The following is a 46542-nucleotide window of genomic DNA, read 5'->3' on the forward strand; positions in this document are numbered from 1 at the left end:
GCCGGGGTTGTCGTGCTCGATCGCGGTCAGCAGCGCGTCCACCACGTCCGGGTCGAAGCCCCGCACCACCGGCCCCACCAGCCGCCTCTGGTCCTCTGCCACGAGCGGGCTCCTCACTGGTCGCGCGGTCACCCGCGGCAACGGTTGTGGTGACGCAGGCCGTCGGCCGGCACCGCGACGTCGATCCGCTCCCCCCGCACCCGCACCGGGAAGGCGTACAGCCGGCAGGTGTCGGGGTTGAGCCCCCGGCCCGTGCCGAGGTCGAACTCCCAGCCGTGGGCCGCGCAGGTGAGCACCCTGCCGTCGAGGTCGCCGTCGGCCAGCGGGAACTCCGAGTGGGGGCAGAGCGCCTGGTAGGCGCGCAGCTCGCCGCCCGGCAGGTGCGCCAGCAGCACGGCGTCGCCGCCCACCTCGACCTCGGCGAGGTCGCCCTCCCACAGCTCGTCCAGCGTGGCGGCGGGCAGCCAGCGCGGGTCAGCGCTCATCGTAGAACGCTTCCACGTAGTCCATCGGGCTCACGCCCGCCTCGCCGACTCGCTGGCCGGCGGGCAGGACCCGGCCCTCGTGACGGACGCGGACGGGGCCTGGGGCGGCCGCCACCCGGCGACCGGCGACGTGGACGGCGATCTTCTGGCCGACGACCTCGGCGGTGTCGTGGTCGTCCACCAGGACGAGCAGCACCGCGATGTCGCCATGGAAGCTCGCGGACAGCGGCAGCGGCGCCATGGGTCCTCCTCGTGCGGTTATGGGCGGGCCCAGTCGTAGTCGGTGGCGTCGCGGCCCTGCTCGGCCTCCGACAGCCCCATGTAGCGCAGCACGCCGCCCAGGTCGGGCGGGGTGATGTCGCCGGTGAGCAGGCGGTCGACGAGCGACTTGTGCCCGGCGAACCGCTCCGGCCGGGACGTGAAGATCCACTTGCACGGTTCCGAGCAGAACTGGTAGATCCGGCCCTCGTACGTGTGCCGCAGCGGCGCGGGCGAGTCGAGGGCGCCGGCCGTGACGCCGGCGGGCCGGACGATGGGGATCTGGCAGAGGTTGCACATGAGCGGCAGCGTCTCGGGGAAGGTCGCCGCGACGTCTCCCTTGCGCAGGTTGTCCTGGATGACGTCCCAGTTCTTGCCGAAGGTGTCGTTCCACCCCGGGTACTTCTCCTCCAGCCACGCGCGCTCGGCGGCCGACGCCCCGGCGTCCGGGTTCCACCACACGGTGGGCCGGTAGGTCCACACGCCGAGCTGGATGGCGTGGTGGTACCAGGACAGCTCGCGGACGAACTCCTCCCAGTACCAGGGGCGGTCCAGGCCGAAATCGTGGAACTGCTCCGCGAACTGTTTGATCACCCAGTCCTCGATGAATTCCTTGAACGACATCCGGCGGCTTTCCAGCGGCGTGTAGTAGTCCATCGACAGGCCGGTGAGCACGGCGAAGGCCCGCCATGACCGCCAGAACATATGGTCGATCAGGAATTGGCCCCATTTCTTGTGCCCGTTCTCCAGCAATATCTTGATGGTCGGCTCGCCCTGCTGCGAATGGCGGGCCTCATCGGTCTGGATGCTGGAGATGAGCGCGCCGAACTCCAGGTCGCCCACGTCCATCGCGTCGGCCGCCATGCCGAGGAACTGCAGGTTCGTGAAACCCGTCTCGAAGGTGAAAGTGAGCTGCAGCGCCATGGAGACCGCGTCGTTGGCCAGGAACATGTCGTCGAACAGGTGCCGTACGGCGAGCACCACCCAGTTGTCGGTGTGGAACGCCTTGAGCGCCCAGTCGGCGCGTGGCTCCTTGTCCAGCAGACCGTAGGGGAAGAACGCCTGGATCTGGCCGTGCCGCATCTCGTCGAGCGCGCCGAAGGTCGCGGTGTTGCGCCAGGCGGCGGCCCGGCCGAACCGGGCCATGCGCGCCTCCCCGATCGAGGCCAGGAATTCGGGCATGGTGATGGCGCCGTAATGGGCGAGAATAACGGATTTCCAGCCGGGGTCGAGCTGGTCGAACAGCTTCGAGCGGCCGACGGCGTTCTTGAGTGAGTAAGTCGTGGTGTCCTTGGTCACCTGGTTGTGCACGTATTCCCGATAACTGATCTTGTAGGGCTCGTCCCATCGTTCCCAGCCGTCGCTGGGGATGCGGTGGGAGCCGGACAACTCCTCGGGGAATGCGGCTTCCTCGGTGACGTAGCGGAAGGTCCAATTGGTGTCGCGCGACAGGTCGTACCAGTCGCTGCGCGAGAGTTTCGGCATGATGGCCTCCCGGACCTGGCGCTCGTCCCATCTGTTCATAAATGCAATCCGGATAAATGTAAACAGTCGGCGGCCCCTTGCCGGAGCCGCCGGGACCACCGGCTCGGGTTGCCGTAAGCGTACGAACGATCGTATGTTTTGTTCATGACGACCCTGTCCGCGGAGGAGTCCGACCCCTTCTGCCTTCCGGTCCAGAGCACGCGGTGGCTGACCGGCGCGCCCTGGCGCCGCTTCGCCACGATGGGCGACAGCCTGGCGGCCGGAACGCACGGCCCGAGCCCCGGCTACGCGAACATGGGCTGGTGCGACCGGCTCGCCGGCCTCCTGCGCCGCGTGCACCCCGATCTGGCCTACCTCAACACCGCCGTCATCGGCGCGACGACGGCGGACACGCTGGCCGGGCAGCTCGGCCCGGTCCTGGGCTTCGGCCCCGACCTGCTGCACGTCTCCTGCGGCGCGAACGACCTGTGGCGGCGCGACCCCGACCTCCCCGCGACCGGGCGGGCCTTGCGGCGGCTCTTCGGCCGCGCCGCCGCGACCGGCGCGACGCTGACGACCTTCACCCTGGGCAGGGCGTTCGTCGTCCCCCGCTTCCCCGACTGGCACGACCGGGTGCGCGCGCTCAACGACGTCATCCGGGCGCTGGCCGCCGAGCACGGCGCGGTGCTGGCCGACATGTGGGACCACCCCGTCAACGACCGGCCGGGGCTGGTGAGCGCCGACGGGGTGCACTTCTCCGCGGCGGGCCAGGCCGTGCTGGCCGCCGAGCTGGTCAAGGGCCTGGCGCTACGCATCTGAACGCGGGCCCGGTCAGCGGACCAGCCGGAAGAAGGTCCGCAGCTCCTCGACGAACAGGCCGGGCTGCTCGAACGCGGCGAAGTGACCACCCTTGTCCGGCTCGTTCCAGTGCAGGATGTTGGTGAAGCGCTTCTCGGCCCAGCGCCGCGACGGCCGGGGGTTCTCCCCAGGGAAGATCGAGCACCCGGCCGGGACGGTCACCACGTCCGTCGTCCCGTCGGTGAAGAGCCGCTGGACGGCCTTGAAGCTCTCCCAGTAGAGCCGGGCGGCGGACGCGCCGGCGCCGGGCAGCCAGTAGAACATGAGGTTGTCGAGCAGCTCGTCGCGGGTGAGGGCGCTCCCAGGGCCGGTCCAGGAACGGAACTTCTCGATGATCCACGCGCACAGCAGCGCCGGTGAGTCGACGAGCCCGTAGCCGATGGTCTGCGGCCGGGTGGACTGCTCCAGCGAGTACCCGTCCCCGTCCTCCCTGCCGCGTTCCAGATCGGCGATGGCGGCCCGTTCGGCGGCGGTGAGGTCGCCGGACGTGGCCGGGTCAGGGGCCACGAGCGGCGGGACGAGGTGGATGCCCGCCACGTGGGCGGGGTCCCGCTGCCCGATGAGGGTGCTGACGGTGGTGCCCCAGTCGGAGCCCTGCGCGCCGTAGCGGTCGTAGCCGAGGCGGGCCATCAGCCGGATCCAGGCGTCGGCGATCCGTTCGACGCCCCAGCCGGGACGGTCCGGCTTGTCGCTGAAGCCGTAGCCGGGCAGGGACGGGCAGACGACGTGGAAGGCGTCCCGGGCGTCGCCGCCGTGGGCCGCGGGGTCGGTGAGCGGTCCGATCACCTTGAGGAACTCCACGATCGAGCCCGGCCATCCGTGGGTCAGCACGAGCGGCAGCGCGTCCTCGTGCGGCGAGCGGACGTGCAGGAAGTGGATGCCGAGACCGTCGATGGTGGTTTTGAACTGCGGGAACGCGTTCAGCCGCCGCTCGGTGGCCCGCCAGTCGTACTCCTCGGCCCAGTACCGGCACAGCTCGCGCAGGTAGTCCAAGGGGACGCCCTGCGACCAGTCGCCGGCCGTCTCCCGCTCGGGCCACCGGGTGCGCCGCAGCCGCTCGCGCAGGTCGGCCAGCGCCGTCTCGGGAATGTCCAGGCGGAACGGGGTCACGTGGCCGCTCCCGGCTGCCGCAACAGGTGTGCCAGGCGGTCGAGGCCGGGCAGGGACAGCAGGTCGCCGTGCAGGCCGCGCAGCGCCGCCGTCGGCATGCCCGCCGCGCGGCCCGCGGCCAGCCCCGGCTCCGAGTCCTCCACGACCAGGCAGGCGGACGGGGCGACGCCGAGGCGGCGCGCGGCCTCCAGGTAGCCCTCGGGGTCGGGTTTGCCCGCCCGCACGTCGTCGATCGTCAGCAGGAGGGGCGGGTCGATCCCCGCCGCGTGCAGCCGCGCCTTGGCCAGCCGCCCGTCGGCGCTGGTGACCACGGCCCACGGCAGTCCGAGCCGGTTCAGCGTGGTGAGCAGGTGGTGCGCGCCGGGCGTCGCGGTGACGTCCGCGAGGTCCTCGTACTGCAGGGCGTGCTGGTGGCGAGCCGCCGCCGCGACCGCCTCGTCGTCCAGGTCGGGGAACAGGCGTCTGATCGTACGGGCGGCCGGGACGCCGTGGGCGATGGCGAGCACCGCTCCGGCATCGACGCCGTACTCCTTCGCCCAGGTCGTCCAGGCGCGCTCGATCGAGGCGTCGGAGTCGACGAGAGTGCCGTCCATGTCCAGCAGGACCGCTTCGATCGCGTCGAGATCCGTTCGTCGTGGCCGCACGATGTCCCCCTTCGATTAAACTCGTTCATCGAGCATAAAGGAGGGGCGAGGACCCATGGCAACCCCAGGCGACCGGTCCCGGTCCGTACGCGCCGCGGACCTCCGCTGGCGCGGCGCCCTGGCCGTGCTCGGCGAGATGCGCCGGGAGCCGGGCGTGACCCGGGCGGCCGTCGCCCGGCGGCTCGGCCTGAGCACCGGCTCGGCCACCGAGATCACCTCCCGGCTGCGCGACCTCGCCCTGCTCGCCGAGACGCCCGCCGCCACCGCGTCGCGCGGCCGTCCGACCAGCGTGCTCACCCCGCATCCGGACGGTCCCGTCGTCATCGCCGTCGATCTGCGGCAGGAGGACTGGCGGTGCGCGGTCGCCGCGCTCGACGGAAGGCCCGCCGTCGCGGAGGCCGGGACGCACCGCAGCCGCGACCCCGAGCAGGTGATCGGCACGGTCGCGGGGGCGGTCGGACGCCTGCGCGACCGTTACGGCGGACGCGTCCGGGCGATCTCCGTGGCGATCGCCGCGACGGTCCGGCACGGCGGGGTCGCGCAGTCGTCGGTGCTCGGCTGGGACGCGGTGGACCTGGCGGCGCTGGCGGGCGACCCGGGGACGCCGCTGCTGATCGGCAACGACGCCACCCTCGCGGGCCTGGCCGAGGCCCGGCAAGGCGTGGCCGCCGGGGCGGCGACCGTCCTGCACGTCACCGTGGAGGTGGGCGTGGGCGGCACCCTGGTCGTGGACGGCCGGCCGTTGCACGGGGCGACGGGCGCCGGCGGGGAGTTCGGTCACCTGCCGTTCGGCGATCCCGGCCTGCGCTGCCCCTGCGGCGCGCGGGGCTGCTGGGATCTGGCGGTGGACGGCCGGGCCATCGCCCGCCATCTCGGCGATCCCCCGCCCCGCGACCCCCGCACGTACGCCGAACAGGCCCTCGCCCGCACCGACCCCGCCGCCAGGGCCGCCGTGGGCCGCGCCGCGAGCGCGCTGGGCGGCGGTGTCGCCGGGCTGATCAACGCCCTGGATCCCGCCGTGGTGACGCTGGGCGGCCTGGCGGGGTCGCTGCGGGACGCGGCCGGGCCGCAGTTCGCCGCCGCCCTCACCGACGGCCTCATGCGCTTCCGCCGCCCTGACCCGCCTCCCGTCCTGCCCGCGGCGCTCGGCCGGGACGGGGCGCTGCACGGAGCGGCGGTGATCGGGCTCGACCACCTTCTGACCGAGGAAGGACTCACCGCCTGGGCGGCCCTGCACCTTGAAACTCCGCCTTCTATTAGTAAAATTAACTAACAGTTACAACTGAATCCGCAGGTGAGGAGCGTTATGAGCAGAGCAGTCTTACGCCTCACGATCGCTGGTGCGAGTCTCGCCGCCGCACTGGCGGGCACCACGGCCCCGGCCTCCGCCGCGCCGGTCAGCATCTACGGCTACTACCCCAGCGCCGAGAGCTGCAACAGCGTCGGCCAGCAGGGCCGGAACAACGGGCTGTGGCCCTGGTACACCTGCTTCCAGTCCGGCCAGCTCTGGGCCCTTCAGATTCCCTGGTGAACCTCCCTCCCTCAGGGCAGGGTGGAGTCCGTGACGGATGCTGAGCAGTGGGCGGCGCTGGCCCGGCAGTGGCTGGCGCTGTCGTCCAGGCGGGCGGCGCAGGCGATGCGGGAGCGCGAGCAGGAGGCCGCGCGGCGGCGGCGCGAGTGGCGGCCGGACGCGGGCTGGCGGGGGAAGCGCGCCGACGCGGAGGCCGTCCAGGACCTGGAGCGGGTGCGGTGGGCGACGGAGCCCGAGCCGGCGGACGGGGTGCCGGGCGAGGAGGAGATCGAGGCCGCACGGGAGGCGCTGGCCCGCGAGGTGGCCCTGGCCCGCGCCCGGGAGCGCGCCCGGCGCGAGCGGGACTCCTGAGTTCGAGTGGGCGCAGGCGCTGCCCGACCAGGGCGTCGACCGCCTTCGACGGCGCCCCGCGATCCCCTGCGCAGCCGGGGGGATCGCCCGATTTGGCCGTCCGCAGCGACACGATCTACCGCCGGCACAGGGTTTCCATGGGTGGAGCGCACCGAAAGTGTGTTAGCCTGATGTGCGTTGCAGTTATGGTACCCATAAAGACTTTATGCGCGCCTGACAGAGCTAATCTACAGGCGCGTTTTATGTTTTCCGGCTATTTCCGGGTGGGCTCATCGCGGCGGCACGAGATTCACGAGGTGTGAATTCTCAAGTTTTCGGCACTGTCAGAAGGAGATCGACATGGCCACCGGTACCGTCAAGTGGTTCAATTCGGAAAAGGGCTTCGGCTTCATCGCGCAGGACGGCGGCGGCGCCGACGTCTTCGCTCACTACTCCAACATCGTCGCCAACGGCGGCTACCGTGAGCTGACCGAGGGCCAGAAGGTGTCCTTCGACGTCGTGCAGGGTCAGAAGGGCCCGCAGGCGGAGAACATCGTCACCGCCTGACCTGGCACCTCACGATGCCGGGTCCGCGCTGAGGCGCGGGCCCGGTTTCCGGCTGCCATGACCGATCCCGCCGACGGCCCGCGTGGTCCTCGGCGGGATCCGTCACATTTCCCCGTGGCGCTCGATTTATTCGCCGCGCGGGCGCATACTTGCCTAATGAGACGCACTTCGCCGGCCGGTCGGCGACGCCCGCCGGGCAGCCCTTTCAACACTCCGGAAACGCCTCCGCCGCCCGTCGAGCAGTATGTCGCCGGCGACCGGGTAAGCCACGACAAATACGGCCTCGGCCGGGTTCTCGCGGTTGAGCAGGATGACGCCGTTCTCATCGATTTCGGCGCGGAAACGTATCGGATCGCCTCCCCGTACGCCAAACTCGTGAAGCTGTGAGGAGCGCCGCTCCGCCCCCGGTGCTCGCCTGATCCTCGATGAGCGAGCAGGATGGTCGTCCAGCGGGACCGCTCCCGGCCCGCGGCACGTGGCGCACGGCCGAGCAGTCCGCGCCCACCCGGCGGGCCGGCCTCGCCGCCGGTCGGCCCTGCGACGATCCGGAGGACTCATCATCAGCGAGCCCAGCGCACGCACCGTACGCCGCCGCGTGGTCGAGACCGCGACCTTCGGCATGGGCGACCAGCCCCACCACGAGACCGCCCAATGGACGTGCCCGCACGGCCGGCACGTCGGCCAGGGCTGCGTGACCTGCTACCGCGCCGCGGCCAAACCCGATCCCGGCCTGCCGCTGTGGGCGGCCGTGGCGTGGTTCACCTCGCCCCGGCCGATCCCCATCAAGGTTCTGCACGACGTGCACCGCCACGACCGCAACTTCGCCCTCGACCAGCCCTCGACGCCGCTGGTCTTCCTCCTGACGGGGCAGGCGCGGGCGGCCCAGGGGGTGGAGGCGGTGGCCTGCCTGGTCGGGTTCCTCCTCCAGAGCCGCGGCACCGTCGAGGACTTCACGGTGACGGAGGTGCGCGCCACCCGGTTCTGACGCCGGTGGCGGGCTTCAGGCGTGCCCGAGCCGCCTCGCGCGCCACTCGTCCTCGAGGATGCCGAACACCTCGGAGTCCCGCCAGCCGTCCCGGATCAGCGCGGTGTGCCGCAGCCGCCCCTCCCAGGTCAGGCCGAGCTTTTCGAGCACCCGGGCCGATCCGGCGTTGCGCGGGTCGCAGGTCGCGTGGACGCGGTGCAGGCCACGTTCCTCGAAGGCCAGCCTGAGCAGCTCCGCGCCGATCGCGGTCGCCACGCCCTGGCCCCAGAGCCGCGGATGCACGATGTAGGTGATCTCGCCCTGGCGTTGCGCCTCGCTGTGGATGTGCAGGTTGCCCATGCCGACCACCTCGCCCTCAGCCCTGGCCGTGTAGGCGAAGAGCCGTTGCGGCACGCGCGTCCACTCCTCGGCGGTGGCGGCCACGAACGTGCGGGTCTGCTCCTCGGTGTTCGGGCCCCACGTCTGGTAGCGGCAGGCTTCGGGCAGGGACGCCCAGGTGTGCACGGCCTGCCAGTCGGAGGGCTCAAGCCTGTGCAGGGTCACCGGTGTGCGGGTCATGCGTCGATCCTGGCAGTTTGCCGCCGTCTCAGCAGTGTAGATACGATCGTTCGTACGCTTGGAAGGGGGACGGCATGACCGGCGATCAGCGCCTGGCGCGGGGAGCGCGCTCCCGGCGGACGATCACCCGCCATGCCGTGGACGTGGCGTCCGCCGAAGGGCTGAGCGGGCTGTCCTTCGGCCGTCTCGCCGCCGACCTGAGCCTGAGCAAGGGCGGCGTGGCGACCCTGTTCCCGAGCAAGGAGCAACTGCAGCTCGCCACCGTCGAGACCGCCGGCCAGGTGTTCCAGGAGGCGGTCGTCCGGCCCGCGATGGCGGCGCCGGCGGGCGCGGCGCGGCTGCGGGCGCTGGTCGAGCGGTGGATCGAGTACGCCGAAGCGCCGCTGTTCGCGGGCGGCTGCTTCTGGGCCGCCAACCTCCCCGACTTCGACAGCCGTCCCGGGCCGGTGCGTGACGCCCTGGCGCGGCAGCGGCGCGGCTGGCTGGGCCTGCTCGCCGAGCAGCTCTCCCAGGCCGCCGCCGGTCTCGACGCCGAGCTGACGGCGTTCCAGATCGACGCGGTGCTGAACGCCGCCAACCTCGCGATGCGCCTGGGTGAGGCGGGCGCGGCGGACAAGGTCCGGCGCGTGGTCGACGAGCTCCTGACCTGAGACGTGACGTGTTTCCTGAGGAGGCGCGCGGTTAACCCTTGCCGCAGGGGTCGGTGAGCGGCTCGTCCGTCCCGGCCGGCTCGCGCCACTCCCCGGCCGACAGGCCGTCCGGCGTCCGCGCGCACACCTGTCCGCGCTCTCGTCACACGTGCGGCGATTCACGGCCCCGCGTTCGTGCGCTATTTCGTGCGCTATAGAGTCTGGCCAGTGATCAGCCCGGGCCGAGGAGGGGGATGTCCAGCACGCCGTTGGCCCTGCCGCAGCCGCCGCCGAAGGCGCCCGAGTTCGGGCGGGACGCGCTCATCGTGTGCGAGAGCCTGGTGCGGATCTACCAGTCGGGGTCGGTCGAGGTGCAGGCGTTGCAGGGGCTCGACCTGGTCGTGGACGGCGGGGAGATGGTCGCCGTCGTCGGCGCGTCCGGATCGGGCAAGTCGACGTTGCTGTCCATCCTGGCCGGGGTGGACGCCCCGACCGCCGGGCGGGTGCGGGTCGACCGGTGGGACCTCCTGAACATGTCGCGGGCCGACCGCGTCCGGTATCGGCGGCACACCGTGGGGTTCGTGCGTCAGCAGACGTCCGCCAACCTCGTCCCGTACCTGACCGCGCGGCAGATGATCGACCTGCCGATGACCGCCGCCAGGACGCCCGCCCGCGAGCGGCGCGCGCGCACCGCCGCGCTGCTGGACACGCTCGGGATCGCCGACCTCGCCGAGCGGCGGCCCGCGCAGATGTCCGGCGGGCAGCAGATGCGGGTGGCCATCGCGGCGGCCCTGGCCAACGAGCCCCGCGTGCTGCTGGCCGACGAGCCGACCGGAGAGCTGGACAGCGCCACGTCGGCCGCCGTGTTCGGGCTGTTGCGGGAGGTCAACCGGCGGCTGGGCGTCACCGTCGTGATCGTCACCCACGACCCCGCCGTCAGCGGGCAGGTGGAGCGCACCGTGGCCATCCGCGACGGGCGCACCAGCAGCGAGGTGCTGCGCCGCACCGCCACCGGGGACGACGGCGGCGAGCGGGTCATCGCCGAGGAGTACGCCGTGATGGACCGGGCGGGGCGCGTGCAGGTGCCGCGCGACTACCGGGAGGCGCTGGCGCTGACGCGGCGGGTGCGGCTGGTGCTGGAGGCCGACCACGTCGCCATCCGGCCGGACGGCGGCGAGGCCGGATGAGCGAGCGGCCGCTGGTCAGCGTGCGTGGCGTGCACCGCCGGTTCGGCAGCGGGCCGGGCGCGGTGCACGCGTTGCGTGACGTGACGTTCGAGCTGGCCGCCGGGACCATGACCGCCCTCGTCGGGCGGTCCGGCTCCGGCAAGACCACACTGCTGAACGTGATCGGCGGGCTGGATCGGCCTGACTCCGGGACGGTTCTCGTCGATGGCACGGACGTGACCTCGCTCGACGAGGACGGGCTGTCGCTCTTACGGCGACAGAAGGTGTCGTACGTTTTTCAGACTTTTGGGTTGATACCCGTGTTGTCTGCTGCTGAGAACGTGGGGGCGCCGCTCCGGCTGGCCCGCGTGCCGGCGGTGGAGCGGGAGCGTCGGGTCGCCTTGTTGCTGGAGCTGGTGGGGCTGGGTGGGCATGGGGAGCAGCTTCCCGGTGAGTTGTCCGGTGGGCAGCAGCAGCGGGTGGCGATCGCGCGGGCGCTGGCGGGCTCGCCTCGGTTGCTGATCGCGGATGAGCCTACGGGGCAGCTGGATGCCGAGACCGGGCTGGCGGTGATGGCGTTGTTGCGGGGGGTGGTGGAATCCGAAGGGGTTACGGCGCTGGTCTCGACGCATGATCCGACGATGCTGGCGCTGGCGGATCGGGTGATCCGGATCCAGGACGGGCGGCTCGACGGGCGGGCTGAGTCGTGAGCGGGCAGAGTCGTCCGTGCTGAGGCTGGTCCTGCGGAGGGCGCGCGCCCAGTGGCCGCTGCTGTCCGCGCTGCTGGCCGTAGCCGTGGTCGGCCCCACCCTGCTGGGCACCTGCGCCCTGCTCCTCTCCCGCACCGCCGAGCAGGCCCTGGAAACCGCCGCCTCCCGCGCCACCCCCGACCAGATCGACGTCACCGCCTACACCGTCACCGTCCGCGGCGAGCACGCGAGGTCCGTCGCCGACGACACCCGCCGCGTGCTGACCTCGGCGCTCGCCCCATTCGCGACGACGACGGCCGCACGCGCCTCATCCGCGATGCGACCCCTGACACCCGATCGCCGGACGGCCGGGGCCCCCGCCGTGGCGTACCTGTCAGGGGTGGAGGGCCTGGAGACCCGCGCCGAGCTGGCGTCCGGACGCTGGCCGAAGGCGGGCGCCGCGCCCTCGGAGGCCGTGGTCCTGGAGTCCACCGCGCGGCAGCTCGGGCTGGCCGCCGGCGCCCGGGTGCGGCTCGGGGTGGAGCAGGCCGACGACCCCGCCCAGCCCGTCGAGGTGCGGGTCGTCGGCGTCGTACGCACCCTGCCCGGCACCGGCTGGGACCGCGATCCCCTCGCCGCCGCCGGGTACGACCTGGCCTACCGCGACGGCCGTTCCGCGAGCCCGGTCCACGCGTACGGGCCGTTCCTCGTGGACCTCGCCGACCTGCTCGCGGGCGACTCCACCGTCGACCGGCTGGAGATCACCGCCCACCCTGACCTGTCCGCGCCCGACCGGCGCGACCTCGACACCGTCACCCAGGCCGTGCTCGGCGCCGACCGGCGGCTGGGGCAGACACTCGGCGACCGGGTGCGGATCGAACGCGTCGCCTCCCGGTTGCCCTCGACGTTGCTGGCGGCCGGTGAGCAGCAGCGGGTCACCACGGCGGGCGTGCTCGCCGTCGCCGCCATCGGCCTCGTACTGACCGCGACCGCCCTCGCCCTCGCCGGGCGGCTCAGCGCGGGCGTGCGGGGCGGCGAGACGGCCCTGCTGTCCGCGCTGGGCTTCGGGCGCGGCCGGCTCGCCGTCGCCGCGTGCGCCGAGGCGGGCGCGCTCGCCGTGTTCGCCGTCGCGGTCGCCGTCCCTGCCTCGGCCGTTCTGCATGCCGCGCTGACCCGGCTGCCGCCGATGGCCAGGGCCGGGCTCGCCGCGCAGCCCGGCGTGAACGGCGCGCAGGTGCTGGCCGTCGTCGGGGGCGCGCTGGCGCTGGCGGTGGTGCTCGTGGCGGCGTCGGTGCGGAGCAGCCCTGGCGCTCGTCATCGGCGGGAGTTGCTCGCCCGGTCGGGTACCGATGTGCTGCTCGTGGCGTTCGCCGTGGTGGGCTGGTGGCAGTTGCGTGAGCAGCCCGCCGGGTCCGGTTCGCCGGTGGACGCGGTGCGGGTGCTGGCTCCCGCGTTGCTGCTCATCGCCGGGGCGGCGGTGGCTTTGCGGGTGGTCTGGCCTGCGTTGCGTGGGGTGGAGTGGCTGGCTCGGCGTGCTCGGGGGCTGGTGGTTCCGCTGGCCGCGTTCGAGGCCGCCCGCCGGCCGCAGGCGGTGGCTGCCGGGCTGCTGGTCGCGCTGGGGTGTGCGGCGGTCACGTACGGGGTCGCGTTCGACGCCACTTGGCAGCGGTCTCAGCGGGATCAGGCTGATCTGGGCGTTGGCACCGATCTCGCGCTCACCCTCAGCGCCCCGCCCGCCGCCGGGCAGGGGGCGATGGTCGGGGCGGCCACCGGTGGTGTGGTGAGCCCGGCCTTGGATCGGGGGGTCGCGGTCGGGCAGTGGCTCGGTGGCGCGGGTGACCCGCCTCGGCTGGTCGCGATCGACGCCACGCGTGCCGGGGAGTTGCTGCGCGGGCGGCTGGACGGTGGACGCACGTGGGCCGAGGTGGGCGCCGCCCTCGCGCCACCGACCCTGGCCGAGGACGCCGATCCCGTGCCGCCGGATCGGGTCGCTGGGGTTTCCGTCCCGGTCGGTGCCGCGCTGTCCCTGATCGGGACGGCGACCGGGGGGACGCCGCTCACCGTGACTCCCCGGCTGCTGCTCCAGGACGCGACAGGGCTGCGGACCGTCTGCGCCGGTGCGCCCGTCCCGCTGGACGGCCAGGCACGCCCGCTACCCGACTGCGCGACGACCGGCGGGTTGCGGCTGGTCGCGGTGTCGCTGCCGTTCGCGACCGCGCCGGGAAACGTGGGCACCGGCCACTCCGACGCCTTCACCGACCCCCCGTCGAGCAACAGCCGCGTCCAAGTGACGCTCACCGTTCCGGGAACGGCCTCCGGACCGCCCTGGACCGCCACCTCCGTCGGACCCGCGCCCGGCCAGCTCGGCGCACCGGCCGTCACCCTCACCAGCACCTCCACCGGCACTCGGCTGAGGATGACGACGACCGTCGAGTTGCAGGGCCCGCCGGACGCCGCCAGAACCCTGGTCGCCACCGCCTTCCCCGCCCCCGGCCCGGTTCCGGTCGCCGTCTCCGCCCGCTTCGCCGCCGAGGTGGGCGCCCGCCTCGGCTCCCGGCTCGACCTCACCGTGGGGCTCACCCCCGTCCAGGTGAGGGTGACCGAGGTGCTGCCGGCCGTGCCGTCCGCTCCGGGGTCGGCGGCCATCCTCGCCGACCTCGACCGCCTCTCCCGCGCCCTGGCCGTCAGCGGCTCCTTCGACCTGCCCGTGGACGCGTGGTGGGTCGGCCATCCCAGCAGGGCCGACGCGGCGGAACGCGCCGCCGGGCTGCGTCTCGGCGCGGTGACGACGCGCGAGTCCGAGACCGCCCGGCTCGCCGGCGGCCCGTTGCGGGCCGGGTTGCCCGCCGTGCTGCGGTTGCTCGTTCCGGCGGCGGTGTTGCTGATGATCGCCGGGGTGGTGCTGCACGTGACGTTCGACCTGCGGGCTCGTGCGATCGAGGTGGCGCGGTTGCGGGGGCTGGGGATGACGCGGCGGGAGATCCGTACCGTGCTGCTCGGCCAGCACGTCGGCGTGCTGCTGCCGTTGCTCGCGGCGGGCGCGGTGGTCGGCGCGGTGGCCACCCGCGTGGTCGCGCCGCTGCTCGTCCGGTCCGACACCGGCGCCGCGCCCGTGCCCGAGGTGCTGCCCGTCTGGCCGTGGGGGGCCGAGCTGGTCCTGCTCGGGGTGCTGCTGGGCGGGTGTGCGGTCGCGGTGAGTGCGGTGGTGGTCGTCCAGGCGCGACGCGTCGATGCCGAGCACCTGCGGGTGGCGTCGTGAAGAGCAACCTGCGGGGTGGCGTCGTGAAGAACTTTCTGCGGGTGGCGTCGTGAGGCGCCTGACGAAGTGGCTCCCCGCGCCGCACTGGCCCAGCGTGGCCGGTCGCGCTCGCGCCGATGCAGGGCCGTTGTTGCTGGTCGCCGCCGTGGTGGCGGCCGTGACGCTGCTGGCGGGCGCGGTGCCGCCGATGTTGTACGCCACCGCGGGCGACGCCGTGCGGGACGCGGTGCGCAGGAGCGGCGCCGACCTCCAGGTGCACGCCCGCATGGAACGCGACGACGGCCAGGCGGGCACCCGCGTCCGCGCTCCCCGCCTGGCCGAGGACGTGGACGACTTCCGTAACAGGGCCGCGGACGAGCTCGGCCCCGGCCTGCGCGCCGCCCTGCATCCGCCCGTCGCCACCGTCACCAGCCCCACCCTCAAGATCACTGACGGCAGCGTGCTGCGCACGTTCCAGCTCGCCTACCTGGCCCGCGACGGCGGCCCCGGCGTGACCTGGATCGCGGGCGGCCCGCCCGAGCCCACCGGCTCCGAGACGGCGGAGGTCCCCTACGGGGCGCCGCCGTGGCCGGTGCGGGTGGGGCTGTCGGAGGCGGACGCCGCCGCGCTCCGGGTGGGCCCCGGTGACGGGATTCCGCTGGCCGACGATCAGGGGAACGTGAAGAAGGTCGAGGTCAGCGGCGTCTTCCGGCCGCAGGACAGCGCCGATCCCGCCTGGCGGCTGGTGCCGGCGCTGCTGCGTCCCGTGGCCGGCGCGGACGGGTCGGGCAGCACCCGGTTGGCCGGGCTGCTGTCGCGTGAGTCGCTGCCCGACGCCCGGCTCGCCTTCGGTCAGGACGAGCTGCGGCGCACCGCCCATTTCACGCCCGATCCGAGCCGGCTCACCTGGGACTCCGTTGCGTCGGTCGCGGCGAGGGTGGTCGAGCTGAAGGCGTCCTCCGGCTCGTCGGGCGCCCGGGACGGCTCGCTGCGGTGGGAGACGCGGCTCGACGGCGTGTTGCGGGACGTGCGTGCGCGGGTGAGTGCCGCGTTCGCGCAGGCGGCGGTGCTGCTCGTCGCGGTGCTCGCCGTCGCGGTGCTGGTGCTGCTGCTCGCCGCCGAGTTGCTGGTACGTCGCCGCGCCCCCGCGCTGGCCGCCGCCCGGCAGCGGGGCATGTCGCTGCCCGTGATCGGGGGTGAGCTGGCGCTGGAGTCCGTCGTGGTGGCGGTGCTGGCGGGGGCGGCGGGGCTCGGGCTGGCCGGTGTCGTCACGGACGGGGTGTCCTGGGAGTGGGTGGTGCCGGTGGTGGTCGCGGCCGTGGCCGCCGGGCCGGGGTTCGGGACGCTCGCCGCCTCCCGCGCCACCCGGGATCGGCGGGTTCCGGCGAACCGGAGCGCGCGGCGGTGGCTGCGTCACACGGTGCGGCTGCGGCGGGCGGCTCTGGAGGCCGGGGTGCTGGTGGCGGCGGCCGGCGCGTTCGCCGCCCTGTTCCAGCGCGGGATCGTCTCCGTTGAGGGAGCGTCGGCCGCGAGCGCTTCAGGCGCGCTGGTCGGCGGTGACCTGGTGCTGCCCGGGAGCGCTTCGGGCGCGCTGGCGGGCGGTGACGTGGTGCTGCCCGCGTCCGTTTCGGGCGCGCTGGTGGGCGGTGACCTGGTGCTGCCTGCGAGTGCGCCCGCGCTGGGCGCGCTGGTGGGCGCGCTCGTGGTGGTGCGGTTGTTGCCCGCCGCGACGCGTTTCGTGCTCGGGCGGCTGCTGCGGTCGCGCCGGCCGCTGGCGGTGTTCGGGGCGGCTCGGGCGGCGGCTTCGGTACGGGTGCTGCCGCTGGCCGTGCTCATGACGTCCCTGGCACTGGGGTCCTTCGCGCTCACCCTCGCCGCCACCCTCGGACAGGGCGCGGCGGAGGGGCCGCTGGCCTCGGGGCTGTTGCGGCTGGCGTGGGTGTCGGCGGTGGCCCTGTCGGCGCTGGGCCTGCTGGGGCTGGTGCTCGGCGCGGCTGCCGGGGCGCCGGAGCGGTGGCAGACCTTGAGCCGCCTGCGCACCCTGGGGCTGCGGCCGAGGGAGGCCCGCTGGGTCGCCGCCGGGGAGCTGCTGCCGATGGCGGCGGTGCCCGCCGTGGCGGGTCCCCTGCTCGGGGTGTTGCTCGCCCGCGTGACGTCCGGCTCGCTCGGGCTGGGGACGCTCGTCGGCGGCGGGCCCGGCGTGGTGCTGCCGTGGTGGTGGCTCGCCCTGGTGGCTGTCACGTTCCTGGCGGCGGTCGCCGTCGTGGTGCCCGTCGAGTCGGCGCTGCGCCGCCGCCGCCGGCTGAGCGAAGTGCTCCGCGCGGGCGAGTGAATGCAATCGTCACCACTTTGACAGGTGACGCATGCCCATGCGAGGATCATCACCAGTTGAACCGGTGACTCTTGAAGGAAGTCCGATGACCGTCGTGCGTTTCACCCTCCTGTCCTCCCTCACCCCCGCCGCCGCCATGCAGGTGCTGACCGACTTCGGCCCCGACCGCGCGCAGAACTGGCCCTCGATCGACACCGACCACTTCTCGGTCCACGGGCTCGGCGACACCTGGGCCGAGGTGACCGAGGGCACCGCCGCCGCCTGGGAACGCGCCCGCTACGAGTGGGACGCGGACCAGGGCAAGGTGGTCATCACCACCCTTGACTCCAAGCTCTTCGGCGCCGGCGGCGGCTGGGACATCCAGCTCACCCCCGAGGCCGGCGGCACCCGGGTGGACGTGCGGCTGACCCGCGTGCCCCGCACGCTCAAGGGCAAGATTCTCGCCGCCCTGCTGCCCCTCGCCGCACCCTCCTCGCTGCGCAAGTCCTTCGGCGAGCCGCTGCGGGCGAAGTGATCGGGCGTCCGTCAGCCGGGCCCCGCCTCCTGGCGGTAGCGGCCGGGGGTGATGCCGCGCAGCCGGGTGAAGGCGCGGTTGAAGGCGTACTCCGAGGTGTAGCCGACGGAGCGGGCGACGGGCCCGATGGGGTCGGCGGTGGTGCGCAGCCGCCGCGCGGCCAGGTCCATCCGCCACCGGGTGAGGTAGCCGCGCGGCGTCTCCCCGACCAGCCGCGGGAAGCGCCGGGCGAGTGTCGCGCGGGAGACGGCGGCGCACCTGGCGAGGTCGTCGAGCGTCCAGTCGCGGGCGGGGTCGGCGTGCATCGCGGCGAGCACGGTGGCGATCACGGGATCGTGCAGGGCCGAGAGCCACGACGCGGTCAGGTCCGCGGCGCCGGGGCCGTCGAGCCAGGCGCGGATCACGTGCACGAGGACGATGTCCACGAGCCGGTCGAGCACGGCCTCCGCTCCCGGCCTGGGCTGTTCGATCTCGTAGGCGAGCAGGCGTACCAGGCTGTCGAGGCGGCCCGCCGGGTCGGCGGGCAGGTGGACCAGCGGCGGCAGCAGGCCGAGCAGCGGGGTGGTGACGGCCGGGTCCTGGCGGTAGGAGGCGCACAGGATGCGGGTGCGGCGGTGACCTGCCCCGACGTCGAGCCGGCCGCCCGCCTTCAGCGCCTGCCGGGCGGCGGCGTGGTCGAACGGCTCGCGGCGCTGCCCCGGATCGCTGGCCAGGAAGTGACGGCTGCCGGTGGGCAGCAGGACGACGTCGCCGGGCAGCAACCGGCGCGGCTCCGCGTCCCCGGCGCCGAGCCAGGCGGCGCCCGCCGTGATCGCGTGGAAGGCCGCCCCTGGAACGTCGTCGAGGGCCAGCCCCCAGTCGTCGCCCGCGTGCACGGTCGCGGCCACCGTCCCGCGCACCTGCGCGAGCGCCAGCACGTCGGTGAGCGGGTCCATAGGCCGGTTATACCAACCCGCTGAGACTCGCGGACAAAGACCTGAGCTTCGGCGGCATCGCCGGTCGCAGCCCCTGCTCCTTACGGTGGTCGTCATCGACGCAACGAAGGAGTGCCCGTGAACGTATCCGGTTCCACAGCCCTGGTCACCGGCGCCAACCGGGGGCTCGGCCGCCGCCTGGTCGCCGAGCTGCTGCGGCGGGGCGTCGCCAAGGTGTACGCGGGCGCCCGCGACCCCGCCACCGTCTCACCGGACCGCGATCCGCGCGTCCGGGTGCTGCGGCTCGACGTCACTGACCAGGCTCAGATAGACGCGGCGGCCGAGGCGGCGCCGGACGTCACCCTGCTCGTCAACAACGCCGGCGTGCTCGGGTTCGGCGACGTGCTCGGCGGTGACCTGGCGCTGGCCGAGCGGGACCTGCTGACCAACTACCTGGGCCCGCTCAGGATGGCCAGGGCGTTCCTGCCCGCGCTGAAGGCGGCCGGTGAGAACGCGGCGGTCGTGAACGTCCTCACCGTCATCGCGCTCGCGCCCGTCCGCCCGATGGCCGGGTACTGCGCGTCCAAGGCCGCCGCCCACTCGATGACGCAGGCGCTGCGCGCGGAGCTGCGCGGGCACGGCGTCGCGGTGATCGGCGCCTATCCCGGCGGGATCGACACGGCCATGCTGGCGGGCGTCGAGGCGGTCAAGGCGGACCCGGAGGAGGTGGCGGCCCGGATCGTGGCCGGCATCGCGTCGGGCGAACCCTACGTGTTCCCCGACGACGCCTCGGCCGCGGCGGGAAGCGACCATCTGGATAGCCTGCTGCGGCTGGAGGGAATGCTGACCGGCTGAGCGGCCGGAAAAGAATTTTCATCTGTCTGTGAGGTTCTGTCGAAAAGCGCAGAAATGAGCCGCCCTTGCGTTTTCTTCGCGCAGGACGCATCATTTCGATCATCGGCTGGGGCGCCCACGAAGCCGCGACACTTCCCGTGCTCAGTGCTCAGGAAAGGGACGATTCATGATCCGTCGCGTACTGGCCGTGGCGACCCTGGTGGGTGCCGTGCTCGCCACCCTCCCGGCCGTCGCGCAGGCCGCCCCCATCTGCCAGTCCGGCTACCTGTGCAACACCCAGTACTTCTCCGACGCCGCGCGCACCAACCTGGTCGGGGTCAAGACGGAATTCTGCAGCGGCGAGGTTTCCACGTGGGGCCGGGTCACCGGATACATCAAGTGGTCCGCCAGCCCCTGCGGGTGAACGACCGAATACCGCCCATGGTTCCGGCCCTTCGAGCCCTGGCCGTGCCCTTGTCGTGACCCGCCTACGGCAAGATCGCGGCTTGTGCGAAAGACGACGATCACGGCCCTGGTGGCCTGTGGCAGCCTGCTGGTGGCCGCCGCGCCCGCCCAGGCCGCTCCCAAGGATCCCGTACGCGCCCTCAAGGCCAAGCTGACCTCCGGCCACGGCGTACGGTTCACCGAGACGACCACGCTCTCGGGCGGCACCAGGATCCAGAGCCGGAAGGGCACCTTCCAGTTCAACGCCAAGGGTGTGGCGGCCTCCGACATCACCGCCACCCCCAAGGGGCGCCCCCGCGAGCGTACGATCAGCATCGGCAACGTCAGCTACACCTCGGGCGGCATGTACGAGGACCGCGTGCCCATGGGCAAGGCCTGGCTGAAGGGCAACGCGCTGCTGGGCGGCGCCAGCGGCTTCTACGGCCAGGTCATCAACCCCGCCGAGCCGAAGACCCTCGCGGCGCTGGTCAAGAAGGGCAAGCTGCGCGGCGGCACGCTCACCGGGAAGATCACCTTCAAGGAGCTGGACAAGGTGTCGCGCTGGTTCGGGGCCTCGATCCCGCTGCGCATGCACGACGACACGAAGGTGACCTACACGCTCACGCTGACCTCCGCGGGGCTGGTGAGCAGGGTGAAGTCGTCGTACGCGGCCACCGGGGTGTTCGACACCAACGGGTTCGACGGCAAGACGATCACCATCGACAGCCGCTTCACCGGGTGGGGCGCCAAGGTGTCCATCAAGGCGCCGGCCCCTGACACGATCGTCACCGACCCGGAGAGCTGACCGCGCAGCGTCCGCCGGCGAAGGGCTATCGTGTGGGTCGCGAGTAAGGCCCGGGAAAGGAGCGGGATGCCGGGAATCCGCCCGCTCCGGCCGAGCGATCCCGAACGGGTCGGCCGCTGGCGGCTCGTCGGCGTGCTCGGCTCCGGCGGCCAGGGAACGGTCTACAAGGCGGTCGGCGACGACGGGCGCGAGGTCGCCGTCAAGCTGCTGCACAGCCACCTGAGCGGCGACGGCGCCATCACCCGCGGGTTCCTGCGGGAGGCCGAGGCGGCGCGGCGGGTGGCGGCGTTCTGCACGGCGGCCGTCCTCGACGTCGGGACGGCCGACGAGCAGCCGTACCTCGTGAGCGAGTACGTCGCGGGCGAGACGCTGCAGCAGGTCGTCCGGTCGGCGGGGCCGCGCGCCGGCGGGGCGCTGGACCGGCTGGCGATCTCCACGCTGACCGCGCTGGCCGCCATCCACCAGGCCGGGATCGTGCACCGGGACTTCAAGCCGGGCAACGTGCTGATGGGGCCCGACGGGCCGATCGTCATCGACTTCGGCATCGCCAAGGCGCTGGACGCCACGACGATGACCTCCGGGGTGGTGGGGACGCCTACCTATATGTCGCCCGAGCAGTTCGGAGGGGCGCGGGTGGGGCCCGCTTCCGACGTGTTCAGCTGGGCGGGGACGATGGTGTTCGCGGCGACGGGGCGTCCGCCGTTCGCCGGGGACACCGTCCCTGCCGTTCTTCATGCGGTGCTCAACGGGGCTCCTGACCTGGGTGGGGTGCCTGAGCGGCTGGTGGGGGTGTTGCGGGACTGCTTCGCCAAGGATCCGGCGGTGCGGCCGTTGCCGTTGGACGTGATGAGGCGGCTGACGAGCGGGCCGGGCGCGGTCATGCTGGGGCAGGGCGGCGTACCTTGGTCCGGGCCGACCGCGGGCCAGCTCTCCGGCGGCGCGCCCGCGTCGCAAGGCCGGGTGCATCCCGGGGCGGCCGGTCCGGTGCCGCCGCACCGTGCCGGGCACGGGGAGGCCGAGACGTCGCCGGGTGGGCGCGGGAGGCGGGTGAGCCGCCGGGCCGTGTTCAGTGCGGGTGCGGCGGCTCTGACGACGGCGGCGGTGTCCGCGTTCGTCGTGCTCAGGCCGGGCGACGAAACGCCCCGTCAGAACCAGGACCCGGTCAGGAATCAGCCCGCATCCCCCAGCCCGTCCCCCACGCCGACCCCGACCGCCGCCGAACCACTGGGAACGCCCATCGGCGAGCCACTGGCCCTGCCCTCCAGCGCGGGCACCCCCGCCGAGACGGCCGCGAACGGCCCCGGCGTGGCGTGCGGCACCGCCAACGGATCCGTCCTCACCTGGGACGTCACCACGACCACGATCGACGAGGCCGGCGACGGCGGCGCGGCCACGGCGGCGATCGCGTACGGCAAGCACGACGGCAAACCCGTGATCGCGTCCGGCCACTCCGACGGCGGGATGCGGCTGTGGAGCCAGTCCGGCGAGCGGCTGGGCAGCCACAAGGCCGGCGATCCGATCGTCGCCGTGACGATCACGGGCGACCGGGTGGTGGCGGTGTCGCAGAAGTACGACGGTCTGCGCGACCTGTACGGCACCGTCCGCCTGTGGGACGTCACCACCGGCAAGCAGCTCGGCCCCACGATCAAGGACCACTTCCAGGGCATCCGCGGCCTGGCCTTCGGCCGCCTGGACGGCGTGGACGTGCTGGTGACGGGCGACGGCTCGAACCGGGTGCGGGTACGCCGCCTGACGACGGGCGCGGTGCTGCGCACGTACAAGACGGAAGAGGTCGGCGGGATCGAGCGGCTGGCGTGCGGCGAGCTGGGCGGCGCGCCGGTCCTCGTCTCGACGCATCTGGACGCCACCCTGCGCGTGTACGACCTGGCGACGGGCAAGCGCAGGAAGAAGTGGAAGTTCAGCGATCGCAGCCCCGATGACCGGGGCACCGCCGCCCTGGTGCCGGGCACGGTGGGCGGCGTGCCGGTCGCGGTCGTGGCGCACGCGCCGCAGGGTGAGGACGCGTTCGTGGCGGTGTGGAGCCTGGAGGACGGGGAGATCGTCGGCGAGTTCGGTCACGGCGAGGACGGGGGGATCCGCTCGCTGGCGCTGGCCGAGCGGGCGGGGCGGCCGGTCGTGGTGACGGCGGGCGGGGACCGGCGGCTGCGGCTCTGGAGCCTCGGCCCCTCCTAAGGCAGTTCCACTCTCCCGCCGCGCCGGAGCTCACTCCCCGGCGTCCCGCTCGCGGTCGTTCGGGCGGGCGGCCCGGCGCTGTCCGTGGCGCGAGCGGGCTAACCGCTCCGTGCCGGGCCGGTGGACGAAGTCGTTGATCGAGCGGAGGTTGAGCTGTGCGCCGGTGTTCCCGGGCCCGTCGGCGGTGGCCTGCTTGGGTGCGTGGCCGTCGAACGCGATCTCCAGGCGCCAGCCGTCGCGCCGCAGGATGACTACGGGGCCGGAGGATCGCGGGACGGTCTGCACGTCCCAGCCGTGTCGGTGTGCCCGGTGGGCAAGTGCGCGCGGATTCACCGAGTCGTACTCCTTGTGTCGGACGTCCATCGGAGTTTGGCCTGCGGGGTGTCACGGGACGGGTGCGGTAGGTAGGCGGAAATTTGATCCCTTCTCTTAAGAGGACGGTGTTAAGTCCGGTTCGGGTTCCATCGCGAGCTTTTTAGCAGGACTTCTTCAGCGGATGCGGCACCCTGTCTCGGCGCACGAGTACCCGCCCAGCGCCTCCACACTCGCGCGGAAGTCCTGCCGTGCAAGGAGTTCCCACAGCGGGGCCAGCAGTTCCTCGGCCGGCGTCCCGGTGCGCAGCACCAGGTCGTACGGCTCCTGCGCGACCGGCACGAAGCCGAGCCCGAAGGCGCGGGCCGCGGCGAGGATGCCCAGGCCGGCGTCCGCGCGTCCGGCCGCGACGGCGGCGGCCACGGCGAGGTGGGTGTGCTCCTCGCGGGAGTAGCCGGGCACCTCGCCGGGGTCGAGGCTGTGGCGGGCCAGCTCGTGGTCCAGCAGCGCCCGCGTGCCCGCGCCGCGCTGCCGGTTGACGTAGCGCAGGTCGGGCCGGGTCAGGTCCTTGATCCCGGTGAGGCCGAGCGGGTTGCCGGGGGCGACGATCAGCCCCTGGTCGCGGTGGACCAGCCGGATGACGGCGACGTCGGCGTCCGAGCCCATCAACCGGTCCACGTAGGGCAGCGTGTAGTCGCCGGTGGCCGGGTCGAGCAGGTGGGAGCCGGCCAGGTGGCACAGGCCGTCGCGCAGCGCCACGAGGCCGCCGAGCGAGCCGACGTTCGACGAGGCCAGGGTGATCAGCGGGTCGGCGGCGCGCAGGGCGGAGGCGGCCAGGTCGAGCACCATGTCGTGGGAGCCGATGGCGACGATGGTCCGGCCGATCTCGGACAGTCCGCGCAGCAGCTCGACGCGGACCTGCTCCCCCGCGTGGTGCCCCTCCACCCCGGAGGGGACGACGAGCAGGCCGTCTGCGCGGACGAGCGAGGTGAGCACGCCGGCGCCGCGCGGCAGCGGGGTGGCGACGAGCCGGTCACGCACCCGGCCCAGCCGCACGCGCACCCAGTCGTCCATGCCGATCGCCGACGGCAGCTTCCTGGCCAGGTGCGCGGTGGCCGACGGGCGTTCGCGCGGCGCGGCGCCCTCCAGCTCGGCCAGCATCGGGGCGGCGAAGATGTCGAACGTGAGCGCCGCCGACACCGGGTAGCCGGGCACGCCGATCACGGGCGTCCGCCCGGCCGCGCCGAGCACGACGGGATGGCCGGGCCGCACGGCCACGCCGTGGACCGCGACGACGCCGGCGGCGGCGACCACGCGGGCGGTGTAGTCGTCGCGGCCCGCGCTGGAGCCGGCGATGAGCAGCACCAGGTCGGCCTCGCGGGCGGCCTCGCGCAGCGCGGCGGCCAGCGCGGCGGGGTCGTCGGGGACGATCGGGGTCACGGCGGCCTCGCAGCCCGCCTCCCGCGCCTGCGCGGCCAGCATCATCGAGTTCGTGTCGAGGATGTCGCCGGGGGCCAGCTCGGTGCCGACCGGGCGGATCTCGTCGCCGGTCGGCACGATCACCACGCGCGGCGCGCGCCGGACGCCGAGTTCGACGGCTCCCGCCGCGGCGCAGGCGGCGACGTCCACGGGGCGCAGCCGGTGGCCCTCCGGGAGCAGCAGCTCGCCCGCGCTGATGTCCTCGCCGATGGAGCGGACGTGCTGGTACGGCGGGACGGCCGCGCGCAGCTCCGCCTCGCCCGCAGGGGTGCGGTGCACGTGCTCGCGCATGACGACGGCGTCGTAGCCCTCGGGCAGCGGGTCGCCGGTGTCCACCACGGCGAAGTCGCCCGCGGCCAGCAGCACCGGGCTGGTCTCGGCCGCGCCCACGGTGTCGGCGGCGCGCACGGCGATGCCGTCCATGGCGGCGGAGTCGAAGGCGGGCGAGGAGCGCACCGCCCAGACCGGCTCGGCCGTCACCCGGCCCACGGCGGCGGCGACGGGCACCCGGATCGGGGCGAGGCGGGCGGGGCAGCCCGCCGCGGCGCGTGCCTCGCGCCAGGCGGCGAGCGCCTGCGCCGCGGGGACGTCGGAGACGAAGGGACTTTCCGCGCTCATGCTTTCCGACTCGTCACTACAGGATGACCTTGTTCATCGGTACAGGATGACCTCTATCTCGGTGTCCGCGTCCAGCCCGGTGGCCGGTTCCGGCACGATCACGTAGCCGTCGGCGCGGGTCAGCACCGACAGCAGCGCCGACGGGCCGAAGATCGGCTCGGCGACGCCGTCCCGTACGGTGACCTGGACCACGTCGAGGCGGCCGGCCGCCGAGGCCAGGTCGCGCGACAGCCGGGCGCGGGTGCTCGGCTGCGGCGGCGGGCTCTCGCAGCCGGCGAGCCGCCACAGCAGCGGCACGCCGACCTGCCCGAACACGACGAGCGCGGACAGCGGGTTGCCGGGCAGCCCGATGAGCGGGATGCCGGAGCACTCGGCCAGCAGCGTGGGTTTGCCGGGTTTGATGGCGATCCCGTGGCACCAGACGTCGCCGACGGCGGCCACCGCGCCGGCCGTCTCGTCCCTGGTGCCGACCGACGAGCCCGCCGACACGACGACCAGGTCGGCGCCGGGCAGGACGGCGGCCAGCCGGTCCTTGAGCGCGCCGGGCTCGTCGGGGACGATGCCGGCGAGCTCGGGTTCGCCGCCCGCGTCGGCGACCAGCCCGGCCAGGGCGGAGGCGGTGGCGTCGCGCACCTGCCCGGCGGCGAGCCGCCCGGTCTCCGGCGGCACCACCTCGTCGCCGGTGGAGATGATCGCCACCCGGGGGCGGCGGTGCACGGTCAGCTCGGTGACGCCCGCGGCGGCGAGGAAGCCGAGGTCGGGGGCGCGCAACGGCCGGCCGCCCGGCGCCAGCACGCCGCCGGGCGCCACGTCCTCGTCGGCGCGGACGACGCCGCCGCCGGGCGCGACGGGCCTGGTCACCTCGATCGTGCCCGGCATGGTCTCGGCGGTGTACTCCACCATGACGACCGCGTCGGCCCCGTCGGGCAGCACGCCGCCGGTCGGCATGGCGACGCAGCCGCCGGGCCGGACCGCGACGGTGGGCTCGGCGCCCATGCGGACGGCGCCGAGCAGGTCGAGGTAGGACGGCAGCCCGTCGGACGCGCCGTAGGTGTCCATCGCGCGGATCGCGTAGCCGTCCACGGTGGAGCGGGCGAAACCGGGCAGCGCGCCGGGGGCCGTGAGGTCGGCGACGGGCACCCGGCGCAGCGCCCGCGACAGCGGGACGCGTTCTGCGGGCGTGCGGTGGGCGGGCCGGAATCCCGCGCGGACCTCGGCGAGGGTGCGGGCCGTGAAGAACTCTCTGCCGCTCAACGGTCCGGCTGCTCCTCGGAGCCCTCCGGCCGGGGCTGCGGGCGGGCCGCCGCGGCCCCCTTGTTCAGCCCCAGCACGGACACGACGGGGCCCAGCGCCACCTGCCCGAGCCCGCAGATCGACGTCTTGCGCATGGTCTCCTCCAACTGCAGGATCCGGTCGCGCCGCGCCTCGTCGAGCGCCCCTGCCCCGGAGTCGAGCACGCCGCGCAGCACCTCGTGCGCCTTGGTGGAGCCGACGCGGCAGGGCACGCACTTGCCGCACGACTCGTTGCGGAAGAAGCGCAGCACGTTGGTGGCGGCGGCCAGCAGGTCGGTGCCCTCGGCGAGCACCACGAGCGCGCCTGAGCCGAGCATGGTCCCGGCCTCGGCGAGGGTGCCGAAGTCGAGCGGCAGGTCGAGCCGGTCGGGGCCGATGAAGTTGGAGGAGGCGCCGCCCGGCTGCACGGCGCCGACGCGGGCGCCGCCGAGCACGCCGCCCGCCAGGTCGATCAGGGCGCGCACCGTGGTGCCCATCGGCACGCAGTAGACGCCGGGGCTCTCGACGTGCCCGGACACGGCGAAGAACTTCCAGCCGGTGCTGTCGCCCTCGCCCTGCTCGGCCCACCAGTCGGCGCCGCGCTGGAGGATCACCGGCACGTCGGCGAAGGTCTCCACCGAGTTGATCAGCGTGGGGCGGCCGTGCAGGCCGTAGTTGCCGGGGAAGGGCGGCTTGTTGCGCGGCTCGCCGCGGTGCCCTTCCATGCACTCCAGCAGCGCGGTCTCCTCGCCCAGGATGTAGCCGCCTGGCGAGACGAAGAGGTCGAGGTCGAGGCGGCGCCCGCTGCCGCAGGCGTTCGCGCCGATGACGCCGGCCTCGCGCAGCGCCTCGATCTCGGCGCGCAGCACGCGCTCCTCAGGGCCGTACTCGTGCCGGATGAAGATCCAGCCCTGCTCGGCGCCGACCACGGCCATGCCGAGCAGCAGGCCCTCGATCACCAGGTGCGGCTGGTCGGTGAGGATCTGCCGGTCCTTGAACGTGCCCGGCTCGGACTCGTCGGCGTTGCAGATCGCGTACTTGACGCCGCCCGGCTCGGTGGCGGCGACCAGGCCCCACTTCCTGCCCGTGGGGAACCCGGCGCCGCCCATGCCGCGCAGCCCGGAGGCCTCCAGCGTGGCCACCACGCTCTCGGCGCTCATCCGGCCGGCCAGCAGCGCGCGCAGGCTCGCGTACCGGCCGGAGAGGGTGGAGTTCGCCGGGTACGGGTCGTTCGGCCAGGGCTCGGCGCGGCCTGTCACCGTCGCCTCGGCCAGCTCGTCCTGGCGGGCGGCGGTCACGAGCGCGTCGAGACCCGCGACGGGCGCCGGGTGCTCGTTGACGGCCAGCGCGGGGGCGCTGTCGCAGCGGCCCAGGCAGGACACCTCGGTCAGCTCGATCTCGGTGTCGTCGCCGTAGCGGGCGCGCACCTCGGCGATGCGGTCGTCGCCCGAGCGCAGCCAGCACGACAGGTCGTGGCACACGCTGACGCTCACCTTGGCGGGCGGGCTGGTGCGGAAGTGCGGGTAGAACGAGATGAGCCCCTCGATCTCGTACAGCGGCCGGCGCATGGTGCGCGACAGCTCCTCCAGCTCCTCGCGCGGCAGCCAGCCCAGCCGCGCCTGGATGGCGTTGAGCGCCGGGATCAGCGACGGGCCGGGGAACTTGCCCGCTCGCGCCTCGACGCCCGGCAGGCGGTGGCGTCCCACCTCGGAACTCAGGGTCATTCGGACACCCTCCACGCAGGCTCGGCGCTCAGCGCCTCGACCTGGATCGCGCAGAACTTGAACTCGGGGATCTTGCCGTAGGGGTCGATCTCGTCGATCGTCAGCAGGTTCGCCGCCGCCTCCCTGAAGTGGAACGGGATGAAGCAGTTGCCGAGCTGCTCGCGGTGGGAGACGCGGACCTGCAGCTCGATGGCGCCGCGGCGGGAGCGTACGCGGGCCGTCTGGCCGTGTGCCAGGCCGCGGTCGGCGGCGTCCTTGGGGTGCATGTAGACCTCGGCGACCGGCGAGATCGTGTCCAGCGCGAACGAGCGCCGCGTCATCGACCCGGTGTGCCAGTGTTCGAGCAGCCGGCCGGTGTTGAGCACCAGCGGGTACTCCGCGTCCGGCAGCTCCTTGGCCGGCAGCCACTGCGCGGGGACGAGGTGGGCCAGGCCGTCGTCGGTGTTGAACCGCTCGTCGAACAGGACCACGGTGCCGTCGGAGTGCTCGGGGTCGGCGTTGGGGTAGAGCTTGCCGGTGCGGCCGAGGTTGTCGTGGCGCAGGTTCGCGTACGACGGCATGAGCGCCACCATCTCGTCGAACACCTCGCTGGACGAGGCGTACGACCAGTCGAGCCCGATCCGCCGGGCGAGGTCCTGGATGATCTCCCAGTCGACGCGGGCCTGGCCCGGCGGGTCCATCACCTTGCGGCCGAGCTGCACGCGCCGGTCGGTGTTGGTGTAGCTGCCGTCCTTCTCCAGGTAGGAGGAGGCGGGCAGGATGACGTCGGCGAACTCCGCGGTCTCGGTGAGGAAGATGTCCTGCACGACCAGGAAGTCGAGCTGCGACAGCGCCTTGCGCACCTTGTTGATGTTGGGGTCGGACAGGAAGGGGTTCTCGCCCAGCATGTACATGCCGCGCACGCCGCCCGGCTTCAGCACCGACCCGATGATCTCGGTGACGGTGAGGCCCCGCTCGGGGTCGAGTTCGACGCCCCACGCCTGCTCGAAGCGGCGGCGGGTGCCCTCCCTGTCGACGCCCTGGTAGTCGGGGTAGAACATGGGGATCAGGCCCGCGTCGGAGGCGCCCTGCACGTTGTTCTGCCCGCGCAGCGGGTGCAGGCCCGTGCCCGGCCTGCCCACGTTGCCGGTGATCGAGCAGAGCGCGATCAGGCAGCGGGCGTTGTCGGTGCCGGTGGTGTGCTGGGAGATGCCCATCCCCCAGTAGATGACGCCGGCCTTGGCCTCGCCCCAGACCCGGGCGACCTCGCGGATCAGGCCGGCGTCCACGCCGGTGATCTGGGCGGAGCGCTCGGGCGGGTAGTCGGCGACCGTGCGGACCAGCTCCTCGAAGCCGGAGACCCGCTCCCTGACGAAGTCCATGTCGACCAGGCCGAGCCTGATCACCTCGTGCATGACCGCGTTGTAGAACGCCACGTCGGTGCCGGGCTTGACCTGGCAGTAGTAGTCGGCGTGCTCGGCCACGGTGCTGGCGCGCGGATCGACGTAGACGATCTTCGTGCCGCGGCGGCGGGCCTGCTTGAAGAAGGAGCTGGCCACGGGGTGGTTCGCCGTCGGGTTCGAGCCGGTGATGATCACGACTTCGGCGTTGGCGACGTCGCCGTACGTGGTCGAGACCGCGCCCGAGCCGACGCCCTCGAACAGCGCCGCCACCGACGAGGCGTGGCACAGGCGGGTGCAGTGATCGACGTTGTTGGTGCCGAACCCGGCCCTGATCAGCTTCTGGAAGAGGTACGCCTCCTCGTTGGAGCACTTCGCGGAGCCGAACCCGGCGATGGCGCCAGGACCCAGCTCCGCGTGGATCTCCTTGAGCCGCCGGGCGACCAGGTCGAGCGCCTCCTCCCAGGTGGCCTCGCGGAAGTGCGGCAGCACCTCGTCGTAGTCGACGAGGCCGCCGGGCTTGCGCTTGCGGTCCTTGCCGTTCCTGCTCAGCTTGGCGCTGCGATCGCCGCCCGCGCCCGCGCGCCCCCTGTCGTTGTACGCGTCGCCGCGCACGTCCGCCGACAGCGGGCCCTTGGGGTAGGACGACTCCTTCCTGATCAGCGGCATCGTGAGGCGCTGCGGCGAGGCCGCGTAGTCCCAGCCGTAACGCCCCTTGACGCACAATCTGCTCTTGGAGCCCGGCTGGTCGCGGCCCTCGGCGAAGGCGATCGCGCCGCGCGACCGGTCGACGTAGTAGGTGAGGGCGCAGCCGACGCCGCAGTACGGGCAGACGGTGTCGACCGCGTCGAGCTCCTGGCGGGGCCGGATGGGGATGTCGTTGATGGGCTTGTTCGTCAGGGCTCCGGTGGGGCAGGCCTGCACGCACTCGCCGCAGGTCACGCAGGAGCTGGCGCCCATCGGGTCGTTCAGGTCGAAGGCGATCCTGGTGGAGTAGCCCTTGCCGGAGCGGCCGATGACGTCGTTGCCCTGGATGTCGTCGCAGGCGCGCACGCAGCGGTCGCACAGGATGCACGCGTCGTGGTCCACGGCGATGACCGGGTTGGAGACGTCCACGCCCCGGCCGGAGCCGCACGGCAGGCCGGTCGTCTCCTTGGCCACGTCGAAGCGGTCGGCGAGGTCGAGGAGCAGGTTGTCGCCGGTGGTGGTCTGCTTCGGGTCCTCGGCCCTGGCCGGCTGGTCGGACAGCAGCAGCTCGGTCAGCGTGGCCCGGTTGCGCTCCAGCTCCGGGGTGCTGGTCCTGACCTGCATGCCGTCCTCGCAGGGGCGCACGCAGGCGGCGGCGAAGGCCCGGCCGCCCGTGTCGACCACGCACATGCGGCACACCCCGACGGGGTCGTAGCGCTCGTTGTGGCACAACACCGGGATGTCGATGTCCACTTGTCTCGCGGCGTCGTAGATGCTGGTGCCTTCCGGCACGGTGACGGGACGGCCGTCTATCTCGACGGTCACGGTGTGCACGGCGGTCACCGGCTCCTCGAGCGTCGTCATCTCAACCCCAATTTGGCATACAGAATACGGCATACACCATGCCAGCAATCTACCCCCGCAGGTGCCGGGTCTTCTACCCCTCGGCACACGATCTTCACCCTTCGAGCAGAAGATCGGGAAGGTCCGCGGGCGCGACGCGCCCCTCGGCGTCCAGGCCGCGCGCGGCGTAGTAACCGGCGACCATCGAGCGCAGGCGGCCCGCGTCCAGCGTCGCGCGGCGGCCCGAGCCCAGCTCCAGCGGCGTCTCCAGCATCCGGGCGGGCAGCGTGTCGTCGGCTGCCGTGGCGCCCTCGCGCAGGTTGAACGCGCGTTTGGCCCGCACGATCCGCCGGGCGGTGTCGCGCAGCTCGGCGGCGTCCAGCTCCCAGCCCGTGACCAGCGCCAGCAGCCTCGCCCACTCCGTGAACGGGTCGTCGAAGACGCCGCGCAGGAACTTGCACAGGATCATCGAGTCCATCACGGCGGCGCGGTCCTCGGTGCCGACCGCGGCGGCGACGTGCGCCGCGCCGCCCGACAGGCGGTCCAGCTCGCCCGACAGGTCGGCCTCGTAGGCGCCGGACCTGTTGTGGTCGGCGCCCCTGGCGTTCACCGCGAGCCCCAGCGCCATCGCCTGAAGGCTGCGCGGCTCGTACCCGGGCAGCTCCAGCCCCTTGACCTGCGGCGCGAAGTCGATCGACGAACGCCCCACCACCCCCGCCGCCCGCCGCGAGCCCTGCGCGAGCAGCTCGCCCAGGCCCGGCGACCGCTCCCCGATCGCGTCGAGCGCGCGCAGCAGCGCCGCGCCGTCGCCGAAACGCAGCCACGGCTCGTCGAGCAGGCCGCGCTCCACGCACTCCATCGCCCACGCGATCGTGCCGCCCGCCGAGATCGTGTCGAGGCCCAGCTCGTCGCAGCGGGCGCTGGCCGCGAACACCTCGTCGGGGTCGGACACGCCGCACAGCGGGCCGAGCGCGAAGACGTTCTCGTACTCCATGCGCTGCTTGCCGCCGCCCTTGCGGGAGTAGATGTGCTCGCAGCCGATCGAGCACGACGCGCAACTGTTGCGCGCCACCCCGCGCAGCTCGTGCAGCTCCTCGGCGGCCAGGCGGGGCGCGCCCTCGAACGTCGCCGCGGTGAAGTTGCGGGTGGGCAGGGTGCTGACCGCGTTGAACGCCAGCAGGTTCGCCAGCGTGCCCAGCTCGCGGTACTTCGCCGTGGCCGGGCCGAAGCTGCGCCCGCGCAGGTCGCGGGCCGCGGCCAGCACCCCCGCCTGGTCCGCCACCGACACCTTGGTCGCCGCCCTGACCAGCACCGCCTTCAAATTCTTCGCGCCCAGCACCGCGCCAAGCCCGCCCCTGCCCGCGTGCCGGCCGTCATGGCTGATCGTCGCGAACCTCACCTGACGCTCCCCCGCCGGGCCGATCGCCGCCGTCCGCCAGGTCCGCCCGAACCGCTCCCGCGCCGCCCGCTCCGCCTCCGCCGCGCTCAGCCCGGCCAGCTCAGGAGCCGGTACGAGGCGCGCACCCTCGCCGTCGATCAGCAGCACCGACAGCTCGTCCGCCCTGCCTGTGATCACGATCGCGTCGTGGCCGGTCAGCTTGCCGGCGATGGCGAACTGGCTGGAGGCCAGGGCGTCGGTCAGCAGGCCCGTCAGCGGCGACTTGGCCACCACCGCGAACTTGGCGCTGGTCGTCAGGGGGGTGCCCACCAGGGAGGAGAAGACGAAGGCCAGCGGCGCCTCCGGGGCCAGGGGGTCTGCGCCGGGGGGTGCCAGGCGGTGCAGCAGCCAGGTGCCCAGGCCTACGCCGCCGAGGTAGGCGCGCAGGACGCGGTCGGTCAGGTCGTAGGGGGTGGTGGTCGCACGGTTGCCGGCGACGTCGATGAGCAACGCTTGTCCGAAGAAACCGCCAGGCGCCATGTCCCGACTCTACGACGCGCCACGACCGCCAACGGACGCCCGCACGCCCGGCGCACCCTCGCGCCGAGACGCCACCCATCGCAACACGCCCTCACACGAGACGCACCCATCGCGGCACGCCCTCACACGAGACGCACCCTCGCAGGGGACGCGCACCCGGCCCGGCGCACCCTCTCGCGGGGCGCACGTCATGCGGGGGCCTGGGCGAGGGCGCATCGCGGCGCGGAGGCGCGGGGCCTACGCCAGGGCGCGTCCCGACGCAAGGGCGAGGGCGCGGGGCCTGCGCGAGGGCGCGTCGCGGCGCGGAGGCGCGGGCGCGTCTCGGCGCGGAGGCGCGGGCGCGTCTCGGCGCGAGGACGCGGGCCGACCGCGAGGACACGGGGCCTACGCGAGGGCGCGCGGCCTGCACGAAGGCGCGCGGCCTGCACGAGGGCGCGCGGCCTGCACGAGGGCGCGTCTCGGCGCGAGGACGCGGGGCCTGCGGGAGGGCGCCGGGCCTGCGCGAGGGGCCGCTCAGCCTGGGGGCGGGCTCAGCCGCCCGCGTCCGCCGACAGGAAGGAGACGGTGTCGCCGGTCACCACGGGCAGGGCCGCCTCGCGGGTGACCTGGTCGCCGTTGAGTGCCGCCACCACGTGCCGGTCGAGGGTCAGCCCCACGGCGGCGGCCACGGCGCCCAGGGTGGCGGCGCGTACGGCGTGCGGCCGGTGCCCGCCGTTCCTGGCGAGCGCCCCGAACCGCTCCACCGTGACCTCGGGCGGCTCCCGGTCCCTGGCCGCCGCGTAGTCCTCCGGCGAGTTGACGTTCACCACGGACTCCAGCGCCGGATCGACCCGGGCGAGCCGCTGGTCGGCCAGCAGTTCCGCGTCGCCGAGCTGGGCCACCTCGCAGTGCTTGAACAGCATGCCCGGACGGAGATCCCCCTCGGCCAGCAGGTCGGCGACCAGCCCCGCCAGGGAGGTGCGGTAGCCGGCGGCGAGGGGCTGCCGGAACCCTCTGGCCACGGGGAGCGCGACGTCCGTGCCCGGGGTCAGGGCGTCCAGGACCCGCCGGACGAAGGCGGGGTGCAGGAACGGCATGTCCGTGGAGCACACGAAGGCGGTGTCGGCGCGCCCGGCGACCGCCGCGAGCCCGACGGCGAGGCCCTGCATGGGGCCGAGCCCTTCGACGGGGTCTTCTGCGACGGTGACCCCGTCGGGCAGCGGCGGCAGCTCCTGCCCTGGTGCGGCGACCACGACGACGGGGCCGTCCACCGTCCTGGCCAGCACGGCGGCGGCCCGGTAGAGCAGGGTCGATCCGTGCCATTCCAGCCACGCCTTCGGCCGCCCCATCCGGGTGGAGCGCCCGCCCGCAAGCACCACGCCCGCAGCAGTCTGCATGCTCGCATGCTAGGCCACGCCGTGGATCGCTCGCGTCTCTTGACTCCCTCAGTTTTCCTTGTCTACTGGTAGGAAAACGCGACATGAGGGTGGTGGTCAGATGCGCGAGGATCTGCCTGACAGGCGCACGTTGCTGCGGACGATCCCGGCGGTGGGCGGCCTCGCCCTGCTGGGCGGCCCTCTCACAGGGAGGGCCGCTGCCACGACGACGGCCGCGCCGATCGTCAAGCCGCTGCCGCCGGAGCTGTTCATCGCGCACGGCACGAACGCCGAGACCCGCTGGGAGGCGCTGCGCGACGTCGGCTTCCGCGTCCCGAACGACCGCTTCTTCGTGCGCAACCACACCGCCACCCCGCTGATCGACGCGACGACCTGGCGGTTGCGGGTGCACGGCTCGGGCGTACGGCGTCCGCAAGAGCTCAGCTACGCCCAGCTCAGGTCGATGCCGTCGGTGACCCTGGACGCCGCGATCGAGTGCGCGGGCAACGGCCGCTCGTTCTTCGGCACCCAGCAGGGCCAGGCGGCGTCGGGCACCCCGTGGCGGCTCGGCGGGATCGGGGTGGCGCGGTGGCGGGGCGTGCCGCTCTCGGCGGTGCTGCGCAGGGCGGGTCTGTCGGGCGACGCGGTGAGCGTCATGCCGTCGGGGCTGGACGCGAGCTTCGTCAGCGGCGGCGAGGACCTGGGCCGGGTACGCCGTCCGCTGCCGATCGCCAAGGCCCTGGACGACGTGCTGCTGGCCTACGAGATGAACGGCGAGCCACTGCCGCCCGACCACGGCTACCCCGTCCGCGTGGTGGTGCCGTCGTGGATCGGGATCGCCTCGATCAAGTGGGTGGGCGACATCGAGGTGTCGGCCGAGCCGCTCTCCTCGCCGTGGGACACCCGCTTCTACCGCCTGTTCGGCCCCGGCTACCCCGAGGGCGGCAGCGCGCCGCTGACCCGGCAGGTCACCAAGAGCGCCTTCGAGCTGGCCTGGGAGGCCTCCGTGCCGTCCGGCTCGCCGTACACGCTGCACGGCAGGTCGTGGTCGGGCCGCGGCCGGATCACCCGGGTGGAGGTGAGCACGGACGGCGGCGCGCGCTGGCGGCCCGCCAAACTGCTGGACGGCGGGGGCGGCCCGGCCTGGACGCGCTGGCGGGCGGCCTGGCCCGACCCGCTGCCCGGCGGTCACCGGCTGCTGGCCCGCGCCACCGACGAGACCGGGGCGGCGCAGCCCGCCACCACGCCGTTCAACGACCTCGGCTACCTGTTCGACGCGGTCGTCGTACATCCCGTCACCGTCGTCTAGTCCTCGCTTGAGAATCGGTTGCGTATCTTATCCCGGTGATCTACGGTGTCCAGCGTTAGATACGGGTACGTACCCTAATCGAGAACAGGACCCCTGATGACCGACAGCGGCGTGGCTGAGAAGTCTTCGAGCGTGAGCACCGCGGGGATGCGGCGCATCCTGCCCGCGGAGATGGTGGAGCGGGGGGCCGACCCGTTCGGCCCGCCGCCCGGCCTGCGCGGGGAGGGGCCGGTCCGGCCGGTGGACCTGCTGAACGGCGCGCGGGCGTGGCTGGTGACGGGCTTCGACGAGGCCCGCGCGGTGCTGTCGGACGCGCGGTTCAGCGCCGACAAGATGCGCCACCGCGACGCCACCTCGCTCCGGCCGCCCGCGGAGCCGCCGCAGGGTGAGCGCGAGGACGGGGTGTTCGTCTTCATGGACCCGCCGGAGCACACCCGGTTGCGGCGGGTGCTGACGGGCCAGTTCACGGTGCGGCGGATGCGGCAGCTCGAGTCGCGGGTGCGGGAGATCGCGGTCGAGCACATCGAGGCGATGCGCGCGGCGGGCACGACGGCCGACCTGGTGCCGGCGTTCGCGCTGCCGCTCCCGTCGCTGGTCATCTGCGAGCTGCTGGGCGTCGACTACGCCGACCGCGCGGAGTTCCAGGAGCGTACGGTGGTCGGGCTGAGCGCGACCTCGACCCCGCAGGAGCAGCTCGCGGCGCGCGGCGAGCTGTACGCGTTCATGCGGCGGCTGGTGTCGGCCAAGCGCTCGAACCCGGCCGACGACCTCCTGTCGGGCCTCGTCCACGACGCCGATCCGCCCCTGACGGACGCGCAGCTCACCGACATGGCCCTGCTCCTGCTCACCGCGGGCCACGAGACCACGGCCAACATGCTGGGCCTGAGCACGTTCGCACTGCTGCAGCACCCGGAGCAGCTCGCGGCGCTGCGCGCCGACCCCGGCCTGATCGACAACGCGGTGGAGGAGCTGCTGCGCTTCCTGTCGATCATCCAGCTCGGGGTCAGCCGGGTCGCCACCGAGCCGGTGACGCTGGGCGGCGTGGACCTGCCTGCCGGCGCCACCGTCGTCATCGCCACGCCCGAGGTCAACAGGGACCCGCGGCACTGGCCCGACCCCGACGCGCTCGACCTGGGCCGCGCGCGCACCCCGCACCTGGCCTTCGGGCACGGGGTGCACCAGTGCCTGGGCCAGCAGCTCGCCAGGATCGAGCTGCGGATCGGGCTCGGCGAGCTGCTCGCCCGCCTCCCGGGCCTGCGCCTGGCCGTGCCGGCCGAGCAGGTGCCGGTGCGCGACGAGATGGTCATCTTCGGCGTGCACTCCCTGCCCGTCACCTGGTCATGAGACCTCGCTGCAGCGACGAACCGTACGCTCAGCCGATGAGGAGATGGCGGTGAAGAGCGTTCGTTCCCAGGTCAGGGCCATGGTGGGTGGAGACGGATGAGCCTTCGACCGTCCCGGCCGACGTCGTCAGAGAGGCGTTGACGAGGTAGTCGGGATGCACGCCGTCGTCGCTGGTGCGGCGTTCGAAGGTGACGTCCAGAACGTCCCCCGCCCGCGCCTCCACAGGCGTGTCGTAGAGCGGCAGGTAAGCGGGGGTCCAGCTCGTCCTGTCGTGGAGGGAGTCGATGGGACGCGTGCCGTCGCCGGCGTCCAGCACGATCCAGAGCAGGAGCCCGTCCACGGCGCCGTCCCGTTCGATGGTCAGCCGCTGGTCCGTCTTCTCGTCGAGCGGCTGCGAGCCGTCGAAGCGCAGCGTCTCCACCGCCGCCGTGGACGACAGCACGCTCGCCGGGTCGGGGTTGCTGACCGTGAGCCGCACGTCGAAGGGCCGTCCGCACAGGTCGAAGACCTTTTGCAGGTACGGCAGCGCGTCGCGGGAGAAGCCGAGGCCGTCGGCGAACATGTCACGCAGGCAGACCGCGCCCGCGATCGTCCGGCACGCCGCCGGGATCACGACCGCGCCCGGCGCCAGCAGGCGGGCGTGCGCGTCGGAGACGGCGGCGAGCATGCCCTCCGCGCTGGCGATCGACCCGACCAGCTCGGCGACGCACACCTCCGCCCGTTCCGGCAGGTGCAGGCCGAACGACGTGCCGTGCACCAGCTCGATCCTGTCGCGCTGCGGCGCCTGCGCGAGCCGTTTGGCGGCCATGGCGTGGCTGCGCTCGATCGCCTCGACGGCGTGCACCGCCCTGGCGCCGTGGCGGGCGGCTTCGAGCGCCCAGTTGAGGTCCTGGCCGGTGCCGATGTCGAGCACCGTGCGCCCGCCCGCCACCTGGCGCAGGGCGGCGCGGAAGGCGTCGTTGCGCAGGACGTCGTGGGTCATGGAGTAGTACAGGAAGGGGTCGTAGAGCGGGTACTCGCCCACGGACGGCCACAGGTCGGGGCGGATGCCGCGCCCAGGGTCCGTGTCCACCGCGATGGAGACCTCGCGTCCGCCGCGAGCGTAGGCGACCCGGTCGATGCTCATCTCGGCCTCCCTGCGCCGGGTTCGGATGCTTCGTCCACGGCGACCAGCCTCAGCTCCGCCGTGTACCGGCCGCCCGCCGCGTCGGCGAGCCAGCACTCGCCCAGGCCGGGCAGCATCTCGCTGAGTGTCAGGTCCGCGTCGGGGCTCTCCCCGGCGCAGCATCTGACGCACTGGGCCAGCAGGCTGACCAGGACGGTGCTGCCGAAGTCCACGAAGATCGGCTTGTCCTCCGTCTCGACCCGGTAGAACGCCCGCTCGGGCAGCCGGTGCGCCGCCCGCCAGCGGCGCGCCTCGACGAAGCGGGCGGCCGGGTCCTTGCGGAACGCCCACGCGAGCCCGGCGACCGGGAACGCCCACCGCTCCCGCGAGATCACCAGCCGGTCGACGGTGACCCTGGGGCGATGCCCGCCGCCCGCGACCGGGGCGAACGCGTTCGTGGCGATGCCGGACAGGTACTCACCCATCACCTCCAGCAGCGGGAACTCCCGCCCGTCGCGCCCCGCCCTGACGACCGCCGTCCCGTCCCGCTCGTGAACGTGCAGGTCGGCGGCGGGCAGCAGGCCGCCGTCCGGGGTCAGCGCCGGATCGCCGTACATGGTCCAGAACGTGTCGAGCGGGGACGTCAGCGCCGGCGGGTACGTCCGCGAGTTCGCCCAGGCGGACTCCTTCGACGGGACGGCGATCACCCGCCGCGTGCCGTGGTCGCGCTCCGAGGCGCGGCGCAGCCACCCGGGGTCCGCCTGCTGCTCCACGAACGGGCGGGCGGAGAGCGTGTTGATGCCGACGTGCAGCTCCCCCAGCACCAGCAGGTAGCGTCCGTCGTTGATCGCCGCGGCGCTCTCGGCGGCGATCATCAGGTCGGGGGCGTGGTGGACGGCCGCCGCCCAGCGGGGCGCGCTCCTCGGGAACTCCGCCGCGACCCGGTCACGGATCCGCGCGGCGTCCAGGTGGTGTCGGGACGCGCCGGGCGGGATCCGCAGCACGCGGGCCCAGCGGCGCTGGAACTCCTCGATCAGCGGGGCGGTCAGCCTGGGCAGCTCGCGGTGGGAGAAGACGATGTCCGGGGTGGCCATCCCGACCAGGTCCGCCAGGGGGATCGCCTGCTCGCCCGTTCTGCGCCTGGCCTTGGCGAGGAGGGTGCGGAAGTGGTCGTGGTAGCGGTCGCCGAGCTGGGCGGCCAGCCAGCGGGCGCTGTCGAGCAGCAGGCCCAGTGGGGCGGCGAGCTGGTCGAGGAGGGGGCGTCCCAGGGTGAGGCGGACGTCTCTGACGGTGTCCTCGTAGGCGAGGGATCTGCCCGCGTAGGACTGGCCCGGCCGCCGTGCCGGCTCCTGTTGGGTGATGCGTTCGAAGGTGCGGTCGAGGTGGGTGGTGGCGGCGTGCACCGCGTCGGCGTCGCCGGACGCGGCGGCGAGGCGGTCGCGGGCGTCGGTGAGCTGCCGGAGCCGGGTGATGGCCGGGTCGCGTACGTGCGGGTCGGCGATGCGGCCCAGCTTGGCGAGCAGGGTTCGCTCGGGGTGGGCCTCGATGGGGCCGCGCAGGTCGGGCTGGAGGATGCCGCGGTCGCGCAGCTTCTCCACCACCGCTTCCGCGCCTCCATCGGGGGCGATCTCCCGCACCGGCCGGTCGCCGTCGCACTGGTCGAGTACGCGCCTTTCGTCCGGCGACAGCCGCAGGATCGAGCCGTCGGGCCGCCGGACGCCTTCCGCCGTGATCACGTTCTGCGGCGACGGGCGGGGGCGCAGCCACGGGAGCAGGCCGGGGTCGCGGGCGAGCGCGTCGGCCACGGCGTCGATCGCCCAGCTCTCGAAGTACACCGTCCGCCGCGCCAGCAGCCCTCGCCCCGGGACGAGGCGCAGCGCGTCAGGCCCGTCCTCCCACGTCGCCCAGCCGCAGGGGCCGAAGAAGCCGATCGAGTCGTTCTTGGTGGTGTAACGCTGCAGGTAGCGGGCCACCTTCAGCTCCCGTTTGCGCCACTTGGCGGCGAGCGCGGCGGGCCCGGCGGCCAACGGGTCCACGGCGTGCCGCAGGACCTGCGGGTTCTGCCAGGCGACGGCCTCGCGGAAGCGGGGGTCGCGGCAGCAGCGGGCCAGCGCCTGGGAGGCGCGTTCCGCGGCTGCCGGGTAGGCGCCGGTGTCGGCGGGCGGGTGCGGGTCGGTGAGGAGCAGGATGTCGGTGGCGCGGAAGCCCGCCGATCGCAGGGCGCTGAGCTTCCAGAGGTGCCAGCCGGTGCTGCCCAGGGGGATGAGGTGGCCGGGCGGCATGTCAGACCTCCTCCAGGCATCGGGCCAGGTCGTCGCCCAGCCCTTCCACCGCTCGGGGCCAGGCCGAGGGGCGCCACTGCACCTCGTACTCCAGGGTGCGGTCGTGGAAGAACCTGATGCCGAGGTCGGCCTTGGGCCGGGGGTACGGTCTCAGCAGCTCGGCGGTGACGCGCGGGTCGCCTGTCGGGAGGCGGGCGGGGGTTCGGCGGTAGGAGACGAGCACGCGGTCGAGCGTCACCTTCGTGAGCTGGGCGAGGTCGAGGAAGGGGAAAGCGCGGTGCCGCAGGTCGGCGGTCCAGCGGGCGGAGTTCAGACGCAGCAGGGCGAGCAGCTCGGCGGGTTCGGCGCGTCCGGCAGGTCCGGCGCGTCCGGCTGGTTCGGCGGTCAGGGGGATCTGGTTGAGGAAGCAGCCTGACGGCTCGCCGGTGGGCGGGCGGAGTGACGTGGCCGCCGCGATGACATGCTGTTCGGGGTCGAGGGCGTGCACGCAGCGGTGGACGGCGGCGGCGAGCAGGTGGAACACGCGGGTGCCCAGCTCGGCGGCGCGTGCCTCCAGGCGGCCGACGGACGGCTCGTGCAGGACGTATCGCCTGGTGACGCCGTCCTCGCTGCTGAGTGGGCGAGGGGCGGGGCCGGTCATCGTGGCGACGCGTTCCCGCCAGTAGGGCAGGTGGTCGGTGCGGGCGTGCTCCTCGGCGGCGCGGACGGCGGCGGTGAGGGACAGGTAGCCGTCGATCGGGCGGGGCGCGGGCTCCTGCGTCATGCAGGCGGCGAACCGGTGGGCGAGGTCGATCTGGGCGGCGCCGTCCAGGATGGCGTGATGGACGGTGATCCCGACCAAGATCCGGTCCGGCGAGACGGACGCCACCGCGAACCTGGCCAGCGCTCCGCCGTCCGTCTCGAACAAACGCGCCGCCTCCGCATCCAACCAGGCCGCGGAGTGGCTCTGGACGCGGAGCTCCAGTGGCTCGGGGCAGAGCCACTGCACCACCTCGCCCGTCCACTCGTCGAGCCCGAGCCGCAGGCGCAGCTCGGGTACGGCGCGGGCGAGCCGTCGGCAGGCCCGCCGGACGTCCTCCACCGAGACGTCACCGGAGACGGTGAGAACGGTGGACACGTTGAAGGCGGAGGTCCCGCCGACCTTCTGGTCGGCGTACCAGATGCCCGCCTGGCCCAGCGTGGTGGCGTCCAGCATCAGCGGGGTCTCGCGGGTGCGCGGGAGAGCTCGTGCAGGCGCCCGGCGAGCTCGTCCGGCGTCCGGTACGTGAACACGTCCTTGAGTTTGATCTTCATGCCGAACGTCCGGGCCACCCGGGCCACCAGCCGCCCGGCGAGCACCGAGTTCCCGCCGGCGTCGAAGAAATCCGTATCGGGCTCGACCATTTCATCGTTGGCCAGGACATCCATAAATGCGGCTATTACCAGACCCGTATCCGGCGGCGGGAAGCCGTGCCCGGCCCTGCCGCCGGCTGAATTCATGCCCAACGAACCCCCCTTTACCGTGAGTCACAGCCAGCCTATTCAGTCACAGAAACCGGGCATCCGACAGGCTGTAAGTCTCGTGTCGAGGTGAAACGCTGTCAAGACTTGTACGACTTTCTCCCTTGACATACGCTGGTCGCGCTCAGCCCGCGAGATAATGGCGTAGCCAAACGCAGCGGTGGCATATTGTCGGGGGACGCGCACGCTCGGTAATGGGCCTTTCCCCGGTGTCCGGCAAGAAGCTCGTCCTTTAATGCTGCAAGGGGAACTGCTTTGACGTCCGCGCCCGCATTACTCGAACAATGGTATCGGGACCACCTGTGCCCGGACGCTCTCGACATCAGCTCCAGCGGCGTCCCGCCGATCACGATGGCGGAGCTGCGCGCACTGACGGGGATCACCCCGGAGGCGCTCGACGCCGTGCGTTTCGAGGACTCCCACTCTCTTGGCTCGCCCCCGCTGCGGCAGGCCGTGGCCGACGCGTGGGCGGGCGGCGACGCGGCTCGCGTGCTGATCGGCCAGGGCTCCAACGAGGCCGTTTTCCTGCTGCTTCACACCCTGCTGGAGCCCGGCGACGACGTCGTGGCGATGAGCCCGATCTATCACGCGTACGGCTCGGCGCTGCGGTCGGCCGGCTGCCGGGTGCGGCACTGGGCGGTGCGGCCGGAGGACGGCGCGGACCTCGATCTGGACGAGCTGGAACGGCTCGTGCTCCCCGGTACGCGCGCCGTGCTCGTCAATCTGCCGCACAATCCGAGCGGCGTCACCGTCTCCCCCGCCGGGCAGGCGCGGATCGTCGAAATAGCGGCGGCCCGGGGCGCGTATCTGGTGTGGGACAACGCTTTCGCCGAGCTGGTGCACGACGGCGAGCCGCTCACGGACGTCGCGCAATTGTATGAGCGGGCGTTCTCCGTCGGCACGCTGTCGAAATGCTACGGCCTGCCCGGCCTGCGAATAGGCTGGTGTGTGGGGCCGCCGGCGGTTCTTGACCGCACGGTCGGGTTGCGTGACACCACGACGCTTTTCTGTTCCACGCTCACCGAATTCCTGGCGGCGCACGCCGTAAGGCACCGGAAGAAATTATCCGGTCATTTCGCGGAATTGGTCGGGAAAGGCCGGGATGTTTTTCTGCACTGGGCCCGGTCCAGCGATGCGGTCGAGTCGTTCACCCCGCCGATGGGCGGGGTCACCTCGCTGGTCAGGTTCCGGGGGACACCCGATGCGACGGAGCTGTGCGTGCGGCTCGCGCGGGCGGGGGTGCTCCTGGTGCCCGGCCGCGCGTTCGGCGCTCCGGCGTGGGCGCGGCTCGGGTACGCCGTGCCGGGTGACGAGCTCGGTCACGGGCTGGAGCTGGTGGACAGGGCCGCCGCGAGCGCGGGCCGCTGACGTCCGGCCTCGGCTGCCCGGCCACCAGGCCGGGTGACCGCCTCCCCCGCCGTGCCGCGCCGGGCACGCGCCGAACCCACCCCGCCGTGCCGCGCCGGGCACGCGCCGAACCCAACCCAACTCATCGAGGGCCACGCCGTGATCACATACGAGTTGACGCCGGAGGACATCGCCCGCGTCGAGGCCGTCGTCGCCTCGCTGACGGCACAGGACGAGCCCCGCCTCACCACCGAGTCGCTGCTGTCGGCGGCGCTGGCGGCGCACGAGCTGCCGCCGGGCCTGCGGCGGGCGCTGACGGACTTCCGGCTGCGCGAGCCGTCGGGCGCGCTCATGGTGCGTGGCTTCCGCATCGACGACGTGGCGCTCGGGCCGACGCCGCGCCACTGGCGGGATCTCGCGCCCGCCGCCGTCTCGCGGGAGGACGCCTACCTGCTGGTCGTCTCGTCCCTGATGGGCGAGGTGTTCGGCTGGGCCACCCAGCAGGACGGGCGGCTGCTGCACAACGTGCTGCCGATCGCCGAGCACGCGGACGAGCAGCTCGGCTCGGGCAGCCGCGAGCTGCTGTGGTGGCACACCGAGGACGCCTTCCACGCCCACCGCGCCGACTACGTCTCGCTGCTGTGCCTGCGCAACCCGGACAAGGTGGCGACGACGTACGTGAACGTCTCCGAGGTGCGGGTGCCGGCGGCGGACAAGCGGCTGCTGTTCGAGGAGGCGTTCACGATCCGGCCGGACAACTCGCACCTGCCGCAGCACAACGCCTCGGCCCCGCCGGACGACCGGACCGGCCTGGCGTTCGAGGCGATGGCCGGGATGCACGAGGAGCCGCCGCCGCTCGCCGTGCTGTTCGGCGACCCGGACGACCCGTATGCCCGGCTCGACCCGTACTTCATGGAGCCGCCCGCCGACCCCCGCCACGCCGCCGCGCTGGACCGCCTGCGCGCGGCCATCGAGGCCGCCGTCCGCGAGGTGATCCTGCAGCCGGGCGACTGCCTCATCCTCGACAACTACCGGTCGGTGCACGGGCGGGTGCCGTTCCGCGCCCGCTTCGACGGGACGGACCGGTGGCTCAAGCGGGTCTGCATCACCCGGAACCTGAGGTCGTCCCGCGCGCAGCGAAGGGGCGCCGAGAATCGGGTCGTCTATGGCTGAGCCGATGGCCGCGCACGCCGTCCGCCGCCCGGTGACGCACGCGCAGGAGCGCACGCTGATCTCGCACGGGCTGCTGCCCCGCGCGTACGAGCGGTTCAACGGCTACTACGCCTGGCGTTTCACCGCGCACTTGGACGTACGGGCGTTGCGCGGCGCGCTGGAGTGCCTGGCCGGGCGGCACGAGGCGTTGCGCACCCGTTTCGAGTGGGACGCGGCGGGTCCGGTGCAGGTGGTGGAGCCGGTGGCGCCGGTGGAGATCGAGACCGTCGATCTGCGCGACCGCGATCCGGCCCTGGCGGACGCCGTCCGGCAGGAGCGCGCCGAGCGGCCCTTCGACCTGTCCAGGGCGCCGCTGTTCCGGTGCACGCTGATCCTGCTGGACGGCGGGGCCAGCGTCCTCGTCCTGGTGGTGCACCACCTGGTGTGCGACGGCTGGTCGATCGAGGTGCTGTGCCGTGAGCTGCGCGAGGCCTACGAGGGCCGCGCGTCCGGCCTGCCGCCCGTGGGAATGCAGCCCGGCGAGTTCGCGGCCTGGCAGCGCGGGCTCGACCACGGCGACGGTCTCGCGTACTGGACGGAGCGGCTCGCCGGCGTGGCGCCGCTCGCGCTGCCCACGCCGTACACGAGGCCGCCCGCGCCCACCGGCAGGAGCGCCAAGACGCGGCGGCTGCTGTCCCCCGCCGTCCGGGCGGCGCTGCGGGACGTGGCCCGCGCGCATCACGCCAGCGTCTTCATGGTGGGTGCGGCGGCGCTGCACGTGGTGCTGGCCCGGTTCGCCAACACCACGGACACCACCATCGGCACGCCGGTCGCCAACCGCGCCCATCCCGGCAGCGACGCGACGGTCGGTTTTCTCGCCAACACGATCGTGCTGCGCGCCGACGTCTCCGCCGACCCGACTTTCGCCGGCCTGCTGCACCAGATCCGCGACGATCTCCTGGCCTCGCTGGACCATCAGGACACCCCCTACGAGCAGGTCGTCGCGGCCGTGAACCCGCCGCGCCATCCCCACCGCAACCCGCTGTTCGACGTGATCTTCACCGTCGATCGCGTGCCGGAGCTGATGGGCGGAACGCCGTTGTTGTTCGACCGCTCGCTGAGCCTCACCGACTACATGGTGAGCCTCGTCCAAGCGGGGGACGACCTGCATCTTCAGGTGGTGTTCGCGGAGGATCTGTTCTCGCGCGAGTGGGCCGAATCCTTCACCGACGCGCTGCTCACCCTGCTCTCGGCCGCCGTCGCCGCCCCGGACACCCGCGTCTCCCGCCTGCCGCTGTGCGCGCCCGCGCCCGAGGCCACCTTGCCGCCCGCACCGCGCACCACCGTGCTGGAACTGATCCAGCAGGTACCCCCGCACCTGACAGCGATCATCGACGGCACCCACCGCCTCACCTACGAAGAACTCGACCACCGCTCCACCGGCATCGCCCATACACTGCGGAAACAGGGTGCCGGACCGGGGCACATCGTGGCCGTCCGGCTCCCACGAGGCCACCACCTCATCACCACACTGCTGGCCATCTGGAAGACCGGCGCCGCCTACCTGCCCATCGACCCCGCCCTGCCCCCGGCCCGCCAAAAGACTCTGCTCACCATCGCCAAACCCACCCTCTTCATCACCGAACCTCCAGCGTCCAGTGCCGCCACTTCTCTGGCCGGGCCGCACCCGGACGACCTGGCCTACGTGCTGTTCACCTCCGGATCCACCGGCCAGCCCAAGGCCGTCGCCATCCCGCACAGCAACCTCACCGCAGCGGTGGACGCCTGGCGGCAGCTCTACCCGGTGCCTCCGGGGACGGCGCACACGCAACTGGCGAGCATCTCGTTCGACAACTCGATGGGGGAGATCGTCCGATCGCTCTGCCTGGCGGGGACGCTGCACGTGTGCGCCGCCGAGCAGGCCGCGAACCCGGACGCGCTGCTGGACTTCCTGCTGCGGGCGGGCCCGTGCGTCGTGGACATCACGCCGAGCATGATGCGGCTGCTGAGAACGGCGGAGCGGTTCGAGGCCGAGGCGGGCTCCCTGCGCATCGCGTGCCTGACACTCGGCGCGGAGAGCTGGACGACCAGCGAGGCGGCGGAGCTGCTGGCACTGCTGCCGCACACCCGCCTGCACAACGTCTACGGGGTCACCGAGGCGACCGTCGACAGCACGTTCCATCACGTCCGCGAGGTTCCGGCGGGTTCGCGGGTGCCGATCGGCAAGCCGCTCCCCCACACCGTCACCCACACCCTCGACCCCCACGGACAACCCCTCCCACCCGGCGCCATCGGCCAACTCCACCTCACCGGACACACCCTCGCCTGGGGCTACCTCCACCAACCCCAAACCACCGCCGACCACTTC

The 46542-nt window shown here is 73.2% G+C and carries 41 protein-coding genes (1 of these 41 only partly in view); 22 read left to right on the forward strand and 19 right to left on the reverse strand.

Annotation, left to right across the window (positions count from 1 at the left end):
* The 4 genes in view from ABD331_RS15165 to ABD331_RS15180 are tightly spaced (at most 26 nt apart) and all read right to left on the reverse strand, a layout consistent with a single transcriptional unit that may run on beyond the window.
* On the reverse strand, positions 1–102 hold the 5' end (the start) of the coding sequence (locus ABD331_RS15165; protein ID WP_344474940.1) for an MmoB/DmpM family protein. It extends 204 nt beyond the left edge of the window; 102 of the gene's 306 nt are visible here — the first part of the coding sequence; its start codon is at positions 100–102; its stop codon lies beyond the left edge, outside the window.
* Between the two features lie 26 nt (positions 103–128).
* Entirely contained in the window at positions 129–485 is a 357-nt protein-coding gene (locus ABD331_RS15170) for a monooxygenase system ferredoxin subunit (protein ID WP_344474942.1), read from the reverse strand.
* Positions 475–726 (reverse strand): toluene-4-monooxygenase system B family protein, encoded by a 252-nt coding sequence (locus ABD331_RS15175; RefSeq protein ID WP_344474944.1) that lies wholly within the window; start codon positions 724–726, stop codon positions 475–477. The genes ABD331_RS15170 and ABD331_RS15175 overlap by 11 nt, the downstream gene beginning before the upstream one ends.
* A gap of 17 nt (positions 727–743) precedes the next feature.
* Complete coding sequence (locus tag ABD331_RS15180; protein ID WP_344474946.1) at positions 744–2228, reverse strand: YHS domain-containing protein; 1485 nt, start codon at positions 2226–2228, stop codon at positions 744–746.
* A 144-nt stretch (positions 2229–2372) separates the two neighbouring features.
* Between ABD331_RS15180 and ABD331_RS15185 the strand changes: the two genes are divergently transcribed.
* Positions 2373–3026: an SGNH/GDSL hydrolase family protein gene (locus ABD331_RS15185; RefSeq protein ID WP_344474947.1), complete on the forward strand. Its 654-nt coding sequence runs from the start codon at positions 2373–2375 to the stop codon at positions 3024–3026.
* Between the two features lie 12 nt (positions 3027–3038).
* Here the strand turns inward: ABD331_RS15185 and ABD331_RS15190 are convergent, their stop codons facing one another.
* The gene (locus tag ABD331_RS15190; protein ID WP_344474949.1) at positions 3039–4175 is read right to left on the reverse strand and encodes an epoxide hydrolase family protein; all 1137 of its coding nucleotides are present in this window, start codon (positions 4173–4175) and stop codon (positions 3039–3041) included.
* Positions 4172–4819 (reverse strand): HAD-IA family hydrolase, encoded by a 648-nt coding sequence (locus tag ABD331_RS15195; RefSeq protein ID WP_344474951.1) that lies wholly within the window; start codon positions 4817–4819, stop codon positions 4172–4174. Before ABD331_RS15195 ends, ABD331_RS15190 begins: the two co-directional genes overlap by 4 nt.
* A 55-nt stretch (positions 4820–4874) precedes the next feature.
* On the opposite strand from ABD331_RS15195, the gene ABD331_RS15200 reads away from it, so the two are divergent.
* From ABD331_RS15200 to ABD331_RS15225, 6 genes are all read left to right on the forward strand, one after another.
* Positions 4875–6092: an ROK family transcriptional regulator gene (locus tag ABD331_RS15200; RefSeq protein ID WP_344474953.1), complete on the forward strand. Its 1218-nt coding sequence runs from the start codon at positions 4875–4877 to the stop codon at positions 6090–6092.
* A 33-nt stretch (positions 6093–6125) separates the two neighbouring features.
* Positions 6126–6350 carry a hypothetical protein gene (locus ABD331_RS15205; protein WP_344474955.1) on the forward strand — a complete coding sequence of 75 codons (225 nt, stop codon included), beginning with the start codon at positions 6126–6128 and terminating at the stop codon, positions 6348–6350.
* A 30-nt stretch (positions 6351–6380) separates the two neighbouring features.
* Positions 6381–6701: a hypothetical protein gene (locus tag ABD331_RS15210; RefSeq protein WP_344474957.1), complete on the forward strand. Its 321-nt coding sequence runs from the start codon at positions 6381–6383 to the stop codon at positions 6699–6701.
* A 339-nt stretch (positions 6702–7040) separates the two neighbouring features.
* Positions 7041–7247 (forward strand): cold-shock protein, encoded by a 207-nt coding sequence (locus tag ABD331_RS15215; RefSeq protein ID WP_253755706.1) that lies wholly within the window; start codon positions 7041–7043, stop codon positions 7245–7247.
* A gap of 156 nt (positions 7248–7403) precedes the next feature.
* Positions 7404–7634 (forward strand): hypothetical protein, encoded by a 231-nt coding sequence (locus ABD331_RS15220; RefSeq protein WP_344474961.1) that lies wholly within the window; start codon positions 7404–7406, stop codon positions 7632–7634.
* 208 nt (positions 7635–7842) lie between these two features.
* The gene (locus tag ABD331_RS15225) at positions 7843–8232 is read left to right on the forward strand and encodes a hypothetical protein (protein WP_344474963.1); all 390 of its coding nucleotides are present in this window, start codon (positions 7843–7845) and stop codon (positions 8230–8232) included.
* A 15-nt stretch (positions 8233–8247) separates the two neighbouring features.
* Here the strand turns inward: ABD331_RS15225 and ABD331_RS15230 are convergent, their stop codons facing one another.
* Positions 8248–8790, reverse strand: a complete 543-nt coding sequence (locus ABD331_RS15230; protein WP_344474965.1) for a GNAT family N-acetyltransferase — start codon at positions 8788–8790, stop codon at positions 8248–8250.
* Between the two features lie 74 nt (positions 8791–8864).
* On the opposite strand from ABD331_RS15230, the gene ABD331_RS15235 reads away from it, so the two are divergent.
* From ABD331_RS15235 to ABD331_RS15260, 6 genes are all read left to right on the forward strand, one after another.
* Positions 8865–9440, forward strand: a complete 576-nt coding sequence (locus ABD331_RS15235) for a TetR/AcrR family transcriptional regulator (RefSeq protein ID WP_344474967.1) — start codon at positions 8865–8867, stop codon at positions 9438–9440.
* 233 nt (positions 9441–9673) lie between these two features.
* Complete coding sequence (locus tag ABD331_RS15240) at positions 9674–10606, forward strand: ABC transporter ATP-binding protein (RefSeq protein ID WP_344474969.1); 933 nt, start codon at positions 9674–9676, stop codon at positions 10604–10606.
* Positions 10603–11295: an ABC transporter ATP-binding protein gene (locus tag ABD331_RS15245; protein ID WP_344474971.1), complete on the forward strand. Its 693-nt coding sequence runs from the start codon at positions 10603–10605 to the stop codon at positions 11293–11295. Before ABD331_RS15240 ends, ABD331_RS15245 begins: the two co-directional genes overlap by 4 nt.
* A 16-nt stretch (positions 11296–11311) precedes the next feature.
* Complete coding sequence (locus ABD331_RS15250) at positions 11312–14533, forward strand: FtsX-like permease family protein (RefSeq protein WP_344474973.1); 3222 nt, start codon at positions 11312–11314, stop codon at positions 14531–14533.
* A gap of 49 nt (positions 14534–14582) precedes the next feature.
* A complete protein-coding gene (locus ABD331_RS15255) occupies positions 14583–16844 on the forward strand; it encodes an FtsX-like permease family protein (protein ID WP_344474975.1) in 2262 nt (753 codons plus the stop codon).
* Between the two features lie 85 nt (positions 16845–16929).
* Positions 16930–17358 carry a hypothetical protein gene (locus tag ABD331_RS15260; RefSeq protein WP_344474977.1) on the forward strand — a complete coding sequence of 143 codons (429 nt, stop codon included), beginning with the start codon at positions 16930–16932 and terminating at the stop codon, positions 17356–17358.
* 11 nt (positions 17359–17369) lie between these two features.
* On the opposite strand, the gene ABD331_RS15265 is transcribed toward ABD331_RS15260, so the two are convergent.
* Positions 17370–18293, reverse strand: coding sequence for an AraC family transcriptional regulator (locus tag ABD331_RS15265; protein ID WP_344474979.1), 924 nt, complete (start codon positions 18291–18293; stop codon positions 17370–17372).
* A gap of 117 nt (positions 18294–18410) precedes the next feature.
* On the opposite strand from ABD331_RS15265, the gene ABD331_RS15270 reads away from it, so the two are divergent.
* The 4 genes from ABD331_RS15270 (at position 18411) to ABD331_RS15285 (ending at position 22548) form a co-directional block, all read left to right on the forward strand.
* The gene (locus ABD331_RS15270) at positions 18411–19127 is read left to right on the forward strand and encodes an SDR family NAD(P)-dependent oxidoreductase (RefSeq protein WP_344474981.1); all 717 of its coding nucleotides are present in this window, start codon (positions 18411–18413) and stop codon (positions 19125–19127) included.
* 166 nt (positions 19128–19293) lie between these two features.
* Positions 19294–19530: a DUF6289 family protein gene (locus ABD331_RS15275; RefSeq protein WP_344474983.1), complete on the forward strand. Its 237-nt coding sequence runs from the start codon at positions 19294–19296 to the stop codon at positions 19528–19530.
* Between the two features lie 84 nt (positions 19531–19614).
* Entirely contained in the window at positions 19615–20355 is a 741-nt protein-coding gene (locus tag ABD331_RS15280) for a hypothetical protein (protein ID WP_344474985.1), read from the forward strand.
* Positions 20356–20421: 66 nt separating this feature from the next.
* Positions 20422–22548 carry a protein kinase domain-containing protein gene (locus ABD331_RS15285; RefSeq protein WP_344474987.1) on the forward strand — a complete coding sequence of 709 codons (2127 nt, stop codon included), beginning with the start codon at positions 20422–20424 and terminating at the stop codon, positions 22546–22548.
* A 30-nt stretch (positions 22549–22578) separates the two neighbouring features.
* On the opposite strand, the gene ABD331_RS15290 is transcribed toward ABD331_RS15285, so the two are convergent.
* The 7 genes from ABD331_RS15290 to mobA all read right to left on the reverse strand — a co-directional run bounded on the left by ABD331_RS15290 (position 22579) and on the right by mobA (position 34156).
* On the reverse strand, positions 22579–22881 hold the full coding sequence (locus ABD331_RS15290) for a hypothetical protein (protein WP_344474989.1): 303 nt from the start codon (positions 22879–22881) through the stop codon (positions 22579–22581).
* 156 nt (positions 22882–23037) lie between these two features.
* Complete coding sequence (locus tag ABD331_RS15295; RefSeq protein WP_344474991.1) at positions 23038–24957, reverse strand: molybdopterin biosynthesis protein; 1920 nt, start codon at positions 24955–24957, stop codon at positions 23038–23040.
* 33 nt (positions 24958–24990) lie between these two features.
* Positions 24991–26211 carry a molybdopterin molybdotransferase MoeA gene (locus tag ABD331_RS15300; protein ID WP_344474993.1) on the reverse strand — a complete coding sequence of 407 codons (1221 nt, stop codon included), beginning with the start codon at positions 26209–26211 and terminating at the stop codon, positions 24991–24993.
* Positions 26208–27953 carry an NAD(P)H-dependent oxidoreductase subunit E gene (locus tag ABD331_RS15305; protein WP_344474995.1) on the reverse strand — a complete coding sequence of 582 codons (1746 nt, stop codon included), beginning with the start codon at positions 27951–27953 and terminating at the stop codon, positions 26208–26210. Before ABD331_RS15305 ends, ABD331_RS15300 begins: the two co-directional genes overlap by 4 nt.
* Positions 27950–30883: a formate dehydrogenase subunit alpha gene (fdhF, locus tag ABD331_RS15310; protein ID WP_344474997.1), complete on the reverse strand. Its 2934-nt coding sequence runs from the start codon at positions 30881–30883 to the stop codon at positions 27950–27952. The genes ABD331_RS15305 and fdhF overlap by 4 nt, the downstream gene beginning before the upstream one ends.
* A 94-nt stretch (positions 30884–30977) precedes the next feature.
* On the reverse strand, positions 30978–32780 hold the full coding sequence (locus tag ABD331_RS15315) for an aldehyde ferredoxin oxidoreductase family protein (RefSeq protein ID WP_344474999.1): 1803 nt from the start codon (positions 32778–32780) through the stop codon (positions 30978–30980).
* Positions 32781–33310: 530 nt separating this feature from the next.
* The gene (gene mobA / locus ABD331_RS15320) at positions 33311–34156 is read right to left on the reverse strand and encodes a molybdenum cofactor guanylyltransferase (protein ID WP_344475001.1); all 846 of its coding nucleotides are present in this window, start codon (positions 34154–34156) and stop codon (positions 33311–33313) included.
* A 100-nt stretch (positions 34157–34256) separates the two neighbouring features.
* On the opposite strand from mobA, the gene ABD331_RS15325 reads away from it, so the two are divergent.
* Together ABD331_RS15325 and ABD331_RS15330 are read left to right on the forward strand one after the other, a co-directional pair.
* Positions 34257–35444 carry a sulfite oxidase gene (locus ABD331_RS15325; RefSeq protein ID WP_344475003.1) on the forward strand — a complete coding sequence of 396 codons (1188 nt, stop codon included), beginning with the start codon at positions 34257–34259 and terminating at the stop codon, positions 35442–35444.
* Positions 35445–35540: 96 nt separating this feature from the next.
* Positions 35541–36788: a cytochrome P450 gene (locus ABD331_RS15330; protein ID WP_344475005.1), complete on the forward strand. Its 1248-nt coding sequence runs from the start codon at positions 35541–35543 to the stop codon at positions 36786–36788.
* A gap of 28 nt (positions 36789–36816) precedes the next feature.
* Here the strand turns inward: ABD331_RS15330 and ABD331_RS15335 are convergent, their stop codons facing one another.
* From ABD331_RS15335 to ABD331_RS15350, 4 genes are read right to left on the reverse strand one after another with little or no spacing between them, the layout of a single operon-like run.
* Positions 36817–37914, reverse strand: coding sequence for an SAM-dependent methyltransferase (locus tag ABD331_RS15335; RefSeq protein WP_344475007.1), 1098 nt, complete (start codon positions 37912–37914; stop codon positions 36817–36819).
* The gene (locus tag ABD331_RS15340; RefSeq protein WP_344475009.1) at positions 37911–40175 is read right to left on the reverse strand and encodes a lantibiotic dehydratase; all 2265 of its coding nucleotides are present in this window, start codon (positions 40173–40175) and stop codon (positions 37911–37913) included. Before ABD331_RS15340 ends, ABD331_RS15335 begins: the two co-directional genes overlap by 4 nt.
* 1 nt (position 40176) lies before the next feature.
* Complete coding sequence (locus ABD331_RS15345; RefSeq protein WP_344475012.1) at positions 40177–41370, reverse strand: condensation domain-containing protein; 1194 nt, start codon at positions 41368–41370, stop codon at positions 40177–40179.
* On the reverse strand, positions 41370–41654 hold the full coding sequence (locus ABD331_RS15350; protein WP_344475014.1) for an acyl carrier protein: 285 nt from the start codon (positions 41652–41654) through the stop codon (positions 41370–41372). The genes ABD331_RS15345 and ABD331_RS15350 overlap by 1 nt, the downstream gene beginning before the upstream one ends.
* Positions 41655–41930: 276 nt before the next feature.
* Here ABD331_RS15350 and vioD point away from each other — a divergent pair, with 276 nt between their 5' ends.
* The 3 genes from vioD to ABD331_RS15365 all read left to right on the forward strand — a co-directional run.
* A complete protein-coding gene (gene vioD / locus ABD331_RS15355; RefSeq protein WP_344475016.1) occupies positions 41931–43043 on the forward strand; it encodes a capreomycidine synthase in 1113 nt (370 codons plus the stop codon).
* A gap of 138 nt (positions 43044–43181) precedes the next feature.
* On the forward strand, positions 43182–44195 hold the full coding sequence (gene gntD / locus ABD331_RS15360) for a guanitoxin biosynthesis L-enduracididine beta-hydroxylase GntD (RefSeq protein ID WP_344475018.1): 1014 nt from the start codon (positions 43182–43184) through the stop codon (positions 44193–44195).
* Positions 44188–46542, forward strand: a 2355-nt coding sequence (locus tag ABD331_RS15365) for a non-ribosomal peptide synthetase (RefSeq protein ID WP_344475020.1), incomplete at its 3' end; no start/stop codon positions are given. The genes gntD and ABD331_RS15365, both read left to right, overlap by 8 nt.

The sequence above is a fragment of the Nonomuraea monospora genome, from assembly GCF_039531895.1.
GTDB classification, from domain to species: domain Bacteria; phylum Actinomycetota; class Actinomycetes; order Streptosporangiales; family Streptosporangiaceae; genus Nonomuraea; species Nonomuraea monospora.

Coding starts and splice junctions, on each gene's coding strand:
- ABD331_RS15240 (WP_344474969.1), top strand. CDS start 9,674: ATGTCCAGCACGCCGTTGGCCCTGCCGCAGCCGCCGCCGAAGGCGCCC.
- ABD331_RS15170 (WP_344474942.1), bottom strand. CDS start 485: ATGAGCGCTGACCCGCGCTGGCTGCCCGCCGCCACGCTGGACGAGCTG.
- ABD331_RS15205 (WP_344474955.1), top strand. CDS start 6,126: ATGAGCAGAGCAGTCTTACGCCTCACGATCGCTGGTGCGAGTCTCGCC.
- ABD331_RS15260 (WP_344474977.1), top strand. CDS start 16,930: ATGACCGTCGTGCGTTTCACCCTCCTGTCCTCCCTCACCCCCGCCGCC.
- ABD331_RS15200 (WP_344474953.1), top strand. CDS start 4,875: ATGGCAACCCCAGGCGACCGGTCCCGGTCCGTACGCGCCGCGGACCTC.
- ABD331_RS15275 (WP_344474983.1), top strand. CDS start 19,294: ATGATCCGTCGCGTACTGGCCGTGGCGACCCTGGTGGGTGCCGTGCTC.
- ABD331_RS15340 (WP_344475009.1), bottom strand. CDS start 40,175: ATGCCGCCCGGCCACCTCATCCCCCTGGGCAGCACCGGCTGGCACCTC.
- ABD331_RS15330 (WP_344475005.1), top strand. CDS start 35,541: ATGACCGACAGCGGCGTGGCTGAGAAGTCTTCGAGCGTGAGCACCGCG.
- mobA (WP_344475001.1), bottom strand. CDS start 34,156: ATGCAGACTGCTGCGGGCGTGGTGCTTGCGGGCGGGCGCTCCACCCGG.
- ABD331_RS15345 (WP_344475012.1), bottom strand. CDS start 41,370: ATGCTGGACGCCACCACGCTGGGCCAGGCGGGCATCTGGTACGCCGAC.
- ABD331_RS15285 (WP_344474987.1), top strand. CDS start 20,422: ATGCCGGGAATCCGCCCGCTCCGGCCGAGCGATCCCGAACGGGTCGGC.
- ABD331_RS15295 (WP_344474991.1), bottom strand. CDS start 24,957: ATGAGCGCGGAAAGTCCCTTCGTCTCCGACGTCCCCGCGGCGCAGGCG.
- ABD331_RS15220 (WP_344474961.1), top strand. CDS start 7,404: ATGAGACGCACTTCGCCGGCCGGTCGGCGACGCCCGCCGGGCAGCCCT.
- ABD331_RS15350 (WP_344475014.1), bottom strand. CDS start 41,654: ATGAATTCAGCCGGCGGCAGGGCCGGGCACGGCTTCCCGCCGCCGGAT.
- ABD331_RS15235 (WP_344474967.1), top strand. CDS start 8,865: ATGACCGGCGATCAGCGCCTGGCGCGGGGAGCGCGCTCCCGGCGGACG.
- ABD331_RS15265 (WP_344474979.1), bottom strand. CDS start 18,293: ATGGACCCGCTCACCGACGTGCTGGCGCTCGCGCAGGTGCGCGGGACG.
- ABD331_RS15315 (WP_344474999.1), bottom strand. CDS start 32,780: ATGGCGCCTGGCGGTTTCTTCGGACAAGCGTTGCTCATCGACGTCGCC.
- ABD331_RS15230 (WP_344474965.1), bottom strand. CDS start 8,790: ATGACCCGCACACCGGTGACCCTGCACAGGCTTGAGCCCTCCGACTGG.
- ABD331_RS15215 (WP_253755706.1), top strand. CDS start 7,041: ATGGCCACCGGTACCGTCAAGTGGTTCAATTCGGAAAAGGGCTTCGGC.
- ABD331_RS15180 (WP_344474946.1), bottom strand. CDS start 2,228: ATGCCGAAACTCTCGCGCAGCGACTGGTACGACCTGTCGCGCGACACC.
- ABD331_RS15175 (WP_344474944.1), bottom strand. CDS start 726: ATGGCGCCGCTGCCGCTGTCCGCGAGCTTCCATGGCGACATCGCGGTG.
- ABD331_RS15305 (WP_344474995.1), bottom strand. CDS start 27,953: ATGACCCTGAGTTCCGAGGTGGGACGCCACCGCCTGCCGGGCGTCGAG.
- ABD331_RS15245 (WP_344474971.1), top strand. CDS start 10,603: ATGAGCGAGCGGCCGCTGGTCAGCGTGCGTGGCGTGCACCGCCGGTTC.
- ABD331_RS15325 (WP_344475003.1), top strand. CDS start 34,257: ATGCGCGAGGATCTGCCTGACAGGCGCACGTTGCTGCGGACGATCCCG.
- ABD331_RS15335 (WP_344475007.1), bottom strand. CDS start 37,914: ATGAGCATCGACCGGGTCGCCTACGCTCGCGGCGGACGCGAGGTCTCC.
- fdhF (WP_344474997.1), bottom strand. CDS start 30,883: ATGACGACGCTCGAGGAGCCGGTGACCGCCGTGCACACCGTGACCGTC.
- ABD331_RS15185 (WP_344474947.1), top strand. CDS start 2,373: ATGACGACCCTGTCCGCGGAGGAGTCCGACCCCTTCTGCCTTCCGGTC.